The organism is Novosphingobium album (ex Hu et al. 2023), assembly GCF_022832385.1.
In the GTDB taxonomy this organism is placed as follows: domain Bacteria; phylum Pseudomonadota; class Alphaproteobacteria; order Sphingomonadales; family Sphingomonadaceae; genus Novosphingobium; species Novosphingobium album.
In genome coordinates, this window is sequence record NZ_JALHLE010000011.1 from 57,672 (window position 1) to 112,965 (window position 55,294).

Sequence of the window (55,294 nt, forward strand, 5' to 3'; positions counted from 1 at the left end):
GGTGCGCGAGAAATACGGTCGCCTTGACGCGCTGGTGAATAACGCCGGTTTCTCGATCGTCACCAAGTTCGAGGACACCCCGCTTTCCGAATTCCACAAGGTCAACGCCATCAACGTGGATTCCGCGATCATCGGCTCGCAAATTATGCTGGACCTGCTCAAGCAGGGCGGCAAGGCGCGCAAGACGGGCGCCTCGATCATCAACTTCTCGAGCGTGGGCGGCATCAACGGCGCCGCATTCAATGCGGCCTATTGCGTCAGCAAGGCGGCGATCCGGATGCTGAGCAAATGCCTCGGCGCCGAATTCGCCGCGCTGGGCTACAACATACGCGTCAACTCGGTGCATCCGGGCGGGATCGAAACGCCAATGCTCAAGTCGATCATGGAGCGGTATGTCGAACTCGGCGCCGCCCCCTCTGTCGAAGCATCCATAGCGGGCATGAACATTGCTCATCCCATCGGACGTCTTGGCAAGCCGGAAGAGATGGCCGGCGGCGTTGTGTTCCTCGCCAGCGAGGCCTCCAGCTTCATGACCTGCGACGAACTGGTGATGGACGGCGGCTTCACGCAGGTCTGACTCACACCTCAAACCGATCCACCGGAGCATTCATGTCCCGTTTCGCCGACAAAGTCGTCATCATCACTGGCGCGGCCTCCGGCCTCGGCCTTGCCACTGCCGAAAGGCTCGCCGATGAAGGCGCCAGCCTCGTCCTGGTCGACCGCGACGAAGGGGCGCTGAATGCCATGGCGGACGGGCTGGCGGGCAAGGTTCCGCTAATCACCGTTCGTGCCGACGTGGCCAGCCTTGCTGACGTGAAGGCCTATGTGAAAGCCGCCGTCGACCGCTTCGGCCGCATCGACGGTTTCTTCAACAATGCGGGGATCGAGGGGAAGCAGAACCTCACCGAGAACTTCGGCGAGGAAGAGTTCCACCGCGTCGTCTCGATCAACCTCGACGGCGTCTTTTTCGGCATGGCCGAAGTGCTCAAGGTCATGCACGAACAGGGCAGCGGCGCGATCGTCAACACGGCTTCCGTGGGCGGTATTCGCGGTGTGGGCAACCAGTCAGGCTATGCCGCGAGCAAGCACGGCGTCGTCGGCCTCACCCGCAACAGCGCGATCGAATACGGACAGCACGGAATTCAGATCAACGCCATCGCCCCCGGTGCGATCATGACCGCCATGGTCGAGGGATCGCTGCGCCAGATCGGCGGAGACAACTGGGAGGACGTCGGCAAGGAGTTCGTCTCGGTCAACCCGATGAAGCGTTTCGGCCGCCCCGAGGAAGTCGCCGCCCTCACCGCCTTCCTGCTTTCGGGCGAAGCGCAGTTCATCAACGGTGCAGTCATCACCATCGATGGCGGGCAGTCCTACAAATACTGAACGAAATGGAGGGCCGGTGATGTCCCACAAGCTTCCCGGCGTCATCGGCGTCCACCACATCGGCGTTTCCGTCCCTGATCTCGGCAAGGCGCGCGAATTCTATCTGGACATCCTCGGCGCGGTGGAGGAAGTGGCGCCACTCGAATGGGCGGACAACCCCTTCATCGACAGCGTGGTGGGTCTGAAGGGCAGCGCCGCGCGGCAGTTCTTCTGCCGGCTGGGCAACGTGCAGATCGAAGTGTTCGAGTATTCGACCCCGAAGCAGGCGCCCCTCGACCCACAGCGCGGCGTCAACGAATACGGCTACACCCATATCGCGCTACAGGTGGAAGACATCACAGCCGTCCACGAGCGCATCATCGCGGCGGGGTTGCCGGTGCATACCCCGCCCGCGCTGGATGCGATCACCACGGACGTGGACGGCGTAAAGCACGGCTACACTGGCACTTATTGCCGCGATTTCTTCGGCAATGTCTTCGAGATCCTCGAGATCCATCAGCAGGACGAAATCCGGCCGATCTAAGCCAGCTAGGGTCAGGACCCATTATTCACGCCATCGAGGCGCCCGGATGGCGTGAATAATGGGTCCTGACCCTAGTCGTCGCCCCAACGAAGGCTGGGGCCGCTGGCCATAGCTCTGTTCGGCCTGCGATCCCGGCCTTCGCCGGGATGACGATGATTTACAGCGACGATCCCCCGTCCAGAACGAACTCCGCACCCGTCGCGAATGCGCTCTCGTCACTGGCGAGATAGAGACACAGCGCTGCCACTTCCTCCGGTCTGCCGATCCGGCCCACCGGGTGCAGTGCCAGCCATTCCGCATAGAGCGCGTCCGGATCTGCTGCCTGCGCAAGCACCTTGTCGAGGATCGGGGTGTGAATCACGCCCGGATGCACCGAGTTGCAGCGGATACCGTACCCGGCCTTGGCGTAGTGCAGCGCGACCGACTTGGTCATGTGCGTCACCCCTGCCTTGGCCGCGTTGTATGCGACGAGGTAATGCTCGGCGCGGATACTCGCCATCGAGGCGATATTGATCACCGATCCCCCCTCCCCGGCCGCGTTCTTCAGCAGAGGGATGCCATGCTTGCAGCCCAGGAACGGCCCTAGCAGGTCCACGTCCAGCTCATGCCGGAATCCGTCGAGCGCGAGATCCTCGACCGACCCGACGGTGGTGATACCCGCACAGTTGACGAGCACGTCCAGCCTGCCGTGCCGCTCATCGGCCGCCTGAAAGGCTGCGACCCACTGGTCCTCCTGCGTGACGTCCAGCGCGACGAACGTGGCGCTTCCGCCCAGCTCCGCCGCCAGCGCCTCACCGGCTGCCCGGTCAATATCCGCCAGCACCACGGCGGCACCTTCGGCGGCATAGCGGCGCACGATCGCCTCGCCCAGCCCGGAGGCCGCGCCGGTCACCAGTGCAACTTTGCCTTCGATTCTTCCGGTCATCCGATCCTCTCCTCGCGCACTGTGACGCCTTGAAATTTCCCGTGGCGATTGGACGCCGCCTCGTCCCGCCTTTCACCTGTGCAAAGTGCCAGAGGCGGCCCGGCGATGCTCTTCCTAGCGTTGCGCCAAGACATCCAACCGAGAGAGGATACCCTTCATGCGCATCATCGTGGCCGGTTGGCTGACTTACGCCGGTGACGCCGAAACCTGCAGCCGGATCATCACCGGCGGCGCAGACCACATCGCCGCCAGTCGCGCCGAACATGGCTGTGTTGCCTACAACTGGGCAGTCGATCCGCTGGAACCGGGCAAGATCCACGTCTACGAGGAATGGGAAAGCGAGGAAGCCCTCCTGCACCACTTCCGCGACCCGTCCTACCTCGCCATGCGCACCCATCTCGATCAGTGGGAACTCACCGGGTTCGGGGTTCTGATCTATTCGGTGAACGGCGTTGAAGCCGTCTATGGTGAGGACGGCTGGCCGCGCCGCGAGATTTTCGGAGTGACGCTCACCGACTGAGCGCCACTCCGGCACGCCGGTCAGGCCTCGATCGGGATCAGGAAGTCCATCGTGTAGCGGGTGGCCTTCCAGCCCGCCTCGGTGCGGATCACGTCGAAGTAGTAGCGGCCATTGACGGTAATCCCGCCGCCCGCCATGTACTTGCCCATGCCGATCACATAGGCGCGGATCGAGGCCTTGCTGCCGACCGTGCCGCCTTCATAGGACGTGATCGCGAAGTTGGTGAGGTAGTGGCCATGCGCGGACATGTTGGCGAAGGTGTCCTCGAAGAACTTGCGGATCTCGCCATGGCCATTGAGGCTCGGGAAGTTGATGCCCGAGAGGTCGAACACTGCATCCTCCGTGAAGACATCGCAAATGCCGTCGATGTCATGCAGGCTGTCGACCGCATGGGCATAGGCAATCAGAAGGTCCTGAATGGCAAGGCGGTCCTCTACGGGGCAGGCGACGGTCATGTCGGGAAATCCTCTCTCATGCGTATAGGTAGGTGGGCCGACCGAGGGGGATTCGGTCGGCCCGAGGGAACCTCGTCAGGCCTCAACGGCGGCCTTCGAGGTAGTCGTTGATCACTTCGTGAAAGCGGCTGATGCGTTCCTCCTGGTCGGCCAGGTAGGCCTGCTGGAAGCCCATCGAGCGCAGCCCCTGCTGCTGCGTCACTGCCAGCGAGAGGTCCTGGGCGAGGAAGTCGCCCTGCTTGAGCAGGTCACCGGCGTTGGTGAACAGGTCGGTCTTGTGCTCGGCTTCCTCGAAAGGCTGCATGCCATAGATCGTGGCGACCTCGTTCATGCCCTCGACTTCAGGCACCATGTACCAGTAATCGAAAGTCGACCAGTTCGGGTCCTCGGCATCCGGTTCGGTGCGGAACATGTGCAGGCCTTCCGGCGTGCCGGTCAGCGTGAGGTTCGGAAAACCGGTATGGTGGAACTGGTCGGTCAGTTCATCGTCCGAGAGTTGGGCCATGTAGTGATAGCCACGCTGCGGGCCGAGTGTGCGGCGCGCCTGCTGCAGCGCGATGCGCGCTTCCTGCGCCTTGCCTTCGAACTCGGCGGGATCGAGGTCCCATTCCTTGAGCACGTCGGCCCAGAGCGGCATCACGTTGACCGACGTTTCGTAGCGGCTCGACGGCTGCAGCTTCTCGATCATGCGGTTGTGCCCGTTGGGATACATCTCGAAGATCGTCGTCGAGTAGTGATCGTCGATCATCGGCTGGAACTGCGGATGCACCGCCGGAATATGGTAGCTCTCGTTGAAGTTGTCGCTGGCGAACTTCCAGTTGGTGTTCACGCGCAGGGTCAGCCACACGACGCGCTTCCAGTTCTTCAGGTCGCGGTTGCCGAGCAGCGTCGGGATGGGATCGAGGTATTCCATCAGCGGCAGCGCGTTGGGATCGAAGCTGTAGAAGACGAACCCGCCCCAGGTCTCGCAGGGAAGTTCCTTCATGCGCAGCTTCTCGCACGGGTTGCCCCTGGAGAAGTCCTCGGGGTCCTGCACCTCGTCGAGCGCGCCGTCGATGTTCCACTTCCAGTTGTGGTACGGGCAGGTCAGGTGCTTCGCGACGCCGCCTTCCTCGACATTGACGAGGCGGTTGCCGCGGTGGAGGCAGACATTGAAGAAGGCGCGGACCGAGCCATCTTCCTGACGGATCATGATGACGGATTCGTGCTTGAAGTTGTGAACGATGAAGTCGCCCGTTTCCTCAAGCTGGCGTTCGCGGCCGCCCACGTGCCACACGCGCTTCCACATGTGCTCCCATTCGCGCTCGGCGAATTCCTTGGAGTAATAGCGGTCGCCGGTGATGGCATCGCCCCGCGCCTTCGGAAACTGCGCGTCGGGGTGGGTCGGGTAGGTGTCGGACTTGGTCGGGGTATCGAGGTAACGGGTTGCCATGATCTGCGTTCCTTGTGTCCCGGTCTTCTCCCCGGCGCGCCGGGTGGTTGGTTTGTTTTGTTTTTGCGTGCTTATACGACCACGGCAGGAAAGCCGGGGCGGATCGGATCGGTCACGCCGTCCCAGCCTTCGGCTGCGGCGGCGATGCGTTCGAAGAAGTCGGTCTGAGCCGGGTTCGCCTCGATCAGCTCGATCATGCAGCCGATCGCCTTGCTGGTATCGATGTAGCTGAAACGATAGCCGCCGAAGATCCCGTCGACCGCGGCGACAAAGCCCTGATCGATGTAACTGGCGTAAGCCGTATCGTAGTCGTCTGTATAGACGCCCAGGTGGTGGAAGCCCCCTTCCCCCTTCGCGATCGTGTCGCGATAGGCGGAAGGGCCATCGCTATGCTGCTGCACCAGTTCGATCTGCACACCGCCCGACTGGGCGATGGCGACCGAGAAATCGAGCCCTGAACTTTTCGTGCCGCGGTAGTCGAACTCTTCGAGCTTGACGTGCGGCACATGCAGGAACGGTCCGATGCCGGTCGTCTTCGTCCAGTTCGCGCAGGCTGTCTCGATGTCGTCGACCATGATCGCGACCTGCATGATGTGTTTTCCGGGAACGCCGGCAACGGGAACCATATCCTTTACTCCAATCCTCAGGCTTCAGTGCCGTTGACGTAGTCGTTGAGCAGTTCGTGGAAGCGCTGGATGCGCTTTTCCTGGCCGGGCAGGATGCAGCCCTTGAAGCCGCGTGAATTCAGGCCCTGCTGCTGGCTGGTGCCGATCGAGAGGTCCTGATCGGCCACGAAGCCCAAGCTGACGCCATCGCCATAGACGGAGTGGCGCGCCACCGCGTCGTGCTCCAGCGGCGCGTTGCCGATGGGCGTGACGACCTCGTCCATGCCCTCGACCGGCGGATAGAGGCACCAGTGCTGGAACACGCACTTTTCAGGATCGGTCGGGTGCGGCTCGGTGCGCAGGACCTGCAGCTGCTCGGGGCTCATGGTCAGTGTGAGATTGGGGAACAGCGTGCAGTGGAAATAGTCCACCAGTTGCTGGTCGCTCATGTTCTCGTAGCTGGTAAAGCCGCGCGACGGGCCAAGACGGCGCTTTGCCTCGATGATCGCCGCGCGCAGGTCGCCGGTGCGGCCATTGTATTCAGCCGGGTCGATTTCCCAGGCGCGGGCCACGTCGTCGAGCGGCGCGGGGACTTCGGTCGTGTGGTAATCGACGCGGGTGGTGGCCTGATGGCCCTTCATCCACATCGAGTTGTGGCCCGAAGGGTACATCTCGAACAGCGTGTCGGGCAGGCCGTCATTGATGAAGGTCGCCAGTTCCGGATGAATCGTCGGGAGGTGATAGCTCTCGTTGAAGTTGTCGCGGATGATCTTCCAGTTGAAGTCCGCATCCGCCGAGAGCTTGAGCACGCGCACCCAGTTATCGAGGCCGTAACCCTTCAGGCGTTCGGGGAACGGGGCGAGCCATTCCTCGAGCGCGGGCACGTCATCGTCCATGCACCAGAACACGAACGGGCCCCAGGTCTCGCAGCGCAGTTCGGACAAGTGCACCTTGCCGCAAGGGCTGCCACCCTCGAAATCGTCGGGGTCCTGTACCTTGGACAGCGTCCCGTCGAGGTCATATGTCCAGCCGTGATAGGCGCAGGTGATGCGCGGCACGGCGGCCTGTTCACCCAGGATCAGGCGATTACCGCGGTGGGGGCAGGAATTGTAGAAGGCCTTGATCGAGCCATCGTCCTGCTTGACCATGATCACCGATTCCTTGGCGAAGTTGTGGCGCACGATGTCGCCAGGTTCCTCGAATTCGGCGATCAACCCGCCAAGGTGCCAGACCTTGGGCCACAGGTTCTTCATCTCCGCGTCCATCCACTCTTTCGAGATGTAGCGGTCGGCGGTGATGGTATCGCCGCGCACCGGCATGTCGAATTTGGGCGAGTAGCGCGAGGGCTTGCTCTGGATGTTCATGGGGGCTTCCTTTCAGGTCTTGCCGGGGGGGCTGGAACGGGTCTGACTGAAATCCGCACCGCCCCGAGCACCGCGCGGGGCAGAAGGATTGGCGACGAAGAAATCGAGCGAACCGGGGTCGTCCTTGACCCAGTCGGTCACCAACGTGCGGGCCGAAATGCGCCATTCGCCATCGCGGCAGGCGTATTCGTCGACGTAGCGCCCGGCGATAAACAGGTCCCGCACACCGTCGTCTTCGCCAACGGTGCGGTGCCAGGCCTGGAAGTAGCACTCGCCCAGCGCCGTCTCGCCATTCAGCTCGATGCGCACCTGCCCGAGCAGGTGATGCGTGGCATCCATTCCGGCGAGCAGGCCTTGCGCGAAGGTGACGAACTCATCGACGCCGCCTTTCATCAGTCCGCAGTCGATGACTGCATCCCGATGGAAGGCACTCCGCTGCAGGTCCGCGTCGAGCCGGTCGAGCCCGCGCATGTAGCGCTGCACCGCGTCGTTGATGTCCCGGCGTGCTGCAAGGTCGTGGATTTCCGCTTCAAGGTCGAACCTGCTGTCCGCGACCGTTGCCATCGCCAGCCTCTCCTCTTCCCTCAGAAGCTGTACCGGAAGTTCACGCCGTATTCGCGTGGGCTTCCGAGAGATGCGAGCGTGCCGATCCCGGCCAGGCTCAGCTTCTGGTTGAAGTATTTTTCGTTGAAGAGATTGCGCCCATATGCGCCGATTTTCCAGCCCGCATTGTCCGGGCCCCAGTTGATGCTGGCATTGACCAGCTCGACAGGACCGACCCGCTCGATCGGCAGGTTGGTGTAGCTGGTGAACTTGGAACTGGTGTAGCTGTACTGGGCGTTGGTGCTCAGCGTTCCGCCCGCCACCGGCTGCTTCCAGTTCACCCCGAACGATGCATTCCACTTCGGCGAGTTCATCAGGCTGTTGCCGGCATAGGACGCCGGCACCAGTCCGCCCGTCGTGGGGTCGAGCACCTGCGTGTCGTATTCCTTGTACTTGGCGTCGAGGTAGGCGAGCGAGCCGCTGAACGTCAGGCCGTAGACCGGCACCGCAGTCACCTCCAGCTCGAAGCCCTTGGTCCGCGCGCTGCCGGCATTGGCGATCGCGGCCGAGTTGGCACCCGAGGGATAGGTGATGTTCTGCACCACCTGCATGTCGGAATACCAGTTGTAGAACGCGGCCAGGTTCACGCGCAGATGCTTGTCGAGCAGGTCCGCCTTGACGCCGGCCTCAACGGTATCGAGCTTTTCCGGGTTGAACGGCCCGATGTCCTCGGCAACCGCGATGCGTCCGGTGAAACCGCCCGATTTGAAGCCGCGAGCGTAGTAGCCGTAAAGCATCACGTCCGGGTTAACCTTGTAGTCCAGTCCGACTTTCCAACCTACGTTATTCCAGGCCTTCTTGCCGCTCGCGACGATCAGGCTGCCGGGAATGATCGGATCGTTGAACGTAGAGACGCCTGAAGCATTGAAGGTGTTGGCCGTCGTCGAGACCGCGTCGGTCTTCTCATGTGCGTAGCGGATACCCGCCTGCAGGCGCAGGTCAGGCGTGATCTGCTGATAGAGCTGAGCGAAGCCCGAGATCGACCAGTTGGTCTGCTCCTGGGTCTGCGGCTGGCCAAGGCCGGGCAGGAAGCCGTCAAGCTTCCCCTGCTGATCCAGCGTGTAATGCTGGCGGAAATAGTATCCGCCGACGATCAGCCGGGTCGTGTCCGTCAGGTCGACCAGGTCGCGCAGTTCCTGGCTGAACTGGTGATGCTTGATATGGCGATGAGTCTGAAGCCAGACGTTGGTCGTGCCATCATCGTCCGAATAGAGATCGTTGTCATATTCGCGATAGGCGGTGATCGAGGTCAGATCGCCGATGCCGGACGACAGGTTCTGCGTAAGCGTGACGGCATAGGAATCGCGGTCGTTGGCGTCGGGCTGGTCATAGCTGAGCCCGCGCTTGAACGAGAACGGATCGGTCGTCTGGCCCGGAACGTAGAAGAGCTCACCCGGCCCGGCAACGACGACGCCTGTCTGCGAGCCGTTGCGGCTGCGCACGTATTCACCGATCAGTGTCGCGTCGTAATTGTCCCGCTCATACTTCAGATAGCCGCGCAGCGTGGTGATGTTGCGCTCGCCGATGCGGCGGTTGTCCGCGACGTTACGGAAATAGCCGTCCATCGAATTGTGCAGCATCGAGATCTTGCCGGAGAGGTTCTCGGTGATCGGAAAATTGACGGCAGCGTTGAGTTCAAGATGATTGTAGTTGCCGTACACGGCCTCGAACTCGCCTCCGAGTTCGCCGGTCGGCTGCTTTGTCACCACATTGATGACACCACCGGTGGTATTGGCACCGAACAGCGTGCCCTGCGGGCCACGCAGCACTTCCACCCGGTCGATGTCGAACAGCGACAGCAGAGCCGCCGTATTCACGCCGACGACCACGCCATCCACCACGACCGATACCGTCGTTCCGACATAGGGGTCGGCATCGTTCACGCCGACGCCGCGGATCGTGAACACCGCCGAATCCGGCGAGTTCGAGAACGTGTTGATCTGCACGTTCGGGATCGAATTCGACATGTCGGCAATGTTGTTCACCTGCGCTTCCGCAAGCGAGTCGCCGGTAACCGCCGTGACCGAAATCGGCACGTCCTGCTGGCTCTGGGCCTGCTTCTGCGCAGTAACGACAATCTCTTTCAGACCACCGGTATCGGCTTCCTGCGCCGTCTGCTCTTGCGCCAGAGCAGGCGCGGACATGACCATGCAGGTACCCGCAAGCAGGTATGGCAAACGGTTCTTGAATGCGGACGTCATTCCTCAGGTTCTCCCCTCTCCTGGACCGGCCGCATCATTCTTGTGCGGTATACGGCCCCAGCGAGCCGGCCGCAAATAAACCGACTCATCTGCCGGTTTTTATGCTAGCTTATTCTCTTCCGGCCCACCTGCGAATTTGGCTAGGTGGTGCAATGAGTGTGCGGGAGGCGAATCTGGAGTCCATGGAAAACCAGACCACTGCGATACGCGACCGTGTGCTCAGCGCGCTTCAGCCCGATCATCAGGCCGAGCCTCCAGCCAAGTGGCAACAGCGCAAGAGCGCCAAGATGCGCGACCGGCTTGTCTCGGCTGCCGTCGATTGCCTTGTCGAGAGCGGATACCCCGGCCTCACCACAGCAGCAGTCGCCACGCGTTCGGGCGTTTCTCGCGGCGCCATGCATCACCACTTCCCCACGCGCATGGAACTGGTGGCGGCAGTCGTCGATCATGTCGTCTATCACCGGATGCGCACGTTCCTCGCCGACTACTTCGAGGCGGTCGAGAACCGGCAGGGAGAACCGCTGATCGAGCTGGCCTGCGAGGCGCACTGGCGCTCGGTGCAGACCCGCGATTATTCGGCCTGGCTGGAACTCACGGTCGCGGCCCGCACCGACGGCGAGCTGGCCGCGATCTTCCACCCCGCCGCGCGCCGCTACGACGAGGTGTGGACCAGCGAGATGATCGAAGCCTTTCCGCAGTGGCAAGACCACTGGGACCTGCTGAAGCTGGCCAACGATTTCACCAGCGCCATGCACATGGGGATGCTGCTGCATGGCCCCGTGTTCGGATCGGAAGACCGCATGGAACGCCTGCGCCGGTTCGCCGCGCGAACCATGCAGGACCTTTACGAGACGCGCTGATCGCAGAATTCCTTAGCGCTCTCACAAAAGAGAGGTAGCCCGCACCGCCCCTGTCTTCCAGACTTCGGCCTCAAACCAGAATCGAACGGCACCTGATCGACGAGAGGACCGAGGAAAGGACTCCCCATGGCAAACGTGGCAATCACCGGAGCCGGGCGCGGCATTGCGCTCGAACTCGTCAAGCAGCACCTCGCCAAGGGCGACCAGGTGTTTGCCTTGGTGCGTAATCCCGCCGGTGCGGACGCGCTCAATGCGCTCGCGGCAGGGTCGGACGGCAAAGTGACGGTCCATGCGATGGACGTGGCCGACGATGCCTCGGTCAAGGACGGGGCTGCTGACACAGGCGATGCGCCAATCGACATCCTCTACAATGTCGCGGGCGTGCCCGGTCAGGTCGGCCCGGAAATCGAAAGCGCCGATTTCGCCGAATGGAGTGAGGTGTTCAACATCAACATCAACGGCCCTATGCGCACCTTCCAGGCCTTCCTCCCGCGCCTCGGCAAGGGATCGCGCGTCGTCACCTTCGGCAGCCAGGTCGGTGCCTCGACATGGCCTTATCCCGGCTATGAAGCCTATGCCGCGTCAAAGGCCGCCGTGCACCAGCTCATGCATGCAGTGGCACTGGGTGTGGCCGATCGCGGAATTATCGCGATCAGCGTCCACCCCGGCTGGGTGAAAACCGACATGGGTGGCCCCGATGCCGAGCTGACAGTCGAGGAAAGCGCAACCGGCATCCGCACGCTCACCGAAGGGCTGACGCAGGACATGTCCGGCGGCTTCTACAAGTGGAACGGTGAAGTTCACCCACGCTGAGGAGACCGCTGCCATGGCCTTTACCGGACCAGTGGAAGACCGCCTTGCCATCCGCGAACTGATGGACACCCACGCCCACGGCGTGATGTCAAAGGACCCGCAGCTCTGGGGCTCGATCTGGGCCGAGGATGCCTTCTGGGACCTGCCCGAATACCCCGACCTCGGCGGTTTCACCGGCAAGGAAACAATCGTTGCTGCGTGGACCGCATCGATGGAGCGCTACGGTCTCGACGATATGTCGAAGCCGATGATCTACTTCATGCAGCCCGGCTCGATCGAGATCGACGGCGACCATGCGAAGACCGTGGCCTACACCATCGAGATCTTTGACGATCCCGAAACCGGCAAGCGCACCCGCACCACCGGGCGCTACGACGACGAACTGGAAAAGCGCGACGGTCGCTGGCTGTTCACTCGCCGGTCGTACCGGTCGATCCTCAACGATGTGGGCTAAACAAGCCTGCCCGGCCTGAACAGCGAGGCTGCTCAGGCCGGCGGCGGCAAATCGGAAACGCTTTCGGTAACGCTGAAAGTCCGGATACGGCTGCGATCGAACAGCTTCTCTTCGTCCTCGACGATCATGGCCAGGGTTTCCGGATCTCCCAGTGCGGCGAAACAGGCATCGCGCGTGGCCTCGTCCGGAAAGTCGATTTCCATCACGACATCGAAATCGAAATCCTGATCGATCCCGTCGGTCGGCGTCAGATAGCGGCGCACATAACGGGAGGCATACCCGCCGAGCACCTTCTCGCCGATCCGCCGGTGGTTGTTCTCGTAATAGGCGCGGAACGCCTCCCGGCTCATTCCCTCACGGCGCTTGAGCAGAGTTATGACCGTCACGGTCACGCCAGTGCGTCCATCCAGCTCCGGGTCGCTTCAAGCACGGCCTTGGCCCGCAGCGCCGGATGCGAAAAGGCATTGCGCAAGGCCGCACTGCGCAATTCCAGCGAAAGCGGAATGTCCGCAGGCAGGGCTTGCAACAGGGCCGCGAGCGGCAGCACGCCCTCCCCGCACGGTTCACGCAAGTCGATGGCGTCGGTGATCACGGCATCGAAGTCCGCCGGATCGGGCCGCTGCGCGCGGGCATCGCAAAACTGCGCGTAAGGCAGCAGTGTCGGATCGATCGCAGCGATCTGCTCCACGCTCGTGCCAGAGCGGTCCACATGGATCGGGTCGATCAGCACTGCGCGCAGCGGATGGCCTACCCGTTCCAGCACTGCCAAGGCCTGCGTCAGGTTCTTCACTTCGGTGAAGATGCCGAACTCCAGCGCTACCCGCATGCCGGAGCCTTCCGCGTGGCGGCACAACGCCGCCAGCCTGTCCGCCGTGACGCCATGATCGGGATCGGAGGAGACGCACAACACATTCGCCGCGCCCAGTTCCCCGCCGACGTCGATCACCTTGCGATGATCGTCGAGCACGGAATCGGGCTTGATCCAGATGACCTCCACATCGAGCACCGGCATGCCGGTGCGCGCAAGCGCGGCCCGCGTTTCGCGGGTGTCCTGCGCGGTCCATTCCGCCGGATCGACCCACAGGCCTGCCGCGTCGAATCCGGCCGCAGCCGCCGCCTCGACGACATCGACTGCCCCGAATTCGGGAAGGACGCCCGAGGCCAGTGACAGCTTGTGCATGCGCCCTCTCCCGGCCGCGGTTACATCGTCGGTTCAGGCGTGGAGGCGTCGTCTTCCAGATACCAGTTCAGCCATTCGTGGAAGTACTGGTTGCCGCGCTCGTTGCGGCCGAACACGAGATCGTCATGCGCGCCCGATTCCAGACCCTTCTGGATCTGCAGGCCGATGACGTAGTCTTCCTGATAGGTCACGTCGCGGAAGAAGTTCATGGCCCCTTCCACTGCTTCGCGGTCAGCCTCGTCCTTGATAGGATCGCGGCGCAGATAGTTCAGCACCGTGCGGTTCTTGTCAGGCGTCGGCCCGGGGAAAAGCTGAGCCACCTGCGTGATTTCCGGAGCGATGAAGATCGAGACATTGGGGAAGAAAATGCGGACAAAATCGTACCCGTTGTTTTCGCACTTGCCCCAGTCCTCGCGCGGCACATCCTTGAGCTGTTCGGCAATTGTATGCTGCGGAAAGCCGATGCGCATGTTCGGGCCAAAGCCTTCGTAGTGCGTGGTGTTCGAAGGGGTGCGCGGGAAGATCGTGTCGGGGTGAAGCGACTTGAAGTGGTAACCTTCGAGATAGCCGTCGAAGGCGATCTTCCAGTTCGCGCCCTCGATCGTGCGGTTACCGAGGTAGGTCCAGTGGGCAAAGTCCAGCGCCTCGAAATCCTCCAGATAGCCCCGGAAATAGGCATCGAGGTCCATCGGCGCATTGGGCGTCAGGCACACGAAGATCATCCCCGCCCGCTCCTCGCAGGGCAGTTCGCGCAGGCCCAGATCGGACTTGTCGACGTCACCGAAGGTGCTCGCCTCGGCAATGCCGATCAGCTTGCCGTCGGCGCCGTAGGTCCACGAATGGTACTTGCAGGTGAAGCGCGCGCAGTTGCCCTTGCCCTCGGCCACAGGCGCGCCGCGGTGCGAACAGACATTGAGGAAGGCGCGGACCTTGCCCTGCTTGTCGCGGCTGATCAGCACCGGCATGCCGACCGCCTCCATTGCCTTGTAATCGCCGGGATTAGGCATTTCGGCTGTAAAGGCGAGCATCAGCGGCGTGCGCTTGAACACCAGCTCCATCTCTGCCTTGAACTGATCCTTGTCGGTATAGCTGCTCGACGGCACCCGGACCGGCTTGTCAGTCTGGAACGTCTTCTTGTTCTCGACATAGTCGAGCATGATTTCAGCAACATCGCCAAGGTGCTTTACGCGATCCACGGTCTTCTCCCGGATTTGGTTCTGAACCCAAGTCTGGGCGAGCGCGGGTTTGGCGGCAAGCTGAACACAATGCTAGTTCGCTTGGCAATCTTGGCACTTTGGCCAGTTGGCCAACCGCATCAACCAAGGGCAGTCAAGGCAACATGACGGAGAGGAATAGCCCGACCTGGGCATGGCTTGAGATCCCCCCATCGCACCTTGCCGCCTACGCCGGCACGGGCATCTGGGACGAACGCACCATTGCGGAGCAGGCTACGGCACTCGCCAAGGCCGATCCCGGGTTTGTCGCCCTGATCGACAACGGGGTAGAAGTCACGCGCGCGGAGATCGTCGCCGATGCCGAGGCATTGTCGGCAAGCATGCATGCGCGCGGACTACGCCCAGGCGACGTGATCGCCTTCCAGGTGCCAAACTGGCGCGAGGCGATGATCATCAATCTCGCTGCCGCAATGTCGGGCCTCGTCGTCAATCCGATCGTGCCCATCTATCGCGACCATGAAGTCACGCTGATGCTCGGCGACTGCGGCGCCAAGGCGTTCTTCGTGCCTGCGAGCTTCCGCAAGTACGACTTCGCGGCGATGGCGCAACGCATCCGCGCCAACCTGCCCGACCTCGACCACATTTTCACTGTGCGCGGCGAAGGGCCCAGCGACTACGAGGCGCTGCTGGCCGAAGGGCGCGGGATGACCTTCGAGCGTCCCCGCGTCGATCCGCTCGGCGTGAAGATGGTGCTCTACACCTCAGGCACCACCGGGCGCCCCAAGGGCGTGTTGCACAGCCACGTCTCAATCGCGCGGATTCTGCGTGAAAGCGGTGCCTACTGGGGCCTGATGCCCGGCGAAGGGACATTGATGCCCTCGCCGGTAACTCACGTCTCGGGCTATGCCAACGGGCTCGAGGCGCCGTTCATCTGTGGCACCCGCACGGTGCTGATGGAAGCCTGGAACGCGGACGAGGCCCTCGCCCTGATCGACCGCTACAAGCTCGTCGGCACCGTTGCGGCAACACCGTTCCTCGTCGAACTGGCGGCCGCCGCGCGCAGGACGGGCAACCGTCTGCCCAGCTTCCGCTTCTTCGCCTGCGGCGGCGCGGCCGTGCCCAACGACCTGATCCCGGCCGCCAATGCCGCCTTCGATCACTGCCGCGCCTTCCGCGTCTTCGGGGCATCCGAAGTGCCACTGGTGACCTTCGGATGGCCGAACGTGGAAACGCTCGCGGCCACCACGGACGGTGCCATCGTCGACTACGAGGTGCGCATCGTCGATCACGAAGACCGCGACGTGCCCGACGGCCAGGAAGGCGAAATCCTCGCCCGCGGCCCCGGCATGATGCTCGGTTACGCCGACGAGGCGCAGAGCCGCGAGGCGATCACTACCGACGGCTACTTCCGCACCGGCGACCTCGGTGTCCGCACGCCCGACAAGGCGATCACCATTACCGGCCGCAAGAAGGACCTGATCATCCGCGGCGGCGAGAACATCTCCGCCAAGGAGATCGAGGACGTGCTCCATGCGCACCCCAACGTGCGCGAGGCCGCCGTGGTCGCCATGCCGCACGAACGGCTGGGTGAAGGCGTATGCGCCTATATCCTCGCTGACGGACACGTGCCCTCGCCGCAGGATCTGGCTGCGCACGTCGCCACGTCAGGTCTGGCGAAGCAGAAGATTCCGGAGCGGTTCGAGTACCGCGACGACCTGCCGCGCACCGCCTCGGGCAAGGTCCGCAAGGACATGCTCCGCGCGGATGTGAAGGCACTGGTGGAGAAGGCGGCGGGCTGATTCTTCAAGGCAACGTAATCCCGGCAAAGGCCGGCACGACGGGGGACGAACGACAAGCCACGCCCCCCTATTGACCCGTATGGACCTGGATCAGACCTAACCCCAGTTCGCTCCCGCTGCGTGCGCCCCGGCGCGGCGGCCGAAGTAGCTGCCCGGCCCGAGGCTGAGCCCGCTCGCATAGGCCTTGCCGGTGCGCGGGATATGCGCGGCGCTGGCACCGACCACATAGAGGCCGGGAATGGCATTCGACTTGAGGTCGAGCGCGCGACCCACTTCGTCGGTCTTGATGCCGCCCAGCGTGATGAACAGGTAGCTCGACTTGTCGAAGCTGATGTCGAAGGCTGCGAACGCCCCCTGATTCAGCGGCTTGATCCAGTCCGGATGCTTGTGGAAGCGCGTGTCCACGCCCTTCTCGGCATCGGCATTGTAAGCCGCCATGGTACGCACCAGCGAGCCTGCGGGCAGGTCGAGCCCGGCCTCCATTTCCTCGACCGTCTCCCAGCCGTCGACCAGCGTGTGATTGCTGAACGGGTTCTCCGGATAGGCGAAGATTTCCTCGTCGAGGATCAGGTAGGCGGTCTGCCCCGGCTGCTCCATCACGAAGTTCGCGAGACGGCCGTGATAGACATCCTCGGCCACGAAACGCTCGCCGTTGCGATTGACGATGATGCCCTTGATGAGCTGCGCGGGCGGATAGATCGAGGCAGTCGGGATCACTCCGTCCATCGCCACTGCATGGGCGCCTGCGGACATGCCGAGACGCACGCCCGCGCCGTCGTTGCTCGGGATCGCCAGCGGTTCGCTGGTCTCGCTCAGCAGCGGCAAATGTTCCTTCAGCAGCGGCTCGCACAGGTTGTGGCTGCCGCAGGCGATGATCACCCCGCGACGGGCCTTCACGAAGAACGTGCCCGTCGTCTGCTTGACCTCGACGCCCACCACACGGCCATCATCGTCCTTCACCAGCGCGATCACGGCGCTGTCGTAGATCGCAGCGATGCCCTCGTCCTCGCAGCGCTGGAGCAGCGGCTGCATGCCGGCCGCCCCCGCATTTTCGCCCGCACCTGCCACCTTGTGGCCGCGCGGTGCAGGCTTCGCTGCCTCGCGGTAGGGCCAGGCCTTCTCGTTACCGGTCCACATCAGGCAAGTCGTATCGAGGAGGAACACAGCCTTGCCCCCGAAATAAGTGCGCTCGAACGGGACGCCCTGCGCTTCCAGCCAGTCGAAATGCGCCTTGCTGTCGCGGCAGAAGGCAAGCGTCGCGTTGGGATCAAGCGGATCGCAGCAGGCCATCAGGAAGGCGGCCATCTCATCGGCATTGTCCTCGTAGCCCGCCGCTTCCTGCACTGCCGTGCCGCCGCCAAGGTAGAAGATGCCCGAAGACATCGCGCTGGCCCCGCCGCCGCCCGAGGCGCGCTCGACGATCAGCACATCCGCACCGGCCCGGTGCGCTTCGAGTGCCGCGCAGGTTCCCGCGACGCCCTGACCGGCCACGACGACATCGACCTCGCGCTCCCAGCCGGGAACGTCGGAAGCCAGCACGACATCGGGAATTTCAGCGGCACTCATTGTGTTCAGCCCTCCATCGCCGCGGCAACGGCGGCATCGATTTCACTCTTCATCGGATTGCGGCGCAGCGTCAGACCGCCGTTCACCTGCAGGTTCTCGCCCGTCATGAAGCACTCGTCGCTGGCAAGAAACACGGCAGCCGCCGCGATATCGTCTGACGTGCCTATCCGCCCCAGCGGGTATCCGGCGAGGAACGCGTCGAACAGACCCGGCACCTGCTTGGCATCGGAGGTCATCGGCGTGTCAGTGAGTCCCGGCGAGATCGAATTCGCCCGCACCCCTTCCGCGCCGAACTCGTGCGCGACACAACGGATAACGTGATCGGCCCCGGCCTTGGTGCCCATGTAGGCGGCGTGGTCGTTGAGCATGATCGTCGCGGTGGCGGAACTGATCTGGATGATCGAGCCCCCCTGCCCACCAGCCGAGCGCATCATCTTGCGCACCATGGCCTGATAGAAATGGAAAGGCCCGACGTACTGCAGCATCGTCATCGCCATCAGTTCGTCATGCGTGGTTTCGAGGAACGGCTTGAGCAGGCCCCAGCCGGTGGCATTGATGGCGATATCGAATCCACCCAGCTTCTGCCCAGCTTCGTCTGCGAAGGCATCGACGCTGACCTGGTCGGTCAGGTCACAAGTGGCCCATTCGCAGTCATGCTGCGCAGCAAAATCCTGCAGCACACTTTCCTTGCGCCCGGAGACAAGCACCGCCGCGCCTTCATCGAGAAAGCGCTTCGCGATGTGCTGTCCCATGTTGTCAGGGCTGCTGGCTCCCAGAATGACGGCGCGCTTTCCCTGCAGGCGTCCCATATCTCTCTCCTCGGGTTCTCTTGTCCGAAAGAGAGCTAGCACGCGCACCGCGCCGTTATTCCTGATCAAAAGTGTAGTGGCCCGCATGGCCCGCACCGGCGAAGAGAGACATTCGCAAGGAAGCCGGAACCCGATTCCGGCAAGTGGCAGAGGAACTGATCACATGGATCTCGGACTGAAGGGCAAGAAAGCCATTCTGGTAGGCGCCAACGGCGGCATCGGCCGCGTGGTGGCCAAGACGCTCGCCGGCGAAGGCTGCGCCGTCGCGATTTGCGGCCGCTCGCAAGGCAAGGTTGATATCGTCGCCTCCGAACTCGCCGCCGCCGGCGTTCCGCACTATACCGAAGCGCTCGACGTGACCGATGCCGAAGCCGTGCCCGCCTTCGTCGAGAAGGCCGCAGGCGAACTGGGCGGCTGCGACATCTTCATCAGCTTCACGTCAATCAACCCCGGCGAGGATACCGACGCGGCCTGGGAAACGGTCCTCAAGACCGACATCCTGCCGATGCGCCGTGGCATTGCTGCAGCCAAGCCCTATCTCATCGCCTCCGACGACGGCTCGATCGTGTGCATGAGCTCAACCGGAGCCGTCGAGGAATTCATGGGCGTGCAGCCCTACAACGCACTCAAGGCCGCCGTGATCAACTACAGCGCCGCGCTCTCTCAGTCGCTGGCAGCCGAAGGCATCCGCGCCAACTGCATCACCCCCGGCCCGGTCTGGACCGACGACGGCCCCTGGCCGCAGATCAAGGAGGCCGCGCCCGAATTCTTCGACTCGATCGTCGCCCAGATCCCGGCCGGCCGCATGACCACCGGCGAGGAACTGGCCAAGGCGATCGTCTTCACCGCCTCGCCGGCCTGCAAGGCGATGACCGGCACCAACATCGTGATCGACGGCGCCTTCACCAAGCGCGTGCAGTTCTGATCATCTGAAATCCCACCCTTATAAAGGGTTCTTTGGCGGCGGACCTTCGAGCAAGGGTCCGCCGCTCTTTTTTTGCGTTGATGGCGCCCGATCAAAAAAGGCATGTTTGCCTGTTACTTGCACTTACCCCGCTATTTCCCTGCACTTCCTAGTCAAAATAATAGGGCAAAAAGGTCATTTTCTTGACCTCGATCAAGCGCCCGAACGCCGTTTATGAGATTTCCTTTCCAACGAAAACGGAGAGGTACGAATGGCTGATTTCGATTCTCGCGATGGCTTCCATCCCGCCCGCTGCCCCGGCCCCGGCTGGGAGGAAATTCTCGCTGCAGACGACATCGCACCGCCTGATTTCGTGGCGCAGGATCACTATCAGTACCTCGGCTCCGAAGCGATCGATGCGAAACGCTATTACGATCCGGAATTCTTCGCCCTCGAGAAGGAGCGCATGTGGCCACGCGTGTGGCAGTTCGCCGCGCGCGAGGAAGACCTGCCCGAACCGGGTGACTACGTTACTTATGAGAACGCCGGCCGTTCCTACCTCATCGTTCGGCAGGACGACGGCGATGTCAGGGCGTTCCATAACGTCTGCCTTCACCGCGGACGCAAGCTCGCGACCGGCAGCGGCAATGCCGAGCAGTTTCTCTGCCCCTTCCACGGCTTTTCGTGGAACCCGGACGGACAACTGCGCAACATTCCCTGCCGCTGGGACTTCGGCCACCTGACCGACGAGAAGATGAAACTTCCGCAGGCCAGCGTGGGCCGCTGGCAGGGCTACATCTTCGTGCGCGAAAGCGATGAAGGTCCGACGCTGGAGGAATTCCTCAGTCCCCTGCCCGAATACTTCAAGCGCTGGAAGCACGATGAATGCGTGACTGTCGCCTGGGTCGGCAAGGTCGTGAAGGCGAACTGGAAGATCACCATGGAAGCCTTCATGGAAAGCTACCACGCCTACGTCACCCACCCGCAACTGCTGCCGTTCACAGGCGATGCCAATGCGGCCTATCACGTGCTCTCCGACCATGTGAACGTGAACTACACGCCCTTCGGCGTGGTCAGCCCGCACATGAGCGACAAGAAGTTTTCGGAACAGTGGATCATCGAGGAGTTCGGCAAGTACAACGGCCGCTCCGCCGACAACTACGACGCCGAGGACGATGCCGGTGCGGTTTCCGTGCCCGATGGCCAGACGGCCCGTCAGGCGCTGGGCGCGGCCATGCGCAAGACTTCGCAGAAAATGTTCGGCGGCGACTATTCCGAGGTCTCCGAAAGCGAACTGCTCGACGCGCTGGTGTTCAACGTGTTCCCGAACTTCGCGCCCTGGGGCGGGTTCATGCCCAACATCGTCTACCGCTGGCGCCCCTGGCCCGATCAGGACCACTGCCTGATGGAAGTGCGCGTGATCGCCCGCGTGCCCGAAGGCCAGCCCCGCCCCGCCGGTGTCCCCATGCACATGCTCGGCGAGGACGAAGACTGGTCCGACGCCCCCGAACTCGGCGTGCTGGGTGGCGTGGTCGATCAGGACATGAGCAACATGGAACTGACCCACGAGGGCCTCAAGGCCTCGAAGAACCAGCGCGTCGAACTGGGCGACTATCAGGAAGTGCGCATCCGCCACCTCCACCAGACGCTCGACAAGTACCTCGCCGACTGAAGGAGCCCCCTGACATGACCGAGAACTACGGAAAGTACGGCGACGCAGCGGAGCGGATGCTCAATTTCGTTGAGACCCGCACCACAGATCAGGCACCCGACGTGTTTCAGGTACCCGTCACCAACTACCTCGACGAGGCCCGTTGGGAGCGCGAGAAGGAGCGCATCTTCAAGCGCCTGCCGCTGATGCTGGCGCTCACCATCGAGCTGCCGAAGGTGAACGATTACAAGGCGATGGACGTGATGGGCCTGCCGGTCGTCATCACCCGTGCCAAAGACGGCAAGGCCCGCGCCTTCCTCAACGTGTGCAAGCACCGCGCCGCTCACCTCGCGCCCGAAGGCCGGGGCAACTGCAAGGCCTTCGCCTGCCCGTACCACGGGTGGACCTACGCCAACGACGGCAAGCTGATGGGCATTGCCGAGGCCAGCACTTTCGGTGACGTCGACCGTTCTACCCTGAACATGACCGAGCTGCCCTGCGACGAAGTCGCCGGCATGATCTTCGTGATCCTGACCCCGGGCCTGGAGATCGATGCCAGGGCATGGCTCGGCGACATGTACGAGTACTTCGCCGACCTGAAGCTGGAAGAGTGGTACTACCACAAGAGCAAGGTCATGACCGGTGCCAACTGGAAGGTCGCCTACGATGGCTATCTCGAAGGCTACCACTTCCAGGCCGCGCACACCGAGACCGTCGCTACGCGTTCGCCTTCGAACCGGGCGATCTTCGAGGGACACGGTCCGCATATCCTGATCGGTTTCCCGCAGAACGCGATCACCCGGCTGCATGACCTGCCACGCGAGGACTGGGGCAAGCAGGAGAACAACGGCTACGACTTCATCCGCATGCTGTTCCCCAACTTCGCGTTGTTCCTTGCGCCGGAGATGTGTCAGTTCGCGCAGCTCTTCCCGGGAAAGAAGGCGAACGAGAACGTCACCGTGATGAACTACGTCTTCCCGAAGAAGCCTGAGACGGAAGAAGCCATGAAGGCGCTCGACGAGATGAGCGACTTCTTCTTCAACGTGGTGGAGGAGGAAGACTACTTCCTTGGCCTCAAGGTGCAGAACGGCCTCGAAAGCGGCGCCATGACCCATCAGGTCTTCGGCCGAAACGAGCCGGGCAACCAGTTCTTCCACAAGTGGGTGGACTACTACCTCGACGAGACCGGCCAGACACCCGCGCCAGTCATGAAGGGGTAGGTACGGCTTTCAATGACTCTCCCAACGGGGGCGGCGGTGCAACCCGCCGCCCCTTCGTTTTATGCGGGACGGTTGTTGCTGCGGCCCGCCGCCGAGAGCGCAGCCAGATAACCGAATGTCGCGGCAGAGGCGATTGTCGCCCCCGCGCCGGGATAGGATCGCGCAAAGGGTGAGCCGCTCCCGTTTCCGGCGGCGTAGAGCCCCACGATCGGCTGATCATTGCCATCAAGGACACGCGCGTTCTGGTCGGTCTTGAGGCCGCCGTTCGTACCCAGATCACCGGGCCGCACAACGGCGGCCCAGTAGGGTGGATGGACGATCTCGCCCAGACTGGCATTGGGACGGTGCCCCGGATCGGCCCAGTAGCGATCGTAGACGGAATCGCCGCGCCCGAAATCGCTGTCCTTGCCGCTGGCTGCAAAGCCATTGAACCGCGTTACCGTCGCGTCGAGCGCGGCCGGATCAATCCCGCATTCCCTTGCCAGATCGGGAATGGTCGGGGCCTGCTTGAGATAACCATTCGCCATCATCTGCTGGCGAATGGCTTTCTGCGAGAGTTCGGCGAAGATGTAGCGTTTCAGGAACTTGCCATCCATGATCATCCAGTGGCGCTCATCGCCCGCGCCATGGTCGTACATCGCCTTGCCGGTGGTCATGTAGGATCGCGCCTCGTTCATGTAGCGCTGGCCCTTCGCATTAACGATGATGCTGCCGGGCAGCGCCCGTAATCCCAGGGCAAGGCCGTTCTGCTCGGGCGTCACCTGGATCGACGGCATCCACCAGCAGTCGTCCGTCAGTTCGGTCGCCGCCCCCACGCCGGTGGCGATCTGGAAGGCATCGCCCTCGTCTTCGGGAATGGCATTTGTCCAGACCTGATCGCGGTCCTGCAGTTGCTTGCGCAGCGCGGTGTTGCGCGCGAACCCGCCAGCGGCGAGCAGGACACCCGCCGGCGCTTCCAGCCGCTCGCGCCTGCCGCCGCTTTCGACCACTACGCCCGACACCTGTCCATGCTCGACGATAAGGTCGACCAGCCGCGTGGAGAGACGCACCGGAATCTTGCGCGCCAAAACGATCTCCATCAGCGCGGCAGCGAGTGCGCGTCCGTTACCGAGCGGCTTTTGTCCCAGCCATGTGCGGACCTTGTGGCCCGCCGCCGTCCGGGCCGCGTCGAGCAACAGACCCGGACTTGTCCAGGCGCGCGTGAGCGATCCGAACTGGCCGCTGTTGATGGCCGGCAGATCAAGCTCCGCCAGACGCATGGTCCGGAAGCGCTCGCCCAGACGGCGCCCGTCGAACCGTGCCGATTCCATCGTGCGGCCAACGCCACTGCCCGGCACGTCCGGGTAGTAGTCGGGATGATCGGTGGTGCGGAACCAGCGGAAGCCCTCATCCGTCAGCATCCGCGCCATTTGCGGCGCGCTTTCCAGAAAGGCGTCCGCCTTTGATGTTGCCCGCTCGTCAGCGCCCGCACCAATCAGGTTATGGAGATAGGTTCTGGCACTTTCCGCCGTATCCTGCGCACCCTGCTCGATCATCAGATCATTGCAGGGAATCCAGAGCACGCCTCCGGACGTGGCCGTCGTCCCGCCCCAGACATCCGCCTTTTCGATGATGAGCGGCCTCAGTCCGTTCCGGCTGGCGGCAATGGCCCCGACCAGCCCCGCCGCACCACTACCCACCACGATGAAATCAAACGCGCCTTCGGACATCCACCATTCCCGGTTCTGCTATAGTTCCGGGCAAAAGTGATACGCAGGGAAACAGGGCCCGACGCCTCTGACATTTGGCAGGTGAGCGGGTCGCGGCAACGTTCCCGTTGTCCGTTCAATGCCGGACCATGGCCTCGCAATCGACCCACAGGCCGTTTCCGGAGACGAAACGCGCATCCTCGCTGGACAGGAACGCCAGGACGTCCGCGATGTCTTCCGGCGTTCCGAGACGGCGGAGCGGCGCCTTGTTCTCCCAGAACATCCTGTATTCCCGGATTTGCTCGAAGGCCGGCGCGGTCATGGGGGTGGCAATGACGCCGGGCTGGACGCATGTGGCCGTGACGCCGAACGGGCCGAGTTCGGCCGCAACCGACTTCGTGAAGCCCAGCACCGCATGCTTGGAAGCGGAATAGGCGCTCAGACCTTCGTCGCCATACGTCGAAGTAGTCGAACCGATCGTGACGATCCGCCTTGCTCCGTGTGCCTTGAAGTACGGTGTGGCCTCCCTCACCAGCCGGAACACCGCGACCAGATTCACCTCCAGCACGCGAAGAAGGTAGGCATCGTCATGCCCTTCGAGGGGATGAAACGCGCTGATCCCGGCGCAGGGCACCACCGTGTCCAGCCCGCCCATCGCGTCCGCCGCCTCGACGAAACCGGCCAGACGCCAGCCCCGTTCATGATGGGGTAAATCCGGCTTTCAATGGCTCTCCCAACGGGGGCGGCGGTGCAAATTGCCGCGCCTATTTCCGTTATCATCTCGAGCGCCACGCCTTGAGATGATAACGGCAGGCTCAGACGCGCTCTTCGTACGCCCAGAACTGCGATCTGGCATGGTCGATGAAGTTGCGCTCGTCCTCCAGCGCCCCTTGCGCCACGTCATCCCGCGAAAGCTGTTTCACCAGCGCGTCAAGACTGGGGAAATGCACCTCGACGACACCATCAAGCGTTGAAGGCGGCAAACCACAGGCGTCTGCCAGAGCCAGTGTAGCGTCCGGATCGGCGTGCAGCTGATGATAGGTGTATGGCGGAATCAACCGCCGCCCGTAATCGGCGTGGTGATTCAGCCAGTAATCCTGAAATGCCGCCAGGCTCAGGGCTTCCAATCGCCGCAGACCGAAATAAAGCCGCACCTTGTCGCGCCCCGGCAATATCGCGTGGCGCGTAAACGCAAGCACGCTGCTGGCAGCGCGGTCCGTTGCGCTATCGAGAGCCGCGATGATCCCCGGCGCATCGCGTTCCGGACAGGTCACCAGCACGTCCGGCAGGTCTGCAGCCATCGTGCCGGCATGTGCCAGCGCGGGCAATGCAGTCGCCGGGCAGCAAACAGCCAGCTGGCAGCCCGATGTCAGGACTTCCGCGACCCGTCCCGCGTCGGCCCCCTTCAGCATCACCAGAGCTTCGGCCATCAGTGCCGCGCCATGACCCCGCCATCGACCCAAAGGCCGTGGCCGGATACGAAACGCGCGTCCTCGCTGCACAGAAACGCCACGACATCGGCGATGTCTTCCGGTGTCCCCAGACGGCGCAGCGGCGCCTTGTTTTCCCAGAAGGTCTTGTATTCGGGCATCTGCTCGAAGGCAGGCGCAGTCATGGGAGTGGCAATGGCACCGGGCTGGACGCAGGTAGCCGTGACACCGAACGGGCCGAGTTCCGCCGCAACCGACTTGGTGAAGCCGAGCACCGCATGCTTCGATGCCGAATAGGCGCTCAGCCCTTCGTCGCCATACGTGGAGGTGGTCGAACCGATCGTGACGATCCGCCCGGCCCCGTGCGCCTTGAGGTGCGGCGTAGCTTCGCGAACCAGTCGGAACACCGCGACCAGATTCACCTCCAGCACGCGAAGAAAGTAGGCATCGTCATGCCCTTCGAGGGGATGAAACGCGCTGATCCCAGCGCAGGGCACCACCGTGTCCAGCCCGCCCATCGCGTCCGCCGCCGCCTTGACGAGATCGGCGTTGGCGTCCGGCCCCGTCAGGTCCGCGGTAAAGTCCACTTCCCCCTGCACATCGGCGGTGAAGACCTGTGCGCCGTCCTTCCTCAGCCGTTCGGCAACCGCAGCGCCGATGCCGGAACCTGCGCCCGTGACGATGGCCCGGCGGCCTTGCAGCCGGCCACTCATGCAATCTTCAACACGAGCTTGCCGGTGTTCGCCCCGGTGAACAGGCGCATGAAGGCGGCATAGGCGTTCTCCAGCCCTTCCTGCACGTCCTCGTCCATGCGCAGCTTTCCTTCGGCCAGCCACTGCGCCATCTGCATCCCGCCCTCGGCGAAGCGGTCCGCATAGTCGGCGATCAGGAACCCGTGGATCGTGGCGCGGCGGGCGAGCACCTGCCACAGGTTGCGCAGGCCGACCTTTTCAGGCGAATTGTATTCGCTGATAAGGCCGCACAGAACGATGCGGGCATGATGTGCGAGATTGAAGACTTCGGCCTCCATCACCGCCCCACCCACGTTCTCGAACACCATGTTCACCCCGTCCGGCGCTGCCTCGGCAATCGCGGCAATGAGCGCGTCGTGGTCCTTGCCCTTGTAGTCGATCGCCGCGTCGAACCCGTAGTCCTCGATCAGGCGGCGGCATTTCTCAGCGCCGCCTGCGATCCCGACCACCCGGCATCCCTTGATCTTGCCTATCTGCCCGACCGCCGACCCCACGGCCCCGGCAGCACCGGACACCAGCAGGGTCTCGCCTGGCTGCGGCTTCGCCACTTCGAGCAGGCCGAAGTAGGCGGTCAGGCCAACCGCGCCGAGCGCGGAGAGATAGCTGGACGGCGACGGTACAGCGTTGACATCGATGGGCATCGTGAAACCGCCGGGCATCGCGACCGAATAGTCCTCCAGCCCGTTCAATCCCATGACCCACTGGCCTACGGCAAAGTCCGGGTTGTCCGAAGCATGGACTACACCGACGGTGGTCGCGCGCACAGGATCGCCCAGCGCGATCGGCGGCATGTAGCTCTCGGCATCGTCCATCCACCCGCGCTGCGCGGGATCGAGCGAAGCGTAATGGTTGCGAACGACGATGCCGCCCGGTGGCGGCGCCGGAATCTCGCTGCTCTCCAGCCTGAAATCCGCTTCCACGGGAGTGCCATCCGGCCTGCGTACAAGCAGGAAGCGCCGGTTCTCGGCCATAATCGTCCTCTCCAAAGTGTTGCCGTTTTACCTCGGCATTCGGGGCCGTTGGCGCACCTGATCATAGTGGCAGGTCATGTTAGGCGCCAAAGCGTTGCATAACGCTGGTGCAAACAGAAACGGCCACGAAAAATTCGGGCCGTAAGGGAGGATTTCTGATGGCATCCGCACGTCTACGCGGAGCGCTGATTGTTGCGCTCACCACCACCGCATTCACCGGCTTTGCCGCTCCGGCCTTCGCGCAGGATGAGGCCGCCGATACGGCTGCCGTCGATCCGAACGAGATCATCGTTTCAGCCCGCCGCCGTTCAGAAACCCTGCAGGAAACGCCGATCGCGATCACCGCCGTCAGCGCGGCGATGCTGGAAAACAAGGCATCGGCCAATATCGGCGACCTTCAGGGCGCAGCCCCGGGCCTGCTGATCACGCAACAGAACTCGGGCGCGCAGGCCGCCAACATCTCGATCCGCGGCCTGACCTATGCCGACATCGAGAAGTCGCAGACGCCAACCGTGGGCGTGGTCGTCGATGGCGTTACCATCGGCACCAACACCGGCCAGTTGCAGGACGCCTTCGATATCGCGCAGATCGAAGTGCTGCGTGGCCCGCAGGGCACGCTGTTCGGCGCCAACACCATCGGCGGCGTCATCAACATCACCCGCACCAAGCCGACCATGGAACCGGGCGTGAAGGCCGAATTCACCTACGGCCGCTGGAACACCTGGGCCGCCAAGGCGATCCTCAACTACGGCGACGGCGAGAACTGGGGCATCAAGGCGTGGTACTTCCACAACGAGACCGACGGTTTCTATCACAACGTCACCCGTGACACGAACGCGGGCTGGAGCAAGGGTGACAGCTACGGCGCCAGCGTGTTGTTCCAGCCGGTGGGCTCCGATTTCGATGCGCAACTGACCGTCGAGAACGTCGTGCAGAAGTTCGACCCGGTCGTCAGCAATCTGGCCAACAGCACCGAAGTCTTCTGCCTTTATGAGCCGGCCGTTGAGTGCAACCGCAACAACACCACCGATCTCTACACGACCTTCGGTGACGCAGCGAGCAGCAAGTACAACGCACCTGATGCCACGCTCAGCATGAACTACGACCTGGGCGGCGTGAAGCTGACCTCGATCACCGGCTGGCGCCACAGCAAGGAAGCACAGACGCAGGACTTCGACGGTTCCTCGACCGACCTCTACTATGTGGACCGCCGCCAGCATTATACCCAGTGGAGCCAGGAACTGCGCGCCGCCGGCAACCTGTTCGACGGTTTCGACTACGTCGTAGGCGGCTTCTACTTCCACTCGAAGTACGACCTGACCCAGTGGAGCCGCGTGTTCGGCTTCGACTCGTCGACCCCGCCCACGCTGTTCGACGCCAATGCCCAGCACGTGGAAGGCAAGACGACCAGTTACGCGTTCTTCGGCGACTTCAACTGGGCCTTCGCAGACAATTGGCGCCTCTCCTTCGGCGGCCGCTTCAGCCACGACAAGAAGCAGCTGTGGAACGGCTTTGCGCCGGGCGTGCTGGTCTCGCCCAGCGATGTCACGCGCAGCGCCTTTGCCGAAGTGGGCTCGGGTAATGCTAGCTTCAACAAGTTCACCCCCAAGATCGGCATCGACTTCCGTCCCAATCCCGACACCATGCTCTACGCGAGCTGGTCGCGCGGATACCGTTCGGGCGGTTTCAGCCCGCGTGCGGCGACGGCAGAAGCGGCCAGCACGCCGTTCCAGCCAGAGACGGTGGACGCCTATGAAATCGGCGCAAAGCTGGCGCTGTTCGACCGCAAGCTGGAGATCAACCTTGCCGGTTACGTCTCCGACTACAAGAACATGCAGCAGAACCTGACGATCCCGGGTGGGCCGACCGGCAACCAGACGATCACCGGCAACGTGCCCGGCGGCGCGATCATCAAGGGTATCGAGATGGACAGCACGCTGCGCGTGACCCACAACTTCACCCTGACCGGTTCGCTTGCCTACATGAAGTCGCATTTCCGCAACTTCGTCACCTGTGGCGCCTATGCGGGGACCCTGTCGACGGCCACCTCCTGTGACGCTTCGGCCGGTCTCGTGCCGTTCAACTATTCGGCCAACCGCCTGATCTACGCCCCCAAGTTCACGGCCTCGATCAATGCCGACTACACCGTCCCGACGAGCTTCGGCAAAGTCGTGGCTACAGCAGGCTGGCGCCATATCAGCCCCTACGACGAGCAGATTTCGCAGGCTTCGCTGACCACGGTGTCCGACGGCACCGGCATCTCCGAAGTCATCGTGAACGGCAACGATCCGCGCGTACGCACCACCGTGCAGGACCTGATCGACGCGAGCCTGACGGCCAACTTCGACCTGGGTGACAAGGAAGCCTATGTGCGCGTCTTTGGCCGCAATCTCGCCAATGAGAAGACCACGACCCACGCCTTCACGGTGGCCGGTCTCTGGTCCTTCGGCATGGCGCTCGAGCCGCGCACGTACGGTGTGACGGTCGGCTTCAAGTACTGACCCGGCCGGGCCCGGCTGCTGAAGGGCCCAGTCCGGTTCCAAGGGGGTGTGCGGCTTTTCCCTCGCCGCACACCTCTTTCTTTTTGACCAAACCGAAAATGACCAAGGAGCAAGCAGATGGGCCGTCTCGAAGGTAAGATCACGCTGGTAACCGGTGCGGGGAACGCGCGGGGACTGGGTGCTGCAACCGCGCAGCGCTTTGCCGAGGAAGGGGCCTTCGTCTATCTTACCGATCTCGATGCGGCAGGCGCGGAAGAGGTCGCGCAGGGTATTCGCCAAGCGGGCGGCGCAGCCGAGGCCCTCGTCCATGACGTGACCAGCGAAGCCGCGTGGGACACCGTTTTCGCAGTGATCGAAAAGGGCCACGGGCGGCTCGATGTGCTGGTGAACAATGCCGGCATAGCGGTTCTGAAGCCCCTGACGATGCTGACCGCTGCCGATTGGGAAAAGCAGAACAAGGTCAACCTGGACAGCGTGTTCCATGGCACTAAGCGGGCCGTGGAACTGATGCGCAGGATCGGTCATGGCGGATCGATCATCAACATGTCGTCGATCGGCGGGCTGGTGGGCGTTCCGGCCTGTGCGGCCTATGGCGCGGCCAAGGGCGGCGTGCGCATCTTCTCCAAGGTCGTGGCGATGGAATGCGCGGCCGAGGGCATTCGCTGCAATTCGGTTCACCCCGGCATGATTGAAACCGCGATGCAGGATGTCGCCCGGCGTGACAATCCCGACGGCTTCAAGGAGATCGTGGCGAGCGTGCCGATGAAGCGGCTGGGCACGCCGCTCGACATCGCCAACATGAATCTGTTCCTGGCGTCCGACGAGGCAAACTACATCACCGGCGCCGAATTCACGGTTGATGGCGGCGTGACAGCGATGTGATGGCTCAGGTGGGGGGCGCCGTCCAGCGCACGGCGTTCTCCACCAGCCGCCGGTAGTTCGGGTTGTCGTAAGCGGACGCTCCGTCACCCGGTTGCAGGTAGACGAGGCGGCTGTTTGCCACCTGCCGCGTCCACCCAATGAGATCGCTGCCCGGCGGATGATCCCATCCATCGCGCGCATACATCCTGCCCTGCACGGCAAGCTCCGCCGAATAGAAATGCTCGCGCGTGAACGGCATGCCGGCACGCAGCAGCGGCGTGACATCATCAGCGAAGACTTGCGCCAGATAAGGCTCATCGGTCAGCGTGAAGCGCTTCGGCAGACCTGCCGTCACCGGGTGTTCGGCCAGCACTTCCGCCTCGTAGGTGACATCGTGGGCATAGCCACTGTCGGGCACAGGAACCCCGCGCACCATGCCGGGATGGTAGAGGAACTGGCCACCCAGCCACTCGTGATACGCGCCCCATGTAGGCCATCCGGCCAGCGCATGATGCAGCGCGACCACGCCCTTGCCTGCCTCAAACAGCGCAGCCATTCCCAGCGCCAGATCCTGAGGTGGTTCGAGATAGACCGGAGCGCCCTCCTCCGCCTCGAAATCGAGACCGGGCATGTCGTAAAGCACCAGCACATCGAAGCCGCGCATCCCGTCCGGGTTCATCAGCCGCGCGGCAACTGGCTGATCGACCATCGTCGCGCTGATCCCGTCCATCGCCTGGAACATCGCGTCGAACGCCGTGCGGTCAAACGGATGGCCGCGTACCGCCACCAGGCACTGCAGCGGAGCACGATGGCGGATGATCGGCATCAGAGCTTCACGATCACTTTGCCGATGTTCTTGCCCGTCAACATGCGCTCATAGGCGGTGAGGACGTTCTCGATCCCCTGCGTCTCGTCGAATGCCATCGTCAGCTTCCCGGCATCGAGCCATTCGCGCAGCTGCGGCATGAATTCGGCGCCGCGTTCCAGGAAATCCGGGATAAAAAACCCTTCCACCCGCAGGCGGCGCATCAGGATCTGGTCGAAGCGCGCAGGACCCGGCATCGGGGCATCGGTGTCATACCCCGCTACCATGCCGCAGATCGCCACGCGCCCGTAATGCGCCATGTTCGGCAGCACTGCGTCGAGAATCGGCCCGCCGACATTGTCGAAGAAGGCGTTGATGCCCCCTTCGATAGTCCCCAGCCGGGCTTCGACATCCTCGCTGCGATAGTCGATCGCCATGTCGATGCCGATCTCGTCAGTCAGGAAGCGGCATTTGTCGGGGCCACCGGCGATGCCAACGACCTTCGCCCCCAGAAGACGGCCGATCTGACAGGCCAGGCTGCCCGTCGCACCGGCGGCGGCCGAAACGGCAAGCCACTCCCCCGCCTTGACTGCAGCGACTTCCTTCACTCCGACATAAGCCGTCCATGCGTTCATGCCGAGGGCGCCGAAATGCTGGCGGGGATCGGATACGGAGCCATCGACCACTTCGAGCCCGGCCAGAGCGGGCACGACAACGGCCTGTTCCGCCCACTGCCCGAAACCCCGGACCATGGCCCCCACCGGAAACGCCGGATCTGTGGTTTCGGACACACGGCCGAGCACCAGACCGACCATTTTCGACCCGAGCGGCAACGGCGGCTGGTAACCATCGGTGCGGGGGCTCATCCACATGCGGGTACCCGCGTCCATCGAAAGCCATTGCACTGCGATGCGCACTTCATCGGGCTGCAGCTCCGCCTGCGCTTCATCGCACAAGGACAGCGCCCGTTCGAAATGGGTATTGCCATCAGGATGGCGATCAAGGCGCCAGTAGCGACAACCAGTCATACAACTCTCCTCGACTGTCAGTCGTCGCGCGCCAACCCAGCTGCGCCACCTATCAATTTTGCTAGCCCTAACAGTTTGCACAGGCCCTCATGAGCCACACCGGCGCGTAGGGGGCAGCGCAACAACGTATTCAAATGGGAGGTTTTCTGAAATGCGTATGTCCAAATCCGCATTGCTCGCCGGCACCGTATTCGGGCTGGTTCTCGCTTCGTCACCGGCGCTGGCGCAGGAGACGGAAAACACACAGGCTGCGCCCGAGCAGCAGGGTGGTGTCAGCGACATCATCGTAACGGCCCGCAAGCGGCAGGAAACCGCGCAGGACGTCCCCGTCGCCGTCACCGCCATCTCGGCCGAACAGATTGTCAACCGCGACATCACCAGCGTCGAGAAGATTGCCGCCATCACGCCGCAGTTCAACGTCGGCCGCGCCTCCAACGGTTCGGGCGCACAGCTGACCCTGCGCGGCATCGGTTCGTCCTCCACCTCCATCGGCATCGAACAGTCGGTCGCGGTCGTTGTCGACGGCGCCTACTATGGCCAGGGCCGCGTCATCCAGGAAGGCTTCTTTGATCTCGGCCGCGTCGAAGTCCTTAAGGGCCCGCAGGCCCTGTTCTTCGGCAAGAATGCCACGGCCGGCGTGATTTCGATCACCACCGCGGATCCGACCGACGATTGGGAATTCACGACCAAGGCCGGATATGAATTCAAGGCCGAGCAGTACCGGCTTGAAGGCACTGCGTCCGGCCCGCTGACCGACAATCTCGGCCTGCGCATCGCCGCGCGCTATTCCAAGATGAATGGCGGCTATTACCGCAACGTTGCCGACAACATCTACTACGCTGAAGTCGATGCCGCGAGCCTGCTCTCGGGCGGCACCGGCGATGCCACAGCACACCTTGCCACGCCGGCCCCGACCAAGGAACCCGGCGAGGAAGAGTTCCTGGCCCGCGGCACCCTCAAGTGGGAACCGACGGACCGCCTGACCATGACGCTCAAGGGCAGCATGGATGTCAGCACAGTCAACAACTCCTCGTGGAACTACGTCGCCTACGCCTGCGGCAACGGTTCGACATCGCAACTCAACGGCTATGCCTGCGGCAAGGACTTCGTCAGCCACCAGAACAACATGCCCGCCGACATCGCGGTCAACTATCCCTACGCGAAGAAGGACGGCTCGCTGTACAACAAGTACCGCTCCGCCGCCGGCACGCTGAACATGACCTACGACGCCGACGAGCTGCAACTGTCGTCTGTCACCAACTACCAGTGGAACAACAACCGCTGGGCCTGCGCCTGCGATTTCCAGTCGGGCGACTCGTCAAATGGCATCGGCGCCACCTGGGCCACCGAGAACTCTTCGTGGAAGGCCTTCAGCCAGGAAGTCCGTGCACTCACCCAGTTCGACGGACCGTTCAACATGATGCTGGGCGCGCTTTACCAGAAGACCAAGCGCGATTTCGCCCAGTTCGTCATGTTTGCCGGAGTTTCCAACTCCGCCGCGCCGGAAGGCTATGAATACGTCGCCACCGCCAAGTCCAGCTACACCAAGGGCGAGACTATGGCTGTCTTCGGGCAGGCGACATACAAGATCCTTCCGACCCTCGAACTGGCCGGCGGCGTGCGCTACACCGACGAGACCAAGGACAGCTTCTTCACCCAGCCCTACAATAACCCGCTCGTCACCGCGATCTTCCGCGCGCAGGACGATGCCGATGGCCTGGGCGAAGTCTATGCCCGCCAGCATTTCAAGAACTGGTCGCCCGAAGCCACGCTGACCTGGAAGCCGACGCAGGACATCATGGTCTATGGCGCCTTCAAGACCGCCTACAAGTCGGGCGGCTTCTCCAACGGCGGCATCAACTCGAAGTTCTCGGCCGATCCGAAGGCTGACCTCACCTTCAACCCGGAGAAGGCGAAAGGCTTCGAAGTTGGTTTCAAGTCGACCCTGTTCGACCGCCAGCTGCGCTTCAACGTCACGGCCTTCACCTACAAGTACACGGACCTGCAGGTCGACTTCTTCAACTCGCCGATCTTCGCGTTCCAGACTCTGACGGCTGATGCCCGGACCAAGGGCGTGGAAGTCGAATTCCAGTTCGCGCCCTACGCCGTGCGCGGACTCGATATTCACGGCTCGATCAACTACGACAAGGCAATCTACACCAGCTTCCCGCTGGCACCGTGCTATGCCGGTGAAACACCCGCAGAGGGTTGCAGTCTTGCCGGGAACACCCGTCAGGATCTGACCGGAGCGCCGCTCTCGGTCGCGCCGGAATGGACGGGCAGCCTTGGGCTGGGCTATGAAATGCCGGTTGGCGACAGCATGAAGCTGGGCGTGAACGTCGATAGCAAGTATTCGGACAGCTACTTCGCCTCGGGCTTCGGCAATCCGCTGTCCAAGCAGAGCAGCTATGTCACGATCGACGCGGGCATCCGCCTCGGTGCCGAAGACGACAACTGGCAGATCGCACTGATCGGCAAGAACCTGACCAACAAGTTCTATGTCACCGGCGTCGTCGATGGCCCCTCCACGGGCAGCGGCACCGGCACGCTTTCGGGCGTCAAGGCCGATCAGCTCGGCTTCGGCTCGGTGCCCCGCACCGTCATGGTCGAAGTAACCAAGCGCTTCTGATCACGCCCGCACCGGCAAAAAAGAAAAGGCGGAGCCTCGGCTCCGCCTTTTTCTGTTTGGCGGCAACTCTCGCGGCCAGGACTATGCCCCAAACCCTCCATCGATGGTCTGCATCGAGCCCGTGATCATCGCGCCATGCGGACCGGCGAGGTAGGCTGCGAGTTCAGCGACTTCTTCCGTCCTGGCATGCCGCTTGATCGCCATGAAACTGTGCATGGTGGCGGCCATCGGGCCATCTGCCGGGTTCATGTCGCTATCGGTCGGCCCGGGCTGGATGCTGTTGACCGTGATCCCGCGCTCGCCGAGGTCGCGCGCCAGGCCCCTGACCATACCCTGCACGGCCGATTTCGTCAGCGCATAGGCTGCGCCGCCTGCAAAGGGCATGCGGTCGCCGTTCACCGATCCGATCACGATGATGCGGCCATTGTCGTTCATGCGCCGGGCGGCCTCGACCGCCGCATGATAAGGCGCCCGGACGTTTACATCGATCATGTGATCGACCGCATCCGCATCGATCTGCAAGGGGTCGCCAAGCACAAGCGTGCCAGCAGCAATGACGATGGCATCCAGCGCGCCGCGGGCGGCGACAGTGGCGGTCAGTTCGCTGCGGTCAGCACTGTCGGTCCTGAGAGCCGTAGCTCCGGTCTCTGCCGCCAGTTCCTCTGCAGCTTGCTTCGAACCGGCGTAGGTAAAGCCGACATTGGCTCCACTGGCCGCAAAACGGCGCACAATAGCCGCGCCGATACCGCGACTGCCGCCAAGGACCAGGACATTCTTCGCTTCGAAATCATTCATGACGCTTCTCCATCTTTCCTATCCGTTGTTCAAACGAGAGCGCGCCCGTTGCGGCACCGCGCCTCTAGACTTGAACATGCCCGCGAGGCATTGTTCGGACTAGCCGGCGAAATCTGGTTCTAGACGGCGGGATTACCGAACAATGATGAAGCTGGACGGCGTTGTCGCCTTCGTCACCACTGCAGAAGCCGGCTCGATCAGCATGGCAGCCAAACGGCTTGGTCTTGCGAAGTCGGTCGTAAGCGAGCGTCTGGCCGAACTGGAACGCACGTTGGGGGCAACACTCATGCAGCGTTCGACCCGCAAACTTTCCCTTACCAATAGCGGCCAGACTTTCCTGCCGCGCGCGCAGCGCATCTTGCGCGAAGCCGAGGAGGCCGCGTCCGAACTTGCGGCGCGCAGCGGCAAACTGGCCGGCCCGTTGCGGATTTCCGCTCCTGTCGGATTCGGCATCCTCCATCTTGGCCCCGCCCTGGGACGTTTCCTCCGGGACTATCCCGATATCGAACTTTCACTCGAACTCGACGACAGTTTCGTGGACGCGGCAACTGGAGGATTTGACGCCGTGCTGAGGCACGGCGCAATTGGCGACGGACGCCTTATCGCGCGACGGCTGGCCTCCAGCCGCCGTCTGCTTGTTGCATCACCCGGGTATCTTGCCGAGCATGGCTCGCCAGCATCGCTTGCCGAACTCGAACACCATCGCGGTATCCTCTACTCGAACAGAGCCAGCGACTGGCGCTTTGCAGACGGAACCGGCTGGTCAGTGATCCGCCCGAAGGCGGGCCTGCGCGTAAACAGCGGGCTGGTTATGCGTGACGCGGCCATCAGCGGCCTGGGCATTGCGCTGCTGCCCAGCTTCTTCATCTACGAGGCGATTGCCGCGGGCCAATTGATCGAGATCGGCATCGGCCTGCAGGCGGAGGGCGCAGAGTTGTTCCTGACCTACCCCAAAGACCACGGCGCATCAGCCAAAATCCGCGCATTTGCCGAAAGCCTGCGCCGCAGCTTCGGATATCCGCCCTATTGGGAACGGGCCATGGCTCCGCATTCGCAGCCTTGAGATAGTCTTCACGAAATGGGGGCCCCACCATGCAGGCGGAGGCCCTCAAATTCATCCCGCACGATAACCGGCTTCAGCAGCCCTTGGGTGCATGCTGCCGGTGGATGTTGCGGAACGAGCGGGTCTTGAAGAACCAGCTGCCGTCGATCTTCACGCAAGTATCCTCGTAGATCCCACGATCGCGCATCGTCACGCCATCCTGGTCGTAGACTTCGGACGTATAGCTGCGCATCGTCGCAGTATCGCCGGCGATCTCGATGGAACCCGGCCAGGCTTCGAACATGATGCCCGGATAAGCCTTCATCGCCTCGATCCACATGGCGACGATTGCTGCGCGTCCTTTGGTCGTGCCCAGTTCCGGATAGTCAGGCAGCGACCATTCGGCATCCTCGGCCCACGTTGCGCCCCAGGCGTTCGCGTCGCACTGGGTCACCGCATCAGCATAAGTCTCAAGCAGTTCCCGGATCGCAAGGCGATCCTCGAAGGGCCCGGTGAATGTCATGACTGATCTCTCCCACGTCAGTTTGGTATTGATGTTGCCCGCAGCGGAGCGCGCCGTTCAAACGGCTACAGGGCGCTCGTTGGGCCCTGGCTCCTCCGAAGGGACTGCGACCTCGATCACGCCGTCTTCGACGCGCAGATCGAACCGGCGCAGGTCTGCATAGGCGCCGCCAATGCAGCGCCCCGTGCCGACTTCGAAGCGCGCTCCATGCAAGGGGCACATGATCGCGCCGCGCCGCACCCGTCCTGGTGAGAGCAATGCCGCTTGATGGGTGCAACGGTCGTTCACGGCGTGAAAGCCATCATCCGCCTTGACCACCAGCACACTCCAGCCGCCGAGTTGCTTTGCCAGTTTGCCGTCTTCGGGAAACTCCGCTTCGAGGCAGAGCGCATGCCAGGTTGTTTCCATGACTTTCATATCCGGACCAGTGTCTTGCCGATGGTCTTGCCGCTCATCAGGTCGATGAAGGCTTCGGGCAGCTTTTCGAATCCGTCACGCAGGTTGGCGAGCGGGCGAAGTTTGCCCTCGGCCACCCAGGCATCGAGTTCGGCCTGTGCCTGATCAAGGACATCGGGATAATCGTACGTGATGAAACCCTGCATCTTGATGCGGTTCACCACCAACTGCCACAGCGTCTTCACGCCGTAAGGGTGATCGGCGTCGTTGTACTGCCCGATCATGCCGCACACCGCGACGCGGCCGTGCAGGCGCATCAGCGGCAGGATCGCCTCGAGCATCTCGCCGCCCACATTGTCGAAATAAACGTCGATGCCTTCGGGCGCGGCCTTGGCGATTTCAGCCGCGATGTCGGGCGTCGCCCGGTAGTCGATGGCGGCATCGAAACCGAGTTCCTTGATCACCTCTGCCTTCTCGGGCGAGCCGACAAGCCCGATGACCCGGCAACCCTTGGCCTTGGCAATCTGGCCGACCGTCGATCCTGTGGCACCTGCTGCCGCACTGACGACCACGGTTTCTCCCGGCTTCGCCTCGCCGACCGCAAACAGGCCGACCCAAGCCGTGAGGCCGACGGGCCCCAGCGCGCCCATATAGTGATGAAGCTCTACGCCGGGCTGCGGATGCACTTTCTCCAGTCCCCAGGCATCGCCCGAGAGCACGTAGTGATCCGACCAGTGCGCAAAGGCCCGAACGAAAGTGCCGACCGGATAATCCGGGTGACGGGATTCGATGACCTCGCCCAGCGACATGCCCTTGATCGGCTCGCCCAACGCGACCGGCTCGATGTAGCTGGGCCTGTCATCAAGGAAGCCCCGGATCGCCGGATCGACCGAGCCGACCCGCATCGCCACCAGGAATTCTCCCTCGCCCGGCACCGGCATCGCGGTTTCGGCCAGTGCGAAATCATCCGGCTTAGGAAGCCCCACGGGGCGCCGCGCCAGCAGTATCTGTTTTGCCTTTCCCATTCCTCCACCTCTAGCGCCGCACAGCGCACATGCAGGCTAGTTGAATCGCTAGGTTCGGCGATTTCCGCCACTTGCCACATTCCCGGCAGGAACGAGAGGAGCCCGAAACGCCATGACCATGTCCCCTACGGAAATCGCCGCATTCGTCGATCGTCTCTATGCCGCCACCGGCGTGGGCGACTGGGAAGCCACTGCCGCCATGCTGTCCGACGACTTCGTCGCCTACGAGGCGGACGCACTGCCGATGGCCGGCGCGTACCGGGGCACCAGCGGATTGCAGACGCTGTTCCAGAAGGTGATGGGCATGGTCGATGTCATCGCGCTGGACCGCCACGATCTGATGGTCGGCGAAGACTGCGCCATCGCCGTGCTGTCCATGCGCTTTGCTGATCCAGCGCTCGCTCCCGCCGAAATCGCCGAAATGTTCCGCTTCCGCGATGGCAAGTGCTGCGAGATCAAGCCGTTCTACTACGATCCGGCCGCGTTCATCTCCGCTTGCGAAGCCAAGAAGGCTACCGCCTGAGGCAAGTCCCGGCCATGGTCCGCACCGGAACCGGGCGTTAGGATCGCACCATGAAAGCTGTCCACTACAGCCGCAACGGCGGCCCCGAAGTCATGGAATATGGCGAGCTGCCCGATCCCCAAGTCGGCGCGGATACGGTACTGATCGCGGTCGAGTGGATTTCCATCGAAGGCGGCGACCTGCTCAACCGGTTGGTCAGCCCTCCATCGCACACCCCGTTCATTCCCGGCTATCAGGCCTCCGGAACAGTTGTCGCGGTGGGCGACGCCGTCAACCGCTTCAAGCCGGGAGACCGGGTCATCGGCTTCAACTGGAACGGCAGCCACGCAGAACTGTTCGCCGTGCCCGAGCGCTACGCCTACCCGGTCCCCGATGGCCTCGACCTGCGCCTGGCCTCGCTGATCCCTGTCGCGTTCGGGACTGCGCACGATTCTCTCTTCGAATATGGGGAGATGAAGCCGGGCGATTTCGTGCTCGTTCAGGGCGCAGCCGGCGGCGTAGGCCTCGCTGCCGTACAATTCGCGTCAAAGGCGGGAGCAACCGTAATCGGCACGGCTTCCGGCAAGGAGCGGCTCGAAAGGATTGTGCCCTTCGGCTTGCACCACGGCATCGACTACCGCAACGAAGACATCGCGGAACGCTGCAGGGAGATCACCGGCGGCAAGGGCGTGGATCTCGTGCTCGACCTCGCAGGCGGTCAGGGCAAGGATGCGCTGCTGCGCGCGGTAAAGCCCCACGGACGCTATGCCGTGATCGGCGCGGCCACCGGCACGCTGCCCAGCTTCACGTTCTTCGAACTGATCCGCAAGGCGCTGCACGTGGTGGGTATCTCGTTTGGCCGCGACATGCACACACCGCGCGTCCATGAACTGCTGGCGGAGATCACGCGGCAGGTGACGGATGGCACGTTACAGATGCCGGTCGCTGCCGAATTCGCGCTTGCCGATGCAGTCGAGGCGCATCGTTACGTTGCCGAAGAGCATCCCTTTGGGCGCGTATTGTTGAAAGTCCCATCCCGGTAACGGTTTCTGGCCCCTTCCCATCTTGAGACGGGATTCACGGACAGAAAGCGCGGGAGGCAGCGAGGTCCCCATGGAACTCCAATCGCGGCCAGCGCCTCAGGCGTTCGTTTCCCAGAAAGAAAACAACGTCAAACGCAATGCCTGACCAGCCGTGCTTTTGTAACGACCATCCCGCTCGACCACTTACGAAAATGCAACGAGCCTGATCCGCCGTCAGCTCTTCTTGAACGGGTTCTTCGGGCTGCGCAGGGTCAGACGGATCGGCACCGCTTCGAAGCCCAGTTCGCGGCGGATCCCGTTGATCAGGTAGCGCTTGTAGCTTTCGGGGAGCAAGTCGAGCCGGGTGCCGAACAGCACGAAACCCGGCGGACGGGTCTTGGCCTGCGTGATGTAGCGCAGCTTGATCCGCTTGCCGCCCGGCGCCGGCGGCGGGTTGGCGGCCAGCGCATCGTCGAACCAGCGGTTGAGGCCAGCGGTCGGCACGCGGCGGCTCCACGCCTCGCGGATCGAGAAGGCCGCGGCGATCATGTCGTCCAGGCCCTTGCCGGTTCGCGCGGACACCGCCAGCAGCGGCACCCCGCGCACCTGGGCTAGGCCCTCGTCAAGCGCCGCGCGAATGCCGTTGAACAGCTTGCTCGCGTCCTCGGCCACGTCCCACTTGTTGATCGCGATCATAAGCGCGCGGCCTTCTTCCAACACACGCGAGGCAATCGTCAGGTCCTGGTGCTCCAGCCCGCGCGTGGCGTCGAGCAGGAGCACGACCACTTCAGCGAAGTCGATCGCGTGACGCGCATCGGCGACGGCAAGCTTCTCAAGCTTCTCCGTCACGTTGGCACGCTTGCGCATGCCGGCAGTGTCGATCAGGTGGACCGGCCGAACCTCTTGCGTCTTCGGATCGGTCCATTCCCATTGGATGGTTATCGAATCGCGCGTGATGCCTGCTTCCGGACCGGTCAGCAGGCGATCCTCGTCGAGAATCTTGTTGATGAGGGTGGATTTCCCCGCATTCGGACGGCCGACGATGGCCAGCTTCAGCGGCGCGCGCAGCAGCGCTTCCTCGTCCAGCTCCTCGGCGAATTCATCCTCCACCGGCTGGAGGGGATCGAGATGCGGCAGCAGTGCCTCGAAGAGGTCAGCCATGCCCTCGCCATGCTCGGCCGAGACGGCGATGGGATCGCCCAGCCCCAGCGAATAGGCTTCCAGAAGCCCGCCCTCGCCCGCGCGGCCTTCGGCCTTGTTGGCCAGCACGATTGTGGGCACCGTGGAGGCACGCAGCCAGTTTGCGATCTCTTCGTCCAGCGGGGTCAGCCCCGCGCGGGCATCCATCACAAATAGCGCTACGTCGGCGGTTTCGAGCGCGGCCTCGGTCTGGCGGCGCATACGACCCGGCAAAGTTTCGGCCTCGTCGTCCTCCCATCCGGCGGTGTCGACGATCTGGAATTTGAGGCCCAGCAGCTCGGCGTCGCCAAAACGCCGGTCGCGCGTGACGCCGGGCTGGTCGTCGACCAGCGCCAGCTTCTTGCCGACAAGCCGGTTGAACAGCGTGGACTTGCCGACGTTGGGCCGGCCAATGATGATCACTTGAGGAAGCATATGGATACGCCGCTTGGGGATTTTACGCCGGTTTGGCAAGCATCCCGCGCATATCTGGCTGACGTGCCGCATATACTTGCCGCGCCGTTAACCAATCTCCGCAGGACATTCCTAACCTTGTTCTCGTATTTCGGGTGGCATGAAGGGATTCAAAAAGGCCATCTTCTTCGGCGCTTGCACAATGCTGGTGTCGCCAGCCTTCGCCAGTTCCGCGATCGACCAGATTGTGTCGGGTTCCTACACCAGCGACGGCGGCAACAGCACGCTCTCCGATCCGATGTCCGGCTTGCTGCAATGCGTCCCTTATGCCCGCCAGCTTTCAGGCATTCAGATCTTTGGCGATGCCCATACCTGGTGGAAACAGGCAAAGGGCCGTTACGCACGCGGGCATGTCCCCAGAGTCGGTGCGGTCATGGCGGTCCGTCCCTTCCACAACTCGCACCTTGGCCATGTCGCCATGGTCAGCAAGATCGTCGATTCGCGCACGATCCTGCTCAGCCATGCCAACTGGTCCTATCCCGGCCAGATTGAGCGTAACGTCACCGCCCTCGATGTCTCCCCAGACAATGACTGGAGCGAGGTCCGCATCTGGTACGGCCCGAACCAGAACCTGGGAACCACCCATTGGCCTGTCGCGGGCTTCATCTACAACGCCAGGCCGGGAACCATTCCAGACCTTGGCACCGACCGCCTTGGCCAGGTCGCCGCATCACCCAGGATAGCGACAGAAGCCCCGACAACGCGGAAGCGCAGGCATAGCGATCCGATCGGAGAGATCATTGCCGGCACCTATTGAAGAACGGCCGGCAACCGCGAGAATTTAGCACAGGTTCACAAGACGCACGTTCCCTGCGCACTGCCCCGACAACCGGCACTACGAGCGGGGACCATCCGACAGGCAGTCAAAAACCATTGCCGCATGAGCCGGTGCCTGCATCGGCTCCACACATCGATCCCGCCTCGTTCTGCCGACACAGAGAGCGAGGCTCGAACAAGGCAGCGCAGCGGGACCGGATGGCATTCAGGCGCAACGAACGCACTCCATCCAGCACCCGCGCCATGAGACGTGGGATCGATGGAATGACCTCTAAAGACCTCGAATTGCCAGCCTGCAAGCCATGCTCGAAGTTGTCGAGACAATCAGCAGCGCCTGCGTTTCAACCGGCTGGATCGCCTCGTTCTATATCAACCACAACGTCTACGTCGCGAAGATGGGCGAGAAGATCCAGCAGGAGATCTTCGGCGAACGCGGCTTCACGCTGCTGCCCGCCATCAACGCCGCGACCATGAAAGCGAACCGGACGGAAGGCGGCTGGATCGTCAGCGGCAAGGCGCCCTGGGGCAGTGGCATCATGCATGCCGACTGGGTTCTCGTCAGCGGCATCGGCGAAGACGCGGCATGGATGTTCATGCTCCCCGTCGAAGACGTCGAGGTTTCCGATGTCTGGCATTTCACCGGCATGGCCGCCACCGGCAGCAACGACGTCATCCTCAATGAAGTGTTCGTTCCCGATTACCGTACGATCGAACAGGCGCAGTTCGCGACGGGGCCAACGCCGGGATCGCTTCACTACGACAATCCTCTCTATTCGCTGCCCGTGCTGCCTATCGCCTACAACACGATTTCCGGCGTGGTGACGGGTGGGCTGGCCGGCGCCTACAATGAATTCAGCGAGACGATCGAAAAACGCGTGCGCAACTTCAGCGGGGCGGTGCTCAAGGCAAAGCAGCACTCGCACATCAATCTCGGCGAAGCCCGCATCGCCCTGCAAACGGCGCGAGACCTCGCCCGGTTCAATGTCGATCGCACCCTGGAATGGGCCGATCGAGAGCAGTTCACCCTCGAGCAACGGCTCGATCTCAAAGGCCGCGTAGCGTTCCTGTCGCGCCTGTCACTCGATACGGTGAACGCCATGATGACGAGTGCAGGTTCTTCGAGCTTTCATCTCGACCGGCCGCTGCAACGGTACTGGCGCGATCTCAATACGCTGTGCACCCATGCTTTCTGGGACTGGGATGCAACACGGGAACTGACTGGCCGCAACGAACTGGGCCTCGAACCCAACCATCCGCTTGCCTGACCGCGATACCGTCATGACGCGAGGTGCGGCGCTCCGCGCCTCGCGCCTGCGGTTCAATCAACCTTCGCCACAGGCGGATTGTCGCCCAGATCTTCATACCAGGCTTCGACCGGCCCGCTCAGCTTGATCGTCAGGGGCTGGCCCTTGCGGTCGAGAGTCTTTCCCGCCTGCACGCGCACCCAGCCTTCGGAGATGCAGTATTCCTCGACGTTGGTGCGCACGGTGCCCTTGAAACGGATGCCGATGCCGCGCTGCAGCTTGTCCGCATCGAAGAACGGGCTCTTCGGATTGATCGCAAGGTGATCGGGCGGCATGTCAGTGCCGGATTTCTGGGGGGCCTGCTCGGGCGTGCTGGTCTCTTCGGTCATGGCCGGGGCTTTAGAGCGAGATCAGTGCTTGTCAATTCGATCCGAGTTGTCTAGGGGCGCGCTTCCGCATTTGGTAGCGGGCGCGTAGCTCAGCGGTAGAGCACACCCTTCACACGGGTGGGGTCACAGGTTCAATCCCTGTCGCGCCCACCATCCCTCTCTCGGGATGGACCGTTCCATCAATATTCCGCGACGATCCGTGCTTTGACTGCGGTCAATGTACTAACCCCTGCGCTGGGTGCATGCCTGTCCCATCGCCATTGGGGAGATTGGATATGTTCAAGGTCAACGTCGGCGGAATCGATCGCTTGCTGCGTGTCATTCTGGGTATCGTGTTGCTGGCTCTGGTCTTCGTCGGACCGAAGACGATGTGGGGGCTGATCGGCATTGTGCCGCTTGTCACCGGCCTGCTGCGCATCTGCCCGCTTTACAGCATTGCCGGGATCAAGACCTGCAAGACGTCCTGAGCGCTTTCAGGCCTCGAAAAAGGCAATGTAGCGCAATTCGGCACTGGCGCGCGGCACCGCTCCTGCGGGCGCCAGTGGATTGCGGAATGCGCCGTGCAGGCAGCCGAACGGTGCGGACGGGGCGCTGTCCCAGGCTTTGAAGATCAGGGCGTCCTCGGGCGTCAGGCCGGAAAACCAGTTCCAGCGCTGCGCGGGATTGTGGACCGTGGTCACGTAAGGCACGCCTTCTGGCATCATCGGCTCGACGGTCCTGCCCTCCACCCAGTCCGCGGAATCAATCGTGCGCTGGTCGCAGATCGCAAGCGGCAGATCGTGCGGCGGCGGCGTCAGGACGCGCCAGACATTGTAGATGCGCACATGCGGATAGCGCGCACGAACATCCTGCGGCGCGCAGCGCGCGATAAACGGCAATGCGGATGTTCGGCTGTGATCAAGATGCACGAACTCGGCTGCCGCAGGCTGCGCCGGATCGCCGGTATCGCGGATCAGCGCCATGTGGCCGTGAAAGGGCGCAATGTGCACCGCACCGGTGCGTTCGCGGATGAAAGCCATTGTTCTGGGACTGCCTATGGCCTCCACCCATTCGGGATTGCGCCAGTCCGCGCGCTCGAAAGTGAGGCGGTGCGCCTCGAACCCTTCGCTTTCCAGCGATGGCGGTTGCGTCAAACCGGTGCAATCGCGCAGCGCGACCGGGTGAGCCAGCAGCGGCTGCGTGATCAGTGACTTGTCGAGATTGCTCCAGATCCCCCCATCCTCTCGCGTCGCCGCGAAATTGATGGGCGCCATGGTGTCGCCGCGCGTTTCCGCCTCTATCATGACCGCTCTCCCATCGATCCCTGGCCGAAAGTCTCCCGCATAATGCAAAAAACCACAAGCACGCCGTCTTGCGGCTGCCACGCCAAGGCGGCATAGGCGCTGGACCATGCATGATATCCGCCTGATCCGCGAAAACCCGGCTGCTTTCGATGCCGGCCTAGCCCGCCGTGGGGTTGCCCCCGTGGCCGATGCCATCCTTGCGCTCGACGAGCAGCGCCGCGCCGTCGCGACGCGCATGCAGGAGGGGCAAAACCGCCGCAACGAGGCCTCCAAGGCGATCGGCAAGGCCATGGGCCAGGGCGACAAGGACACCGCCGAAGCGCTGAAGGCCGAAGTCGCGCAGCTCAAGGAAACGCTCCCCGCTCTCGAAGCCGAGGAGAAGGAACTTTCCGCCAGACTGCAGGACGAACTGGCACGCCTCCCGAACATCCCGGTCGATGAAGTGCCGGACGGCGAGGACGAGACCCAGAACCTTGAAGTGAGCAAATGGGGCACGCCCGGCACCTTTGCCTTCACACCAAAGGAACATGCCGACCTCGGCCCTGCCCTCGGCCTCGATTTTGAGACCGGCGCGCTGCTGTCGGGCGCGCGCTTCACCTTTCTCAAGGGCCAGATGGCGCGTCTGCACCGGGCGCTCGCACAGTTCATGCTGGACACCCAGACGGCCACCAACGGCTACATGGAATGCATTGTGCCGCTGCTGGTGAAGGACGATGCGGTGTTCGGTACAGGGCAGCTTCCCAAGTTTGCGGAAGACCTGTTCCAGACCACCGACGGGCGCTGGCTGATCCCCACCGCCGAAGTCAGCCTGACAAACGCAGTGCGCGAACAGATCCTCGAACCCTCCGCGCTGCCCCTGCGCATGACCGCGCTCACCCCCTGCTTCCGCTCCGAAGCGGGCGCGGCGGGGCGCGATACGCGCGGGTTCATCCGTCAGCACCAGTTCGAAAAGGTCGAACTGGTCACCGTCTGCAAGCCGAAAGAGAGCGAGGCCGAGCACGAGCGCATGGTCGCCGCGGCGGAATCGATCCTGCAGGCGCTGGAACTGCCTTATCGCAAGGTCCTGCTCTGCGCGGGCGACATGGGTGCCACCGCGCGCAAGACCTTCGACCTCGAAGTCTGGCTTCCCGGCCAGGGCGCCTACCGCGAGATCAGCTCGATCTCCAACTGCGGCGACTATCAGGGCCGCCGCATGGACGCCCGCTTCAAGCCCGAAGGCAGCAAGAAGACCGAGTTCGTGCACACGCTCAACGGCTCGGGCCTCGCGGTCGGCCGCACGCTGGTGGCCGTGCTGGAAAACTACCAGCAGGAAGACGGCTCGGTCCTCGTGCCCGAAGCGCTCAAGCCGTGGATGGGTGGGATCGAGAAGCTGGAGCCACTCCGCTAACCAGCCCGCCGCCCCATTACTATTTGCATCAAAGGCCCGATCCATGCGCATCCTCCTCACCAACGACGACGGCATCAACGCGCCGGGCCTTTACGTTCTGGAAAAGATCGCAGCCCAGCTATCTGACGACATCTGGATCTGCGCGCCGAGCGAGGAGCAGTCGGGTGCGGGGCACTCGCTCACGCTGACCCGGCCGGTGCGGATGCGCCAGCACGCAGAGAGGCGCTTTTCGGTGACGGGCACGCCCACCGATTCCGTGACGATGGCGCTCAAGAAGATCCTGCCTGCACCGCCGGACCTGATCCTGTCGGGCGTCAACCGTGGCGCCAACCTCGGTGACGACGTGACCTATTCGGGCACGGTCTCCGCCGCATTCGAGGGGGCCCTGGCAGGCATCCGGGCGATTGCACTCAGTCAGGTCTACGCCAGAGAGGGTGTCGGAAATGCGGTGGATTTCTCCGCGGCGGAGCAGTGGGGCGCGAAAGTCCTGAAACCGCTGCTGGACCACCCCTTCCCCCCGCGCACGCTGGTCAACGTCAACTTCCCGCCCGTCGCTGGCAGCGAGGTGCAGGGCGTTCGTGTGGTCCGGCAAGGCTTTCACGACTATGCGCGTGGATCGGTCGTGGAAGGAACGGACCCGCGCGGATTTCCCTATTACTGGTTTGGCTTGCACGGGATCGAGCATACCCCGGGCAGCGATACCGATCTCGAAGCGATCGCGGGGAACTTTGTTTCTGTGACACCGTTGCAGATCGATCTCACTCACGAGAGCTCGCTGGGCTCGCTGGCAAATCTCTACCGGTCATGAAGCACATCCGCCTTTCGACTGCCGCCACATTCGTCACGCTGTTTTCCGCCACGGCCGTTCCGGTGCTTGCTGCGTCGCCGGATCAGGAAACCGTCCACGTCGTCCAATCCGGTGAAACGCTGAACGGTATCGCCAACCGCGCCGGTGTTTCGGCCGGGGAAATCGCCAGGGCCAACGGCCTTGCGGCACCCTTCGTAGTGCGCGCCGGCCAGAAACTGGCGATCCCGCGCGGCAGGACCACAAAGCCTGCCGCCACAGCGCCGTCGGCAGACAGCGCGGGCTTTCACGTTGTCCGGCCCGGCGAAACCCTGAGCGGCATTGCCAGCCACGCAGGCGTATCGTCCACGGCATTGGCGCAGGCCAACGGCCTGAAGGCTCCCTTTGTCGTCAGGATCGGCCAGAAGCTCCAAATTCCGGGCGCGGTGCCAGTGCAGACAGCCTCGCGCGTGGCCGAAGCCCGTCAGCCTGCAGCACCTGCCAGCGCCGTGTCCCCTGCGGAAGAGACCGTCCACATTGTACAACCCGGTGAAACGCTGGGCGGTATCGCGGTACGCGCCAAGGTGCCGCGTGTGCTGATCGCCGAAGCCAACGGACTGGAACCGCCCTATATCGTGAAGGCGGGCCAGAAGCTCCGGCTCCCGCGCACGCGCCATCACGCAGTCGCGGCAGGCGACACCGGGTTTTCGCTGGCCATGAAGTACGGCGTGCCATGGGAACAGATCGCAACGGCCAACAACCTTGATCCCGACGCTCCGCTGAAGTCAGGCGAGAGCCTGCTGATCCCCACTTTGCTCAATCCGCCACAGACGGGCGTTTCGAAGCTGAATCCGGCTCCCACGCCAAGTGCGGTACCGGCAGAGCCGGCCGCGACGCCGGCGCCTGCGAAAGCGCCCCGCTTTGGCTGGCCCGTCAGCGGTCCGGTCCGGCGTGGTTACGCCACCGGCGCCAATTACCACGACGGGCTGGATATCCAGGCCGCAGCAGGCACCATGGTCCGCGCCGCTGCAGCCGGTACGGTCAAATTCGCAGGCAAGGAAAAGGACCAGTTCGGCAACCTTGTCGTCATCGACCACGGTGACGGCTGGTACACCGCCTACGGTTTCCTCAGCCGCGTCACCGTGAAGGAAGGCGCCAAGGTCGCCGCGGGCGAGCGAATCGGCCTTGTCGGCAGCACTGGCCTTGCCAAGGGCAGCGAACTGCACTTCGAAGTGCGTCAGGACGGCAGCCCCGTCGATCCGCTGGACGAGTTGCCCAAGGCCCCCTAAGCACGGCGCAATGCCGAGGAAGCGGACCCCGCCAGCCCTGTTCAAGCCCCTGCGCCGTGCGCTCGCCGTCCCTGTCTGGGCAGATGTGGCGCTCAGGCTCGGCGCTGCGCTGGCGCTGGTGTTCGTGGTGGTCATGGTCCACTGGATCGACCGGGATGGGCTCAAGGACACGCACGACGGCGTCATCAGCTTCCTGGATGTCGTCTATTTCACGATGATCTCGATCACCACGACCGGCTTTGGCGACATTGCCCCGGTCAGTGACAAGTCCCGTCTGATCGAAGCCGTCATCGTTACCCCCATCAGGCTTGCCGTGATCTACATCTTTGTCGGCACCGCCTACAATTTCATCATCAAGCGCAGTTGGGAGACCTGGCGTATGAAACGCATCCAGGAACACCTGGCCGGCCATGTCGTCGTCCTCGGTTATGGCGTCAGCGGCTCGGAAGCCGTGGCCGAACTGATCGCGCGCGGAACGGATCCCGCCAGTATCGTCGTCATCGATCCCAGCCCGCAGCGACTGGCCCTGGCCGAACAGGCGGGATGCAATGTCATGGAAGGCGACGCGACGCGCGATGAGACGCTGGAAGCCGTTCGCATCAGCCGGGCACAGTCGATCCTTGTATCGGCCGGGCGCGACGATACGACGATCCTGATCATCCTGACTGCGCGCCATGTCGCGCCGGATGTGCCGATCACCGCTGTCGTGCGCGCCGACGACAACGAATTGCTAGCCCGGCAGGCCGGCGCCAACAACGTCATCAATCCGGTACGATTCACCGGCCTGCTGCTCGCCGGATCGGCCGAAGGCCGGCACATCTCCGAATACCTGTCAGACCTCGCTTCGGTGACGGGGCGGGTGCAGCTTGTCGAACGGCCGGTTGCGGCCAGCGAAATCGGGCTGCCGCTGGAAAGCATCCGGAGCGGGAAAGGCCTCAGGATCTATCGCGGGGAAAGAGCCATCGGCTTCTGGGAAGCCGAATCCCACGTGCTGGAAGCCGGGGACGTGATCGTCGAAATCACGGCGACCCTGCCCGCCTGATCGTCAACTCAGCGCCCAGAACACCAGCCCCATGGCGAGATAGGCGACCAGCCAGAACAGGCAATCGACCACGCGGCGCATCGGTTCCGAGCGGTTGCGCAGGTGCGTGAGCCAGACGGCAGGAACGATGAATGCGATGGCGATCCCGCCGGACTGCATGAAGTAGAGCCACGGCTTGACCGACAGAGTCTCCGCGCCGATCCGCGCAAAGTTGTGCCCGAGCATCACCGAGCCAATCAGGAAGATGAGCGCCACCAGAATATAGTTGCCACCGCGCTCATCGTTGCCGGGCAGCAGCTGCCGTCCGGTGCGAAACAACGGCCCGTTCCATACCAGCCCGATCGCCACAGCCAGCGCTGCAGCCAGGAACACCGCCAGCCAGTTCACAGGACCCATTACGCCTCTCCCCCCATTCCTTGATCGCGTGTTCTTGCAAGCCCCGGGAGCGGGAGCAAGAGCATGGTCGGCGCCGCAAACGCGCTTTCTCGTGACTCCGGCGCACAATCAGCGTATCGGGCGCGCCATCCCATGGCCACAGAAATCCCCTCCCCGCCCAAGGTCGGCATGGTCAGCCTCGGCTGCCCCAAAGCGCTTGTCGATTCCGAACGTATCCTGACCCGCCTGCGCGCGGACGGCTACTCCATGAGCCCGGACTACGCCGGAGCCGATGTCGTGCTCGTGAACACGTGCGGCTTCCTCGATTCCGCCAAGGAAGAAAGCCTTGCCGCGATCGGCGAAGCAATCGCCGAAAACGGCCGGGTGATCGTCACCGGCTGCATGGGCAACGAGGCCGAAGTGATCCGCGCCAAGTTCCCTCAGGTCCTCGCGGTCACCGGCGCACACCAGTACGAGGCCGTTGTCGAGGCCGTGCACGATGCCGCACCGCCAGAATTATCGCCTTACGTGGACCTGATCCCACAGGCTTACGACGAGGCCGGGGTAAAGCTCACGCCGCGCCACTACAGCTATCTGAAGATTTCTGAAGGCTGCAACCACGCCTGCTCGTTCTGCATCATCCCCTCGCTGCGCGGAAAGCTCGTCAGCCGCCGCATCGACGCGGTGCTGCGCGAGGCCGAAAAGCTGGTGCAGGCCGGGACCCGCGAACTGCTGGTGATCAGCCAGGACACCTCGGCCTATGGCGTCGATGTGAAGCACGAGGAGCGCATGTGGAAGGATCGCCCGGTCCGCACCCACATGACCGACCTGGCCCGCGAACTGGGCCAGTTGAGCGACGCGCAAGGGCGCAGGCCCTGGGTGCGGCTGCACTACGTCTATCCCTATCCGCACGTCGACGCGGTAATCCCGCTCATGGCCGAAGGGCTGCTGACGCCTTACCTCGACATTCCCTTCCAGCACGCGGCGCCTTCGGTCCTCAAGGCGATGAAGCGCCCGGCCAACGAAGCCAAGGTGCTCGAACGGCTGCGTTCCTGGCGCGCAATCTGCCCGGACATCGCTATCCGCTCCAGCTTCGTCGTCGGCTTTCCCGGCGAGACCGAGGCGGACTTCCAGTACCTTCTCGATTGGCTGGACGAAGCCCAGCTTGATCGCGTGGGCGCATTCCGCTTCGAACCCGTCGAAGGCGCCTCCGCGAACGATCTGCCCGGCGCCGTGCCCGAAGAGGTCAAGGAAGAGCGCTACGCCCGGATCATGGAAAGGACCGCCGCGATCAGCGCGGCCAAGCTGGCAGCAAAGATCGGCCGCACCCTGCCCGTCATCATCGACGAAGTGGGCGACGCCGACGAGGATGGCGACATTGGTGCAACCGGACGCTCGCAGGCCGACGCCCCGGAAATCGACGGCAATGTCTTCCTGCGCAACGTCGGAAATAACCTGCAAGTTGGTGATATTATTGACGTTTCAATCGAAGATGCCGACGAGCATGACCTGTACGGGGTAGCCGTGCAGCGCTGACCGCCATCGAACACACGATGTTTTTATTGCAAATTATGCAACTTCAGAAAAAGTTTTCGCATTTGCGGGAATCAGGATCTAGGCTCATACGGAAAGGGCCTTTCAGGCATCCTCTCCCAAAAACTTTCATAAGGCTGGTCTTCGGACCGGCCTTTTTTTTGCCCGATTTCCGCCGATTCGAACGCGCACCTGCGGCGGAATGTCATAGTTGCATGACACGCAATCGTGCTGAACCTTTTCGCATTTGCAGCACAACGGCCTCTGGAGCATAAGGATCAGGCCTTTCAGGCATCCTCTCCCAAAAACTTTCATAGGGCTGGTCTTCGGACCGGCCTTTTTTTTGTGCAGCCCAGATTGCGGCGGCTGGCTTCGCATTCCCTCTCTGGTCCCGGCGGATCATTTGGACTAGCCAGACGCCATGGCCAATCCTTCGCGAATCTACACTGCCGCCCTCGTCGTGATCGGCGATGAAATCCTTTCCGGCCGCACCCATGACAAGAATATCTCCCAGGTCGCCGCCTGGTTGCAGGTCCAGGGCATCCGCCTCAGGGAAGTACGCGTCGTGGCCGATGACACGCCGGCCATCATAGAAGCAGTGAACATACTGCGCACACGCAATGACTACCTCTTCACCACCGGCGGCATTGGCCCCACTCATGATGACATCACCGTCGATGCCATTGCCGAGGCATTGGGCGTCCCGGTCGTTGTTCACCCCGAAGCGCGCGCGATCCTCGAAGGGTACTACGAAACACGCGGCGGCCTCACCGATGCCCGCCTGCGCATGGCTCGCACGCCGGAAGGGGCAAGCCTGATTCCCAACCGCTATACCGGCGCGCCGGGCATCCGCTGCGGCAACGTATTCATCATGGCTGGCGTGCCCAGCATTACCGCCGGAATGCTCGATGCGCTCTCTGGCCAGCTTGAAGGCGGCGCGGCGCTACTGTCGGAAACCGTCGGCTGCTGGGTAGGAGAAAGCGAAGTCGCAGACCTGCTGCGCGAGACCGAGAAGTCCTTCGAAACCTGCCAGATCGGCTCCTACCCGTTCTGGGCAGAGGGGAAGACCGGCGCGAATTTCGTAATCCGTTCCGTCAGCGCGGAGGATCTCGCCGCCTGCACCCGCGCGCTGGTGCGGGGCTTGGAAGTGTTGGGCAAGCCGCCGATCGCGGGGGGAATCTGATTTGCTGCCTCCGATCGTTGCTGTGGCCAGCTCCGTGACCGATCAGACCGTGCACCCTACCATAGAGGCTTTCGAAGCCACGCTTCGCCGTCACGAGAGCGCCACGCTGGCACTGGAGGAATGGTGTGCTGCCCGCGGCATGGCCAATCCTGCTCGCGTGACAGCGCACAGCGTGGAAGCGGGGCAAGATCAGCCGGAGCGGGACGTCAGCGACCGGCTGCAGATTGCTGCAGACGAAGCGGTCGCGATGCGCCACGTCGAACTGCGCTGCGGGCAGGCAGTGCTTTCGAGGGCCTGGAACTGGTTCGTTCCGGACCGCCTGACACCAGACATGCGCACAGCCCTGCAAGCCAGCGACATCCCGTTCGGTAAAGTAGTGGCACCGCTCCATTTCCGCCGCCAGCCGCTGGAAACGGTGCGCGGACAGGCAGAGCACTGCCCCGAAGGGACGATCTCCACCCACCGCGCGATGTTAATCCTGCCCGACGGCAAGCCCCTCGCCTATCTCATCGAGTGCTACACCACCGCGAACCTCGCCGGCAGCTGAGCCAGCCCCCGGCAAGATCGGACATCAGGCGGCCACGGCCTCGCTTCCGGCGATCGAGGTCCGGTGCATCATGCGGCCGGTGGATTTGGCATAAGGAACCGCACGGTGCATTGCACCCGTGTTGTCCCAGATCACGAAATCGCCCTGCTTCCACTTGTGGCGCAGCGAATAGGCCGGCTGCGCCGCCCATTCAGCCAGCCGCACCAGCATCGCGCGGCCGGCGGGAACGTCCATGCCGACGATATGGTCGGCGGTAGTGCCGATCACCATCGACTTGCGTCCGTCCTCATGCGTCCAGACCAGCGGATGCTCCTTGACGAGGCCAATTCCCAGCACACGCTCGCGGTGCTTTTCCGGGATGGCATCGGCGATCGGCGAAAGGCTGGCGCGCACCGAATGCACCGCCTTCAGCCCTTCCAGCGCCTGCTTCTCTTCCTCGGGCAGGCCTTCATAGGCGGCATAAGTGCTGGCGAATTCGGTCTCACCGCCAATGGCCGGAGCAATACGGCAGGAAAGCAGCGTCGCAAACGGCGGCGGCATGTCCACGGTGATACCGTCCATGTGCCAGAAGAAGGTCCCCAGCACGTATTCAGGCTGCGGGTTGATCTTCTCGTCGAGCGTGACCTGATAGACGTCCTCGTCGTTGGACTGGACGTTGGTGGTGTTGGTCAGCCGAACCTTGGGCCCGATCGCGTTGGTAATCGCGAGCTGCTCCTCATCGGTGAGATTGAGCTCGGGGAAGACGAGCACCGTGCGCTCCGCCACCTTCTCGCGAATCGCCTTGGCAGCTTCCGGAGTAAAGATATCCGCACGATCATCCCACGAGACCCGAGATCCGATACATTCCTTAATGTTTTCAAAGTGAATTGCCATGTTACGGCTTCTCCCGACATCTTTTGCTGAACAGGTGTACAGCGCGCTGATACAGAGGATTCGCCCGCAGGTAAATGGCGAATGAAATGCCCCCGTCCACAGCCGGTTGCGGTTGGCGCAGGCACAAAAGAAAAGGGCCGGGAGGTTTCCCTCCCGGCCCTTTCTGTTAGTTCGGCCCTGAAAGGATCAGGCGCCGGCGACTTCCGTCGTGTCGATCTTGAGGCCCGGGCCCATCGACGAAGACAGCGAGATCTTCTTGACGTACTTGCCCTTGGCGCCCGACGGCTTGGCCTTGACGATCGCATCGACGAACGCGTCGAAGTTGGTCTTCAGATCAGCGTCAGAGAACGACATCTTGCCGATACCGGCGTGGATGATGCCCTGCTTCTCGACGCGGAATTCGATCTGGCCGCCCTTGGCGTCCTTCACGGCCTGTTCCACGTTCGGAGTGACGGTGCCCAGCTTCGGGTTCGGCATCAGGCCCTTGGGACCCAGCAGCTTGCCCAGACGGCCGACGACGCCC

At 63.1% G+C, this 55,294-nt stretch carries 56 protein-coding genes and 1 tRNA gene (2 of these 57 only partly in view); 28 read left to right on the top strand and 29 right to left on the bottom strand.

All coding sequences use genetic code 11. The features are described from left to right. The 3 genes in view from MTR64_RS09190 to MTR64_RS09200 are tightly spaced (at most 32 nt apart) and all read left to right on the top strand, a layout consistent with a single transcriptional unit that may run on beyond the window. Window positions 1-577, top strand: the 3' portion of a protein-coding gene (locus tag MTR64_RS09190; RefSeq protein ID WP_243993059.1) for an SDR family oxidoreductase. The gene continues 203 nt to the left of window position 1, outside the view; 577 of the gene's 780 nt are visible here — the last part of the coding sequence; its start codon lies beyond the left edge, outside the window; it ends in the stop codon at window positions 575-577. 32 nt (window positions 578-609) lie between these two features. Then, window positions 610-1,383 (top strand): glucose 1-dehydrogenase, encoded by a 774-nt coding sequence (locus MTR64_RS09195; RefSeq protein ID WP_243993061.1) that lies wholly within the window; start codon window positions 610-612, stop codon window positions 1,381-1,383. Window positions 1,384-1,402: 19 nt separating this feature from the next. Further along, window positions 1,403-1,906 carry a VOC family protein gene (locus MTR64_RS09200; RefSeq protein WP_243993063.1) on the top strand — a complete coding sequence of 168 codons (504 nt, stop codon included), beginning with the start codon at window positions 1,403-1,405 and terminating at the stop codon, window positions 1,904-1,906. Window positions 1,907-2,063: 157 nt separating this feature from the next. On the opposite strand, the gene MTR64_RS09205 is transcribed toward MTR64_RS09200, so the two are convergent. After that, window positions 2,064-2,831 (bottom strand): glucose 1-dehydrogenase, encoded by a 768-nt coding sequence (locus MTR64_RS09205; protein WP_243993065.1) that lies wholly within the window; start codon window positions 2,829-2,831, stop codon window positions 2,064-2,066. A gap of 157 nt (window positions 2,832-2,988) precedes the next feature. On the opposite strand from MTR64_RS09205, the gene MTR64_RS09210 reads away from it, so the two are divergent. After that, window positions 2,989-3,351, top strand: a complete 363-nt coding sequence (locus MTR64_RS09210; RefSeq protein WP_243993067.1) for a putative quinol monooxygenase — start codon at window positions 2,989-2,991, stop codon at window positions 3,349-3,351. A gap of 20 nt (window positions 3,352-3,371) precedes the next feature. Here the strand turns inward: MTR64_RS09210 and MTR64_RS09215 are convergent, their stop codons facing one another. From MTR64_RS09215 to MTR64_RS09240, 6 genes are all read right to left on the bottom strand, one after another. Beyond that, window positions 3,372-3,806, bottom strand: a complete 435-nt coding sequence (locus MTR64_RS09215) for a nuclear transport factor 2 family protein (protein WP_243993069.1) — start codon at window positions 3,804-3,806, stop codon at window positions 3,372-3,374. Between the two features lie 82 nt (window positions 3,807-3,888). After that, a complete protein-coding gene (locus MTR64_RS09220; RefSeq protein ID WP_243993071.1) occupies window positions 3,889-5,238 on the bottom strand; it encodes an aromatic ring-hydroxylating oxygenase subunit alpha in 1,350 nt (449 codons plus the stop codon). Window positions 5,239-5,309: 71 nt separating this feature from the next. Then, entirely contained in the window at window positions 5,310-5,828 is a 519-nt protein-coding gene (locus MTR64_RS09225) for a VOC family protein (RefSeq protein WP_243993073.1), read from the bottom strand. A gap of 53 nt (window positions 5,829-5,881) precedes the next feature. Beyond that, the gene (locus tag MTR64_RS09230; protein WP_243993075.1) at window positions 5,882-7,207 is read right to left on the bottom strand and encodes an aromatic ring-hydroxylating oxygenase subunit alpha; all 1,326 of its coding nucleotides are present in this window, start codon (window positions 7,205-7,207) and stop codon (window positions 5,882-5,884) included. A gap of 12 nt (window positions 7,208-7,219) precedes the next feature. Next, complete coding sequence (locus tag MTR64_RS09235) at window positions 7,220-7,771, bottom strand: nuclear transport factor 2 family protein (protein WP_243993077.1); 552 nt, start codon at window positions 7,769-7,771, stop codon at window positions 7,220-7,222. A gap of 20 nt (window positions 7,772-7,791) precedes the next feature. Then, entirely contained in the window at window positions 7,792-10,011 is a 2,220-nt protein-coding gene (locus MTR64_RS09240; RefSeq protein WP_243993079.1) for a TonB-dependent receptor, read from the bottom strand. A 182-nt stretch (window positions 10,012-10,193) separates the two neighbouring features. Here MTR64_RS09240 and MTR64_RS09245 point away from each other — a divergent pair, with 182 nt between their 5' ends. The 3 genes from MTR64_RS09245 (at window position 10,194) to MTR64_RS09255 (ending at window position 12,138) form a co-directional block, all read left to right on the top strand. After that, the gene (locus tag MTR64_RS09245) at window positions 10,194-10,871 is read left to right on the top strand and encodes a TetR/AcrR family transcriptional regulator (RefSeq protein WP_243993081.1); all 678 of its coding nucleotides are present in this window, start codon (window positions 10,194-10,196) and stop codon (window positions 10,869-10,871) included. Window positions 10,872-10,997: 126 nt separating this feature from the next. Next, window positions 10,998-11,684 (top strand): SDR family oxidoreductase, encoded by a 687-nt coding sequence (locus MTR64_RS09250; RefSeq protein WP_243993083.1) that lies wholly within the window; start codon window positions 10,998-11,000, stop codon window positions 11,682-11,684. Window positions 11,685-11,697: 13 nt separating this feature from the next. Next, window positions 11,698-12,138, top strand: a complete 441-nt coding sequence (locus MTR64_RS09255) for a nuclear transport factor 2 family protein (RefSeq protein ID WP_243993085.1) — start codon at window positions 11,698-11,700, stop codon at window positions 12,136-12,138. A gap of 32 nt (window positions 12,139-12,170) precedes the next feature. Here MTR64_RS09255 and MTR64_RS09260 read toward each other — a convergent pair whose 3' ends face one another. From MTR64_RS09260 to MTR64_RS09270, 3 genes are read right to left on the bottom strand one after another with little or no spacing between them, the layout of a single operon-like run. Continuing rightward, the gene (locus MTR64_RS09260) at window positions 12,171-12,524 is read right to left on the bottom strand and encodes an EthD domain-containing protein (RefSeq protein WP_243993087.1); all 354 of its coding nucleotides are present in this window, start codon (window positions 12,522-12,524) and stop codon (window positions 12,171-12,173) included. A gap of 2 nt (window positions 12,525-12,526) precedes the next feature. Continuing rightward, window positions 12,527-13,318, bottom strand: coding sequence for a sugar phosphate isomerase/epimerase family protein (locus MTR64_RS09265; protein ID WP_243993090.1), 792 nt, complete (start codon window positions 13,316-13,318; stop codon window positions 12,527-12,529). 20 nt (window positions 13,319-13,338) lie between these two features. Beyond that, window positions 13,339-14,514 (bottom strand): aromatic ring-hydroxylating oxygenase subunit alpha, encoded by a 1,176-nt coding sequence (locus MTR64_RS09270; RefSeq protein WP_243993092.1) that lies wholly within the window; start codon window positions 14,512-14,514, stop codon window positions 13,339-13,341. Window positions 14,515-14,657: 143 nt separating this feature from the next. Here MTR64_RS09270 and MTR64_RS09275 point away from each other — a divergent pair, with 143 nt between their 5' ends. Beyond that, window positions 14,658-16,292 (top strand): AMP-binding protein, encoded by a 1,635-nt coding sequence (locus MTR64_RS09275; protein ID WP_243993093.1) that lies wholly within the window; start codon window positions 14,658-14,660, stop codon window positions 16,290-16,292. 96 nt (window positions 16,293-16,388) lie between these two features. Here the strand turns inward: MTR64_RS09275 and MTR64_RS09280 are convergent, their stop codons facing one another. Then, the gene (locus tag MTR64_RS09280; RefSeq protein ID WP_243993095.1) at window positions 16,389-17,858 is read right to left on the bottom strand and encodes an FAD-dependent oxidoreductase; all 1,470 of its coding nucleotides are present in this window, start codon (window positions 17,856-17,858) and stop codon (window positions 16,389-16,391) included. A 5-nt stretch (window positions 17,859-17,863) separates the two neighbouring features. After that, a complete protein-coding gene (locus tag MTR64_RS09285; RefSeq protein WP_243993097.1) occupies window positions 17,864-18,667 on the bottom strand; it encodes an SDR family NAD(P)-dependent oxidoreductase in 804 nt (267 codons plus the stop codon). Window positions 18,668-18,830: 163 nt separating this feature from the next. On the opposite strand from MTR64_RS09285, the gene MTR64_RS09290 reads away from it, so the two are divergent. The 3 genes from MTR64_RS09290 (at window position 18,831) to MTR64_RS09300 (ending at window position 22,442) form a co-directional block, all read left to right on the top strand. Then, window positions 18,831-19,592, top strand: a complete 762-nt coding sequence (locus MTR64_RS09290; protein ID WP_243993099.1) for an SDR family NAD(P)-dependent oxidoreductase — start codon at window positions 18,831-18,833, stop codon at window positions 19,590-19,592. A 250-nt stretch (window positions 19,593-19,842) separates the two neighbouring features. Next, on the top strand, window positions 19,843-21,243 hold the full coding sequence (locus MTR64_RS09295; protein WP_243993101.1) for an aromatic ring-hydroxylating oxygenase subunit alpha: 1,401 nt from the start codon (window positions 19,843-19,845) through the stop codon (window positions 21,241-21,243). 14 nt (window positions 21,244-21,257) lie between these two features. Next, a complete protein-coding gene (locus MTR64_RS09300; protein WP_243993103.1) occupies window positions 21,258-22,442 on the top strand; it encodes an aromatic ring-hydroxylating oxygenase subunit alpha in 1,185 nt (394 codons plus the stop codon). A gap of 59 nt (window positions 22,443-22,501) precedes the next feature. Here the strand turns inward: MTR64_RS09300 and MTR64_RS09305 are convergent, their stop codons facing one another. From MTR64_RS09305 to MTR64_RS09325, 5 genes are all read right to left on the bottom strand, one after another. Further along, window positions 22,502-24,151: an FAD-dependent oxidoreductase gene (locus tag MTR64_RS09305; RefSeq protein WP_243993105.1), complete on the bottom strand. Its 1,650-nt coding sequence runs from the start codon at window positions 24,149-24,151 to the stop codon at window positions 22,502-22,504. Between the two features lie 115 nt (window positions 24,152-24,266). Next, on the bottom strand, window positions 24,267-24,815 hold the full coding sequence (locus MTR64_RS09310) for an SDR family NAD(P)-dependent oxidoreductase (RefSeq protein ID WP_268740843.1): 549 nt from the start codon (window positions 24,813-24,815) through the stop codon (window positions 24,267-24,269). A 130-nt stretch (window positions 24,816-24,945) separates the two neighbouring features. Beyond that, complete coding sequence (locus tag MTR64_RS09315) at window positions 24,946-25,560, bottom strand: EthD domain-containing protein (RefSeq protein WP_243993109.1); 615 nt, start codon at window positions 25,558-25,560, stop codon at window positions 24,946-24,948. Next, window positions 25,560-26,273, bottom strand: coding sequence for an SDR family NAD(P)-dependent oxidoreductase (locus tag MTR64_RS09320; RefSeq protein ID WP_243993111.1), 714 nt, complete (start codon window positions 26,271-26,273; stop codon window positions 25,560-25,562). Before MTR64_RS09320 ends, MTR64_RS09315 begins: the two co-directional genes overlap by 1 nt. After that, complete coding sequence (locus MTR64_RS09325; RefSeq protein WP_243993113.1) at window positions 26,270-27,283, bottom strand: NADP-dependent oxidoreductase; 1,014 nt, start codon at window positions 27,281-27,283, stop codon at window positions 26,270-26,272. The genes MTR64_RS09320 and MTR64_RS09325 overlap by 4 nt, the downstream gene beginning before the upstream one ends. Window positions 27,284-27,441: 158 nt before the next feature. Here MTR64_RS09325 and MTR64_RS09330 point away from each other — a divergent pair, with 158 nt between their 5' ends. Together MTR64_RS09330 and MTR64_RS09335 are read left to right on the top strand one after the other, a co-directional pair. Further along, entirely contained in the window at window positions 27,442-29,784 is a 2,343-nt protein-coding gene (locus tag MTR64_RS09330; RefSeq protein ID WP_243993115.1) for a TonB-dependent receptor, read from the top strand. A gap of 117 nt (window positions 29,785-29,901) precedes the next feature. Further along, the gene (locus tag MTR64_RS09335; RefSeq protein ID WP_243993117.1) at window positions 29,902-30,666 is read left to right on the top strand and encodes an SDR family NAD(P)-dependent oxidoreductase; all 765 of its coding nucleotides are present in this window, start codon (window positions 29,902-29,904) and stop codon (window positions 30,664-30,666) included. 4 nt (window positions 30,667-30,670) lie between these two features. Here MTR64_RS09335 and MTR64_RS09340 read toward each other — a convergent pair whose 3' ends face one another. Beyond that, window positions 30,671-31,471: a ThuA domain-containing protein gene (locus MTR64_RS09340; protein ID WP_243993119.1), complete on the bottom strand. Its 801-nt coding sequence runs from the start codon at window positions 31,469-31,471 to the stop codon at window positions 30,671-30,673. Then, entirely contained in the window at window positions 31,471-32,478 is a 1,008-nt protein-coding gene (locus MTR64_RS09345; protein ID WP_243993122.1) for an NADP-dependent oxidoreductase, read from the bottom strand. The genes MTR64_RS09340 and MTR64_RS09345 overlap by 1 nt, the downstream gene beginning before the upstream one ends. Window positions 32,479-32,629: 151 nt before the next feature. Here MTR64_RS09345 and MTR64_RS09350 point away from each other — a divergent pair, with 151 nt between their 5' ends. Beyond that, the gene (locus MTR64_RS09350; protein WP_243993124.1) at window positions 32,630-35,107 is read left to right on the top strand and encodes a TonB-dependent receptor; all 2,478 of its coding nucleotides are present in this window, start codon (window positions 32,630-32,632) and stop codon (window positions 35,105-35,107) included. Between the two features lie 81 nt (window positions 35,108-35,188). On the opposite strand, the gene bdcA is transcribed toward MTR64_RS09350, so the two are convergent. Beyond that, window positions 35,189-35,902 carry an SDR family oxidoreductase gene (gene bdcA, locus MTR64_RS09355; protein WP_243993127.1) on the bottom strand — a complete coding sequence of 238 codons (714 nt, stop codon included), beginning with the start codon at window positions 35,900-35,902 and terminating at the stop codon, window positions 35,189-35,191. 142 nt (window positions 35,903-36,044) lie between these two features. Between bdcA and MTR64_RS09360 the strand changes: the two genes are divergently transcribed. Beyond that, window positions 36,045-36,965 carry a LysR family transcriptional regulator gene (locus MTR64_RS09360; RefSeq protein ID WP_243993129.1) on the top strand — a complete coding sequence of 307 codons (921 nt, stop codon included), beginning with the start codon at window positions 36,045-36,047 and terminating at the stop codon, window positions 36,963-36,965. A gap of 73 nt (window positions 36,966-37,038) precedes the next feature. On the opposite strand, the gene MTR64_RS09365 is transcribed toward MTR64_RS09360, so the two are convergent. Genes MTR64_RS09365 through MTR64_RS09375 form a run of 3 tightly spaced genes read right to left on the bottom strand, consistent with a single transcriptional unit; the run spans window position 37,039 to window position 38,888 of the window. Then, window positions 37,039-37,467, bottom strand: a complete 429-nt coding sequence (locus MTR64_RS09365; protein WP_243993131.1) for a nuclear transport factor 2 family protein — start codon at window positions 37,465-37,467, stop codon at window positions 37,039-37,041. Window positions 37,468-37,524: 57 nt separating this feature from the next. Next, complete coding sequence (locus MTR64_RS09370) at window positions 37,525-37,875, bottom strand: Rieske (2Fe-2S) protein (RefSeq protein ID WP_243993133.1); 351 nt, start codon at window positions 37,873-37,875, stop codon at window positions 37,525-37,527. Between the two features lie 5 nt (window positions 37,876-37,880). Continuing rightward, window positions 37,881-38,888 (bottom strand): NADP-dependent oxidoreductase, encoded by a 1,008-nt coding sequence (locus tag MTR64_RS09375; protein WP_243993135.1) that lies wholly within the window; start codon window positions 38,886-38,888, stop codon window positions 37,881-37,883. A gap of 112 nt (window positions 38,889-39,000) precedes the next feature. On the opposite strand from MTR64_RS09375, the gene MTR64_RS09380 reads away from it, so the two are divergent. Continuing rightward, entirely contained in the window at window positions 39,001-39,411 is a 411-nt protein-coding gene (locus tag MTR64_RS09380; RefSeq protein ID WP_327194262.1) for a nuclear transport factor 2 family protein, read from the top strand. A gap of 50 nt (window positions 39,412-39,461) precedes the next feature. After that, on the top strand, window positions 39,462-40,433 hold the full coding sequence (locus MTR64_RS09385) for a quinone oxidoreductase family protein (protein ID WP_243993137.1): 972 nt from the start codon (window positions 39,462-39,464) through the stop codon (window positions 40,431-40,433). 213 nt (window positions 40,434-40,646) lie between these two features. Here the strand turns inward: MTR64_RS09385 and der are convergent, their stop codons facing one another. Then, window positions 40,647-42,026: a ribosome biogenesis GTPase Der gene (gene der, locus MTR64_RS09390; protein WP_243993139.1), complete on the bottom strand. Its 1,380-nt coding sequence runs from the start codon at window positions 42,024-42,026 to the stop codon at window positions 40,647-40,649. 139 nt (window positions 42,027-42,165) lie between these two features. Here der and MTR64_RS09395 point away from each other — a divergent pair, with 139 nt between their 5' ends. After that, a complete protein-coding gene (locus tag MTR64_RS09395; RefSeq protein ID WP_243993141.1) occupies window positions 42,166-42,822 on the top strand; it encodes a CHAP domain-containing protein in 657 nt (218 codons plus the stop codon). A gap of 322 nt (window positions 42,823-43,144) precedes the next feature. Continuing rightward, on the top strand, window positions 43,145-44,107 hold the full coding sequence (locus MTR64_RS09400) for a hypothetical protein (RefSeq protein WP_243993143.1): 963 nt from the start codon (window positions 43,145-43,147) through the stop codon (window positions 44,105-44,107). A gap of 53 nt (window positions 44,108-44,160) precedes the next feature. Here MTR64_RS09400 and MTR64_RS09405 read toward each other — a convergent pair whose 3' ends face one another. After that, the gene (locus MTR64_RS09405; RefSeq protein WP_243993145.1) at window positions 44,161-44,475 is read right to left on the bottom strand and encodes a DUF3297 family protein; all 315 of its coding nucleotides are present in this window, start codon (window positions 44,473-44,475) and stop codon (window positions 44,161-44,163) included. A 78-nt stretch (window positions 44,476-44,553) separates the two neighbouring features. Here MTR64_RS09405 and MTR64_RS09410 point away from each other — a divergent pair. Both MTR64_RS09410 and MTR64_RS09415 read left to right on the top strand, forming a co-directional pair. Beyond that, window positions 44,554-44,628: transfer RNA gene (locus MTR64_RS09410), tRNA-Val, on the top strand. Between the two features lie 122 nt (window positions 44,629-44,750). Further along, window positions 44,751-44,942: a YgaP family membrane protein gene (locus tag MTR64_RS09415; protein ID WP_243993147.1), complete on the top strand. Its 192-nt coding sequence runs from the start codon at window positions 44,751-44,753 to the stop codon at window positions 44,940-44,942. Between the two features lie 6 nt (window positions 44,943-44,948). On the opposite strand, the gene MTR64_RS09420 is transcribed toward MTR64_RS09415, so the two are convergent. Next, window positions 44,949-45,758, bottom strand: coding sequence for a CmcJ/NvfI family oxidoreductase (locus tag MTR64_RS09420; protein WP_243993150.1), 810 nt, complete (start codon window positions 45,756-45,758; stop codon window positions 44,949-44,951). Between the two features lie 106 nt (window positions 45,759-45,864). On the opposite strand from MTR64_RS09420, the gene serS reads away from it, so the two are divergent. Genes serS through MTR64_RS09440 form a run of 4 tightly spaced genes read left to right on the top strand, consistent with a single transcriptional unit; the run spans window position 45,865 to window position 50,260 of the window. Beyond that, the gene (gene serS / locus MTR64_RS09425) at window positions 45,865-47,145 is read left to right on the top strand and encodes a serine--tRNA ligase (protein ID WP_243993152.1); all 1,281 of its coding nucleotides are present in this window, start codon (window positions 45,865-45,867) and stop codon (window positions 47,143-47,145) included. Window positions 47,146-47,188: 43 nt separating this feature from the next. Beyond that, a complete protein-coding gene (gene surE, locus MTR64_RS09430; RefSeq protein WP_243993154.1) occupies window positions 47,189-47,953 on the top strand; it encodes a 5'/3'-nucleotidase SurE in 765 nt (254 codons plus the stop codon). Then, window positions 47,950-49,218, top strand: a complete 1,269-nt coding sequence (locus MTR64_RS09435; RefSeq protein ID WP_243993156.1) for a LysM peptidoglycan-binding domain-containing protein — start codon at window positions 47,950-47,952, stop codon at window positions 49,216-49,218. The genes surE and MTR64_RS09435 overlap by 4 nt, the downstream gene beginning before the upstream one ends. A gap of 10 nt (window positions 49,219-49,228) precedes the next feature. Next, complete coding sequence (locus tag MTR64_RS09440) at window positions 49,229-50,260, top strand: potassium channel family protein (protein ID WP_243993158.1); 1,032 nt, start codon at window positions 49,229-49,231, stop codon at window positions 50,258-50,260. A 3-nt stretch (window positions 50,261-50,263) separates the two neighbouring features. Here the strand turns inward: MTR64_RS09440 and MTR64_RS09445 are convergent, their stop codons facing one another. Beyond that, window positions 50,264-50,656, bottom strand: coding sequence for a DUF1761 domain-containing protein (locus tag MTR64_RS09445; protein WP_243993160.1), 393 nt, complete (start codon window positions 50,654-50,656; stop codon window positions 50,264-50,266). Between the two features lie 132 nt (window positions 50,657-50,788). On the opposite strand from MTR64_RS09445, the gene rimO reads away from it, so the two are divergent. The 3 genes from rimO (at window position 50,789) to MTR64_RS09460 (ending at window position 53,898) form a co-directional block, all read left to right on the top strand. After that, on the top strand, window positions 50,789-52,171 hold the full coding sequence (gene rimO, locus MTR64_RS09450; RefSeq protein WP_243993162.1) for a 30S ribosomal protein S12 methylthiotransferase RimO: 1,383 nt from the start codon (window positions 50,789-50,791) through the stop codon (window positions 52,169-52,171). 418 nt (window positions 52,172-52,589) lie between these two features. Further along, the gene (locus MTR64_RS09455) at window positions 52,590-53,351 is read left to right on the top strand and encodes a competence/damage-inducible protein A (protein ID WP_243993163.1); all 762 of its coding nucleotides are present in this window, start codon (window positions 52,590-52,592) and stop codon (window positions 53,349-53,351) included. Between the two features lie 34 nt (window positions 53,352-53,385). Continuing rightward, on the top strand, window positions 53,386-53,898 hold the full coding sequence (locus tag MTR64_RS09460; protein ID WP_243993165.1) for a hypothetical protein: 513 nt from the start codon (window positions 53,386-53,388) through the stop codon (window positions 53,896-53,898). Between the two features lie 24 nt (window positions 53,899-53,922). On the opposite strand, the gene MTR64_RS09465 is transcribed toward MTR64_RS09460, so the two are convergent. Continuing rightward, window positions 53,923-54,771, bottom strand: coding sequence for a TauD/TfdA dioxygenase family protein (locus MTR64_RS09465; RefSeq protein WP_243993167.1), 849 nt, complete (start codon window positions 54,769-54,771; stop codon window positions 53,923-53,925). Between the two features lie 186 nt (window positions 54,772-54,957). Further along, window positions 54,958-55,294, bottom strand: the end of a protein-coding gene (gene rplA / locus MTR64_RS09470) for a 50S ribosomal protein L1 (RefSeq protein ID WP_243993169.1). 365 nt of this gene lie beyond the right edge of the window; only the last 337 of its 702 coding nucleotides appear in the window; the start codon falls outside the window, past its right edge — the gene reads right to left on this strand; its stop codon occupies window positions 54,958-54,960.

Excerpts from the sequence above, each read along its gene's own strand:
- MTR64_RS09240 (WP_243993079.1), bottom strand. The coding sequence starts at position 10,011 with ATGACGTCCGCATTCAAGAACCGTTTGCCATACCTGCTTGCGGGTACC.
- MTR64_RS09290 (WP_243993099.1), top strand. The coding sequence starts at position 18,831 with ATGGATCTCGGACTGAAGGGCAAGAAAGCCATTCTGGTAGGCGCCAAC.
- MTR64_RS09300 (WP_243993103.1), top strand. The coding sequence starts at position 21,258 with ATGACCGAGAACTACGGAAAGTACGGCGACGCAGCGGAGCGGATGCTC.
- MTR64_RS09200 (WP_243993063.1), top strand. The coding sequence starts at position 1,403 with ATGTCCCACAAGCTTCCCGGCGTCATCGGCGTCCACCACATCGGCGTT.
- MTR64_RS09455 (WP_243993163.1), top strand. The coding sequence starts at position 52,590 with ATGGCCAATCCTTCGCGAATCTACACTGCCGCCCTCGTCGTGATCGGC.
- MTR64_RS09405 (WP_243993145.1), bottom strand. The coding sequence starts at position 44,475 with ATGACCGAAGAGACCAGCACGCCCGAGCAGGCCCCCCAGAAATCCGGC.
- MTR64_RS09365 (WP_243993131.1), bottom strand. The coding sequence starts at position 37,467 with ATGACATTCACCGGGCCCTTCGAGGATCGCCTTGCGATCCGGGAACTG.
- MTR64_RS09275 (WP_243993093.1), top strand. The coding sequence starts at position 14,658 with ATGACGGAGAGGAATAGCCCGACCTGGGCATGGCTTGAGATCCCCCCA.
- der (WP_243993139.1), bottom strand. The coding sequence starts at position 42,026 with ATGCTTCCTCAAGTGATCATCATTGGCCGGCCCAACGTCGGCAAGTCC.
- MTR64_RS09465 (WP_243993167.1), bottom strand. The coding sequence starts at position 54,771 with ATGGCAATTCACTTTGAAAACATTAAGGAATGTATCGGATCTCGGGTC.
- MTR64_RS09255 (WP_243993085.1), top strand. The coding sequence starts at position 11,698 with ATGGCCTTTACCGGACCAGTGGAAGACCGCCTTGCCATCCGCGAACTG.
- MTR64_RS09370 (WP_243993133.1), bottom strand. The coding sequence starts at position 37,875 with ATGGAAACAACCTGGCATGCGCTCTGCCTCGAAGCGGAGTTTCCCGAA.
- MTR64_RS09395 (WP_243993141.1), top strand. The coding sequence starts at position 42,166 with ATGAAGGGATTCAAAAAGGCCATCTTCTTCGGCGCTTGCACAATGCTG.
- MTR64_RS09235 (WP_243993077.1), bottom strand. The coding sequence starts at position 7,771 with ATGGCAACGGTCGCGGACAGCAGGTTCGACCTTGAAGCGGAAATCCAC.
- MTR64_RS09325 (WP_243993113.1), bottom strand. The coding sequence starts at position 27,283 with ATGGCCGAGAACCGGCGCTTCCTGCTTGTACGCAGGCCGGATGGCACT.
- MTR64_RS09360 (WP_243993129.1), top strand. The coding sequence starts at position 36,045 with ATGATGAAGCTGGACGGCGTTGTCGCCTTCGTCACCACTGCAGAAGCC.
- MTR64_RS09210 (WP_243993067.1), top strand. The coding sequence starts at position 2,989 with ATGCGCATCATCGTGGCCGGTTGGCTGACTTACGCCGGTGACGCCGAA.
- MTR64_RS09265 (WP_243993090.1), bottom strand. The coding sequence starts at position 13,318 with ATGCACAAGCTGTCACTGGCCTCGGGCGTCCTTCCCGAATTCGGGGCA.
- MTR64_RS09340 (WP_243993119.1), bottom strand. The coding sequence starts at position 31,471 with ATGCCGATCATCCGCCATCGTGCTCCGCTGCAGTGCCTGGTGGCGGTA.
- MTR64_RS09435 (WP_243993156.1), top strand. The coding sequence starts at position 47,950 with ATGAAGCACATCCGCCTTTCGACTGCCGCCACATTCGTCACGCTGTTT.
- MTR64_RS09420 (WP_243993150.1), bottom strand. The coding sequence starts at position 45,758 with ATGATAGAGGCGGAAACGCGCGGCGACACCATGGCGCCCATCAATTTC.
- MTR64_RS09245 (WP_243993081.1), top strand. The coding sequence starts at position 10,194 with ATGGAAAACCAGACCACTGCGATACGCGACCGTGTGCTCAGCGCGCTT.
- MTR64_RS09335 (WP_243993117.1), top strand. The coding sequence starts at position 29,902 with ATGGGCCGTCTCGAAGGTAAGATCACGCTGGTAACCGGTGCGGGGAAC.
- MTR64_RS09220 (WP_243993071.1), bottom strand. The coding sequence starts at position 5,238 with ATGGCAACCCGTTACCTCGATACCCCGACCAAGTCCGACACCTACCCG.
- MTR64_RS09315 (WP_243993109.1), bottom strand. The coding sequence starts at position 25,560 with ATGGCCGAAGCTCTGGTGATGCTGAAGGGGGCCGACGCGGGACGGGTC.
- MTR64_RS09215 (WP_243993069.1), bottom strand. The coding sequence starts at position 3,806 with ATGACCGTCGCCTGCCCCGTAGAGGACCGCCTTGCCATTCAGGACCTT.
- MTR64_RS09205 (WP_243993065.1), bottom strand. The coding sequence starts at position 2,831 with ATGACCGGAAGAATCGAAGGCAAAGTTGCACTGGTGACCGGCGCGGCC.
- rimO (WP_243993162.1), top strand. The coding sequence starts at position 50,789 with ATGGCCACAGAAATCCCCTCCCCGCCCAAGGTCGGCATGGTCAGCCTC.
- MTR64_RS09350 (WP_243993124.1), top strand. The coding sequence starts at position 32,630 with ATGCGTATGTCCAAATCCGCATTGCTCGCCGGCACCGTATTCGGGCTG.
- MTR64_RS09280 (WP_243993095.1), bottom strand. The coding sequence starts at position 17,858 with ATGAGTGCCGCTGAAATTCCCGATGTCGTGCTGGCTTCCGACGTTCCC.
- MTR64_RS09415 (WP_243993147.1), top strand. The coding sequence starts at position 44,751 with ATGTTCAAGGTCAACGTCGGCGGAATCGATCGCTTGCTGCGTGTCATT.
- bdcA (WP_243993127.1), bottom strand. The coding sequence starts at position 35,902 with ATGAATGATTTCGAAGCGAAGAATGTCCTGGTCCTTGGCGGCAGTCGC.
- MTR64_RS09285 (WP_243993097.1), bottom strand. The coding sequence starts at position 18,667 with ATGGGACGCCTGCAGGGAAAGCGCGCCGTCATTCTGGGAGCCAGCAGC.
- surE (WP_243993154.1), top strand. The coding sequence starts at position 47,189 with ATGCGCATCCTCCTCACCAACGACGACGGCATCAACGCGCCGGGCCTT.
- MTR64_RS09345 (WP_243993122.1), bottom strand. The coding sequence starts at position 32,478 with ATGACTGGTTGTCGCTACTGGCGCCTTGATCGCCATCCTGATGGCAAT.
- MTR64_RS09225 (WP_243993073.1), bottom strand. The coding sequence starts at position 5,828 with ATGCAGGTCGCGATCATGGTCGACGACATCGAGACAGCCTGCGCGAAC.
- serS (WP_243993152.1), top strand. The coding sequence starts at position 45,865 with ATGCATGATATCCGCCTGATCCGCGAAAACCCGGCTGCTTTCGATGCC.
- MTR64_RS09295 (WP_243993101.1), top strand. The coding sequence starts at position 19,843 with ATGGCTGATTTCGATTCTCGCGATGGCTTCCATCCCGCCCGCTGCCCC.
- MTR64_RS09305 (WP_243993105.1), bottom strand. The coding sequence starts at position 24,151 with ATGTCCGAAGGCGCGTTTGATTTCATCGTGGTGGGTAGTGGTGCGGCG.
- MTR64_RS09250 (WP_243993083.1), top strand. The coding sequence starts at position 10,998 with ATGGCAAACGTGGCAATCACCGGAGCCGGGCGCGGCATTGCGCTCGAA.
- MTR64_RS09195 (WP_243993061.1), top strand. The coding sequence starts at position 610 with ATGTCCCGTTTCGCCGACAAAGTCGTCATCATCACTGGCGCGGCCTCC.
- MTR64_RS09230 (WP_243993075.1), bottom strand. The coding sequence starts at position 7,207 with ATGAACATCCAGAGCAAGCCCTCGCGCTACTCGCCCAAATTCGACATG.
- MTR64_RS09380 (WP_327194262.1), top strand. The coding sequence starts at position 39,001 with ATGACCATGTCCCCTACGGAAATCGCCGCATTCGTCGATCGTCTCTAT.
- MTR64_RS09375 (WP_243993135.1), bottom strand. The coding sequence starts at position 38,888 with ATGGGAAAGGCAAAACAGATACTGCTGGCGCGGCGCCCCGTGGGGCTT.
- MTR64_RS09320 (WP_243993111.1), bottom strand. The coding sequence starts at position 26,273 with ATGAGTGGCCGGCTGCAAGGCCGCCGGGCCATCGTCACGGGCGCAGGT.
- MTR64_RS09330 (WP_243993115.1), top strand. The coding sequence starts at position 27,442 with ATGGCATCCGCACGTCTACGCGGAGCGCTGATTGTTGCGCTCACCACC.
- MTR64_RS09385 (WP_243993137.1), top strand. The coding sequence starts at position 39,462 with ATGAAAGCTGTCCACTACAGCCGCAACGGCGGCCCCGAAGTCATGGAA.
- MTR64_RS09400 (WP_243993143.1), top strand. The coding sequence starts at position 43,145 with ATGCTCGAAGTTGTCGAGACAATCAGCAGCGCCTGCGTTTCAACCGGC.
- MTR64_RS09440 (WP_243993158.1), top strand. The coding sequence starts at position 49,229 with ATGCCGAGGAAGCGGACCCCGCCAGCCCTGTTCAAGCCCCTGCGCCGT.
- MTR64_RS09445 (WP_243993160.1), bottom strand. The coding sequence starts at position 50,656 with ATGGGTCCTGTGAACTGGCTGGCGGTGTTCCTGGCTGCAGCGCTGGCT.